This window comes from Cellulomonas sp. RIT-PI-Y (assembly GCF_025642745.1).
Classification (GTDB): Bacteria; Actinomycetota; Actinomycetes; order Actinomycetales; family Cellulomonadaceae; genus Cellulomonas.
Window position 1 is genome coordinate 1 of the sequence record NZ_JANZKP010000026.1, and the last position, 48,112, is coordinate 48,112.

At 72.1% G+C, this 48,112-nt stretch carries 45 protein-coding genes, 1 tRNA gene and 1 riboswitch; of the genes, 31 read left to right on the top strand and 15 right to left on the bottom strand.

The window, feature by feature from the left end:
- From OGL89_RS09770 to OGL89_RS09780, 3 genes are all read right to left on the bottom strand, one after another.
- The coding region (locus tag OGL89_RS09770) for a hypothetical protein (protein ID WP_263119864.1) at positions 1–309 on the bottom strand (309 nt) is incomplete at its 3' end.
- A gap of 3 nt (positions 310–312) precedes the next feature.
- Entirely contained in the window at positions 313–1,503 is a 1,191-nt protein-coding gene (locus OGL89_RS09775; RefSeq protein ID WP_263119866.1) for a putative T7SS-secreted protein, read from the bottom strand.
- Positions 1,500–1,781, bottom strand: coding sequence for a hypothetical protein (locus OGL89_RS09780; RefSeq protein ID WP_263119868.1), 282 nt, complete (start codon positions 1,779–1,781; stop codon positions 1,500–1,502). The genes OGL89_RS09775 and OGL89_RS09780 overlap by 4 nt, the downstream gene beginning before the upstream one ends.
- A gap of 161 nt (positions 1,782–1,942) precedes the next feature.
- Between OGL89_RS09780 and uvrB the strand changes: the two genes are divergently transcribed.
- From uvrB to OGL89_RS09800, 4 genes are all read left to right on the top strand, one after another.
- Positions 1,943–4,045 (top strand): excinuclease ABC subunit UvrB, encoded by a 2,103-nt coding sequence (gene uvrB / locus OGL89_RS09785; RefSeq protein WP_263119870.1) that lies wholly within the window; start codon positions 1,943–1,945, stop codon positions 4,043–4,045.
- 13 nt (positions 4,046–4,058) lie between these two features.
- Positions 4,059–4,502, top strand: coding sequence for a VOC family protein (locus OGL89_RS09790; protein WP_263119872.1), 444 nt, complete (start codon positions 4,059–4,061; stop codon positions 4,500–4,502).
- Between the two features lie 189 nt (positions 4,503–4,691).
- Positions 4,692–5,735: a TerC family protein gene (locus OGL89_RS09795; RefSeq protein WP_263119875.1), complete on the top strand. Its 1,044-nt coding sequence runs from the start codon at positions 4,692–4,694 to the stop codon at positions 5,733–5,735.
- Positions 5,736–5,744: 9 nt separating this feature from the next.
- Positions 5,745–6,755, top strand: a complete 1,011-nt coding sequence (locus OGL89_RS09800; protein ID WP_263119876.1) for a TerC/Alx family metal homeostasis membrane protein — start codon at positions 5,745–5,747, stop codon at positions 6,753–6,755.
- Here the strand turns inward: OGL89_RS09800 and OGL89_RS09805 are convergent.
- Entirely contained in the window at positions 6,752–7,039 is a 288-nt protein-coding gene (locus tag OGL89_RS09805; RefSeq protein ID WP_263119877.1) for a YciI family protein, read from the bottom strand. The genes OGL89_RS09800 and OGL89_RS09805 overlap by 4 nt on opposite strands.
- 35 nt (positions 7,040–7,074) lie before the next feature.
- Between OGL89_RS09805 and OGL89_RS09810 the strand changes: the two genes are divergently transcribed.
- The gene (locus tag OGL89_RS09810; protein ID WP_263119878.1) at positions 7,075–8,214 is read left to right on the top strand and encodes an acyl-CoA dehydrogenase family protein; all 1,140 of its coding nucleotides are present in this window, start codon (positions 7,075–7,077) and stop codon (positions 8,212–8,214) included.
- Here OGL89_RS09810 and OGL89_RS09815 read toward each other — a convergent pair.
- The 4 genes from OGL89_RS09815 to OGL89_RS09830 all read right to left on the bottom strand — a co-directional run bounded on the left by OGL89_RS09815 (position 8,211) and on the right by OGL89_RS09830 (position 12,885).
- Positions 8,211–9,026 (bottom strand): DUF4190 domain-containing protein, encoded by an 816-nt coding sequence (locus tag OGL89_RS09815; protein WP_263119879.1) that lies wholly within the window; start codon positions 9,024–9,026, stop codon positions 8,211–8,213. The genes OGL89_RS09810 and OGL89_RS09815 overlap by 4 nt on opposite strands.
- 89 nt (positions 9,027–9,115) lie before the next feature.
- Complete coding sequence (locus tag OGL89_RS09820) at positions 9,116–10,318, bottom strand: DUF4190 domain-containing protein (protein ID WP_263119880.1); 1,203 nt, start codon at positions 10,316–10,318, stop codon at positions 9,116–9,118.
- Between the two features lie 114 nt (positions 10,319–10,432).
- On the bottom strand, positions 10,433–11,074 hold the full coding sequence (locus tag OGL89_RS09825) for an MBL fold metallo-hydrolase (RefSeq protein ID WP_263119881.1): 642 nt from the start codon (positions 11,072–11,074) through the stop codon (positions 10,433–10,435).
- Complete coding sequence (locus tag OGL89_RS09830; RefSeq protein WP_263119882.1) at positions 11,071–12,885, bottom strand: glycoside hydrolase family 15 protein; 1,815 nt, start codon at positions 12,883–12,885, stop codon at positions 11,071–11,073. Before OGL89_RS09830 ends, OGL89_RS09825 begins: the two co-directional genes overlap by 4 nt.
- Positions 12,886–12,967: 82 nt before the next feature.
- On the opposite strand from OGL89_RS09830, the gene uvrA reads away from it, so the two are divergent.
- Positions 12,968–15,829 carry an excinuclease ABC subunit UvrA gene (gene uvrA / locus OGL89_RS09835; protein ID WP_263119883.1) on the top strand — a complete coding sequence of 954 codons (2,862 nt, stop codon included), beginning with the start codon at positions 12,968–12,970 and terminating at the stop codon, positions 15,827–15,829.
- 63 nt (positions 15,830–15,892) lie between these two features.
- Here the strand turns inward: uvrA and OGL89_RS09840 are convergent, their stop codons facing one another.
- Entirely contained in the window at positions 15,893–16,381 is a 489-nt protein-coding gene (locus tag OGL89_RS09840; RefSeq protein ID WP_263119884.1) for an OsmC family protein, read from the bottom strand.
- 77 nt (positions 16,382–16,458) lie between these two features.
- On the opposite strand from OGL89_RS09840, the gene uvrC reads away from it, so the two are divergent.
- From uvrC to OGL89_RS09885, 9 genes are all read left to right on the top strand, one after another.
- A complete protein-coding gene (gene uvrC / locus OGL89_RS09845; RefSeq protein WP_263119885.1) occupies positions 16,459–18,480 on the top strand; it encodes an excinuclease ABC subunit UvrC in 2,022 nt (673 codons plus the stop codon).
- Between the two features lie 23 nt (positions 18,481–18,503).
- Positions 18,504–19,448, top strand: coding sequence for an RNase adapter RapZ (gene rapZ, locus OGL89_RS09850; RefSeq protein ID WP_263119886.1), 945 nt, complete (start codon positions 18,504–18,506; stop codon positions 19,446–19,448).
- Complete coding sequence (gene yvcK / locus OGL89_RS09855) at positions 19,445–20,446, top strand: uridine diphosphate-N-acetylglucosamine-binding protein YvcK (protein ID WP_263119887.1); 1,002 nt, start codon at positions 19,445–19,447, stop codon at positions 20,444–20,446. Before rapZ ends, yvcK begins: the two co-directional genes overlap by 4 nt.
- Positions 20,447–20,451: 5 nt before the next feature.
- Positions 20,452–21,432: a DNA-binding protein WhiA gene (gene whiA / locus OGL89_RS09860; RefSeq protein ID WP_263119889.1), complete on the top strand. Its 981-nt coding sequence runs from the start codon at positions 20,452–20,454 to the stop codon at positions 21,430–21,432.
- Between the two features lie 215 nt (positions 21,433–21,647).
- On the top strand, positions 21,648–22,652 hold the full coding sequence (gene gap / locus OGL89_RS09865) for a type I glyceraldehyde-3-phosphate dehydrogenase (protein WP_263119890.1): 1,005 nt from the start codon (positions 21,648–21,650) through the stop codon (positions 22,650–22,652).
- A 127-nt stretch (positions 22,653–22,779) separates the two neighbouring features.
- Complete coding sequence (locus OGL89_RS09870; protein WP_263119891.1) at positions 22,780–23,967, top strand: phosphoglycerate kinase; 1,188 nt, start codon at positions 22,780–22,782, stop codon at positions 23,965–23,967.
- Positions 23,968–23,970: 3 nt separating this feature from the next.
- Positions 23,971–24,747: a triose-phosphate isomerase gene (gene tpiA, locus OGL89_RS09875; RefSeq protein WP_263119892.1), complete on the top strand. Its 777-nt coding sequence runs from the start codon at positions 23,971–23,973 to the stop codon at positions 24,745–24,747.
- Between the two features lie 204 nt (positions 24,748–24,951).
- The gene (gene secG / locus OGL89_RS09880; RefSeq protein WP_263119893.1) at positions 24,952–25,194 is read left to right on the top strand and encodes a preprotein translocase subunit SecG; all 243 of its coding nucleotides are present in this window, start codon (positions 24,952–24,954) and stop codon (positions 25,192–25,194) included.
- A gap of 4 nt (positions 25,195–25,198) precedes the next feature.
- The gene (locus OGL89_RS09885; protein ID WP_263119894.1) at positions 25,199–25,546 is read left to right on the top strand and encodes an RNA polymerase-binding protein RbpA; all 348 of its coding nucleotides are present in this window, start codon (positions 25,199–25,201) and stop codon (positions 25,544–25,546) included.
- Between the two features lie 76 nt (positions 25,547–25,622).
- On the opposite strand, the gene pgl is transcribed toward OGL89_RS09885, so the two are convergent.
- From pgl to tal, 4 genes are read right to left on the bottom strand one after another with little or no spacing between them, the layout of a single operon-like run.
- Entirely contained in the window at positions 25,623–26,390 is a 768-nt protein-coding gene (pgl, locus tag OGL89_RS09890) for a 6-phosphogluconolactonase (protein WP_263119895.1), read from the bottom strand.
- Positions 26,387–27,310, bottom strand: coding sequence for a glucose-6-phosphate dehydrogenase assembly protein OpcA (locus OGL89_RS09895; protein ID WP_263119896.1), 924 nt, complete (start codon positions 27,308–27,310; stop codon positions 26,387–26,389). The genes pgl and OGL89_RS09895 overlap by 4 nt, the downstream gene beginning before the upstream one ends.
- Complete coding sequence (gene zwf / locus OGL89_RS09900; protein ID WP_263119897.1) at positions 27,307–28,848, bottom strand: glucose-6-phosphate dehydrogenase; 1,542 nt, start codon at positions 28,846–28,848, stop codon at positions 27,307–27,309. The genes OGL89_RS09895 and zwf overlap by 4 nt, the downstream gene beginning before the upstream one ends.
- Positions 28,845–29,957: a transaldolase gene (gene tal / locus OGL89_RS09905; protein WP_263119898.1), complete on the bottom strand. Its 1,113-nt coding sequence runs from the start codon at positions 29,955–29,957 to the stop codon at positions 28,845–28,847. The genes zwf and tal overlap by 4 nt, the downstream gene beginning before the upstream one ends.
- Positions 29,958–30,277: 320 nt before the next feature.
- Between tal and OGL89_RS09910 the strand changes: the two genes are divergently transcribed.
- From OGL89_RS09910 to OGL89_RS09975, 14 genes are all read left to right on the top strand, one after another.
- Entirely contained in the window at positions 30,278–31,243 is a 966-nt protein-coding gene (locus tag OGL89_RS09910) for a heme o synthase (protein ID WP_263119914.1), read from the top strand.
- Between the two features lie 21 nt (positions 31,244–31,264).
- On the top strand, positions 31,265–32,227 hold the full coding sequence (gene xerD / locus OGL89_RS09915; RefSeq protein WP_263119899.1) for a site-specific tyrosine recombinase XerD: 963 nt from the start codon (positions 31,265–31,267) through the stop codon (positions 32,225–32,227).
- A gap of 6 nt (positions 32,228–32,233) precedes the next feature.
- Positions 32,234–33,115 carry an AAA family ATPase gene (locus OGL89_RS09920; RefSeq protein WP_263119915.1) on the top strand — a complete coding sequence of 294 codons (882 nt, stop codon included), beginning with the start codon at positions 32,234–32,236 and terminating at the stop codon, positions 33,113–33,115.
- Positions 33,099–33,971 carry a ScpA family protein gene (locus OGL89_RS09925; RefSeq protein WP_263119900.1) on the top strand — a complete coding sequence of 291 codons (873 nt, stop codon included), beginning with the start codon at positions 33,099–33,101 and terminating at the stop codon, positions 33,969–33,971. The genes OGL89_RS09920 and OGL89_RS09925 overlap by 17 nt, the downstream gene beginning before the upstream one ends.
- Entirely contained in the window at positions 33,968–34,594 is a 627-nt protein-coding gene (locus tag OGL89_RS09930) for an SMC-Scp complex subunit ScpB (protein ID WP_263119901.1), read from the top strand. Before OGL89_RS09925 ends, OGL89_RS09930 begins: the two co-directional genes overlap by 4 nt.
- The gene (locus tag OGL89_RS09935; RefSeq protein ID WP_263119902.1) at positions 34,591–35,763 is read left to right on the top strand and encodes a pseudouridine synthase; all 1,173 of its coding nucleotides are present in this window, start codon (positions 34,591–34,593) and stop codon (positions 35,761–35,763) included. The genes OGL89_RS09930 and OGL89_RS09935 overlap by 4 nt, the downstream gene beginning before the upstream one ends.
- On the top strand, positions 35,760–36,878 hold the full coding sequence (locus tag OGL89_RS09940; RefSeq protein WP_263119903.1) for a prephenate dehydrogenase: 1,119 nt from the start codon (positions 35,760–35,762) through the stop codon (positions 36,876–36,878). Before OGL89_RS09935 ends, OGL89_RS09940 begins: the two co-directional genes overlap by 4 nt.
- The gene (gene cmk / locus OGL89_RS09945) at positions 36,875–37,573 is read left to right on the top strand and encodes a (d)CMP kinase (RefSeq protein ID WP_263119904.1); all 699 of its coding nucleotides are present in this window, start codon (positions 36,875–36,877) and stop codon (positions 37,571–37,573) included. Before OGL89_RS09940 ends, cmk begins: the two co-directional genes overlap by 4 nt.
- On the top strand, positions 37,570–38,223 hold the full coding sequence (locus OGL89_RS09950; protein WP_263119905.1) for a lysophospholipid acyltransferase family protein: 654 nt from the start codon (positions 37,570–37,572) through the stop codon (positions 38,221–38,223). The genes cmk and OGL89_RS09950 overlap by 4 nt, the downstream gene beginning before the upstream one ends.
- A 151-nt stretch (positions 38,224–38,374) precedes the next feature.
- On the top strand, positions 38,375–39,898 hold the full coding sequence (der, locus tag OGL89_RS09955; RefSeq protein ID WP_263119906.1) for a ribosome biogenesis GTPase Der: 1,524 nt from the start codon (positions 38,375–38,377) through the stop codon (positions 39,896–39,898).
- Positions 39,899–39,925: 27 nt separating this feature from the next.
- On the top strand, positions 39,926–40,984 hold the full coding sequence (locus tag OGL89_RS09960) for a hypothetical protein (protein WP_263119907.1): 1,059 nt from the start codon (positions 39,926–39,928) through the stop codon (positions 40,982–40,984).
- A 180-nt stretch (positions 40,985–41,164) separates the two neighbouring features.
- A complete protein-coding gene (locus OGL89_RS09965) occupies positions 41,165–42,403 on the top strand; it encodes an MFS transporter (protein WP_263119908.1) in 1,239 nt (412 codons plus the stop codon).
- Between the two features lie 107 nt (positions 42,404–42,510).
- Positions 42,511–44,250: a carbohydrate-binding module family 20 domain-containing protein gene (locus OGL89_RS09970; protein ID WP_263119909.1), complete on the top strand. Its 1,740-nt coding sequence runs from the start codon at positions 42,511–42,513 to the stop codon at positions 44,248–44,250.
- A 139-nt stretch (positions 44,251–44,389) separates the two neighbouring features.
- Positions 44,390–44,463, top strand: a tRNA-Pro gene (locus OGL89_RS09975).
- Positions 44,464–44,713: 250 nt separating this feature from the next.
- Here the strand turns inward: OGL89_RS09975 and OGL89_RS09980 are convergent.
- The gene (locus OGL89_RS09980) at positions 44,714–45,151 is read right to left on the bottom strand and encodes an AAA family ATPase (RefSeq protein WP_263119910.1); all 438 of its coding nucleotides are present in this window, start codon (positions 45,149–45,151) and stop codon (positions 44,714–44,716) included.
- 394 nt (positions 45,152–45,545) lie between these two features.
- Positions 45,546–46,457, bottom strand: coding sequence for a 2-dehydropantoate 2-reductase N-terminal domain-containing protein (locus tag OGL89_RS09985; RefSeq protein WP_263119911.1), 912 nt, complete (start codon positions 46,455–46,457; stop codon positions 45,546–45,548).
- A gap of 102 nt (positions 46,458–46,559) precedes the next feature.
- A riboswitch (TPP riboswitch) is annotated at positions 46,560–46,669 on the top strand.
- A gap of 137 nt (positions 46,670–46,806) precedes the next feature.
- On the opposite strand from OGL89_RS09985, the gene OGL89_RS09990 reads away from it, so the two are divergent.
- Together OGL89_RS09990 and OGL89_RS09995 are read left to right on the top strand one after the other, a co-directional pair.
- Complete coding sequence (locus OGL89_RS09990) at positions 46,807–47,445, top strand: Ykof family thiamine-binding protein (protein WP_263119912.1); 639 nt, start codon at positions 46,807–46,809, stop codon at positions 47,443–47,445.
- Between the two features lie 3 nt (positions 47,446–47,448).
- Positions 47,449–48,033 (top strand): ECF transporter S component, encoded by a 585-nt coding sequence (locus OGL89_RS09995; RefSeq protein ID WP_263119913.1) that lies wholly within the window; start codon positions 47,449–47,451, stop codon positions 48,031–48,033.
- The last annotated feature ends 79 nt before the right edge of the window (positions 48,034–48,112 follow it).

A 48,112-nucleotide genomic window follows, 5' to 3' on the forward strand; every position in this document is an offset into this window, starting at 1 on the left:
CAGCGGGTCGCCGGTCAGCGGCATGCCCTTGCGCCAGGTGGTAGGCGGCAACTCATCGAACCGTAGGGGCACGAGTGCGCGGGTGGCGCGCATGAGGTCGTGCATCCGGTCGTGCTCGGGGGTGACGTCCAAATCGGGGGTCATCACCGCTACCGACTCCTCCATGAGCGCGCCGTCGACGCGTTCGCGTTCGGCGGCGGTGAGGCCCTTGCCGGACTTGATGATGCCGAGGATCTTGGGTTCCCGTCGCGACAGCACGTCGTACAGGGTGGCGAGGTCATCCGGGGGTAGTGCGTCGAACAGAACCATGTTTCATCCTCCAAAGACGGTGACGACTTCACCGAACTCGTTGACGGTCACCGTGAGGCCGTCGTTGCCCCTATACCGCCAGGTCTGCTGCTCTGGTTGCCAGATGGGATCGCGGGGCGGGTTGTCCACCAGCTCCTCGATCCGCTGCCGCCATGATCGACGTTGCACCATGCGTTCGACGCTGTGGTTGGTGTACCCGGTGACCGCCCGCGGGTAGTCCTCCGGTGCGGCGTCCGGGCTACGGTAGCCGCCGCTGTCGCCCTCGCGGTTGAACACCTGGACCCGGTCGTCCCCGGCGGCCTCGATCCCGGCGCGCACGGTGGCTTGTCCGGCCAGAGCCGCTCCGGCGGCGACGGCGGCCGCCGCGGCGGCCTCGGCAGGCACCCCGGCAAGAGCCCCGACGCCGGTGGCGCTGAGCGCCAGCCCGCCACCGCCGAGCGCGATGCCGCCCTGCATGAGCATCAGACCGCCGACCAGTTCGGCCAGCAGGTCGGGGTGCTGCACCAGGGCGTTGCCGAAGGACATGATCCCGTTGCCGAGGTCGGCGCCCAGGTCGGCCGCGCCGTGCCAGAGATCGGACCAGGTGCCGCCGGCCTGGTCCCAGAAGCTCGGCGCGGAGTCGATCTCCTCGCCCGCCCGGTCGACGGCGGTCGCCGCGTCGTCGCCGGCCTCCTCGACCAGGTGACGGGCCGCGGCCAGCAGGAGGGTCGCCTCCTCGCGCAACGCGGTCCCGGGGTCCAGAGCCGGCTGCAGGCTTCCCGTTCCGGTCGCGCGGGAGAGGACGTCCGGCCTGTGCGACGTGGCGGCGCCGGAGGACCTGCCCGCGTCGCGAGCGAGGTCCGCGAGCACGGCGGCGGTGAGGCGATCGGCCGCCGCCCAGGTGTCGATCGCGGTGGAGGCCCGCAGCCGCGCGATGTCCACGGCGTCGGCGTAGTCGTCGAGCGCGGAGGCTGCCCGGTGGTAGCTCGCCACCGACCCGGCGAGGGCGGTGGCGATCGACTGGACGCTGCGGGGGAACTGCTCGGCGGCGGCGCCGGACCGGAAGACGGACCGGTCCACACCGAACAGGGAGATGCCCAGGTCCTCGACCCGGTAGCCGCGGCTGCGCAGATCGTCCGCGAACCGCCGAGCCGCGTGCGGGTCACCCTCGATCAGGTCGGCCGGCTCGGCGTGCGCGCTGAGGACGCCGGTCACCGTGGTCGGCCGATCGTCGCGGCCATCCGGGCGTCGATCGCCGCATAGGCCCGCGCGGTGGCCTCGGTCCGCAGTGCCAGCTCGGCGACGTCCGCGGTCGCGTTCCGGGTGGCGGTCCCGGACCGGGTCCGGAAGCGGTCGAGCGCGCGGTCGAGCCGATCGTGCCCCATCGGCTCCGGAGCGAGCGGCGACACCGCGGCCAGGTCGGACTCGACGAGGCGGATCGTGTGCGCGAGTGCCGCGATCCCGTCGACATCGACATCGAGACGACTGGACATGATTTCCCCGTTCTGATCGCACCGTCGATCGGAGAATAGGGTGTCGACAATGTCGACGTACAATCGCCATAAATGCACAATATGCGAGATCCCGGCATATCGTCCTGGCGTGCGCTCAGCTGTGGGCCGCGCGTGTCGGACCCCGGACGTAGGCTCGCCCCATGCGTCCCGTCACCGATCTCCAGCGCACCGTGGCCCCCTTCGAGGTGGTCTCCGAGTTCCAGCCCTCCGGTGACCAGCCGACCGCGATCGCGGAGCTGTCCGACCGGATCACCGCGGGGGAGAAGGACGTCGTCCTGCTCGGCGCCACCGGCACCGGGAAGTCGGCGACCACCGCCTGGCTGATCGAGAAGCTGCAGCGCCCCACGCTGGTGATGGCGCCGAACAAGACCCTGGCGGCGCAGCTCGCCACCGAGTTCCGCGAGCTGCTGCCGAACAACGCGGTCGAGTACTTCGTCTCGTACTACGACTACTACCAGCCCGAGGCGTACATCGCGCAGACGGACACCTACATCGAGAAGGACTCGTCGATCAATGACGAGGTCGAGCGGCTCCGGCACTCGGCCACCTCCTCGCTGCTGACCCGGCGCGACGTGGTCGTGGTGGCGTCGGTGTCCTGCATCTACGGTCTGGGCACGCCGCAGGAGTACGTCGACCGGATGATCACGCTGAGCGTCGGGGACGTGCTGGACCGCGACCAGCTGCTCCGGGACTTCGTGATGCAGCAGTACAGCCGGAACGACGTGGCCTTCACCCGGGGCACGTTCCGGGTCCGGGGCGACACGGTGGAGATCATCCCGGTGTACGAGGAGCTGGCGATCCGGATCGAGTTCTTCGGCGACGAGATCGAGGCGATCCAGACCCTGCACCCGCTGACCGGGGACGTGGTCCGCGACGAGCAGCAGGTGCACGTGTTCCCGGCCACCCACTACGTCGCCGGGCCGGAGCGGATGGAACGCGCCATCGCGGGGATCGAGCTGGAGCTGGAGGCCCGGCTCGCCGAGCTCGAGCGGCAGAACAAGCTGCTGGAGGCCCAGCGGCTGCGGATGCGCACCACCTACGACATCGAGATGATGCGCCAGATCGGCAGCTGCTCCGGGATCGAGAACTACTCCCGGCACATCGACGGCCGGGCGGCCGGCACCGCGCCGAACACCCTGCTCGACTATTTCCCGGAGGACTTCCTCCTGGTGATCGACGAGTCCCACGTGACGGTGCCGCAGATCGGTGCGATGTACGAGGGCGACATGTCCCGCAAGCGCAACCTGGTCGACTACGGCTTCCGGCTGCCCTCCGCGACCGACAACCGGCCGCTGCGCTGGGAGGAGTTCGTCGATCGGATCGGCCAGACCGTCTACCTGTCCGCGACGCCGGGCAACTACGAGCTGTCGATGTCCGACGGCGTGGTGCAGCAGATCATCCGGCCGACCGGGCTGGTCGACCCGGAGGTCGTGGTCAAGCCCACCCAGGGCCAGATCGACGACCTGTTGGAGGAGATCCGCACCCGGGTCGACAAGGACGAGCGGGTGCTGGTCACCACCCTGACCAAGAAGATGGCCGAGGACCTCACCGACTACTTCCTGGAGAAGGGCGTCCGGGTCCGCTACCTGCACTCCGAGGTGGACACCCTGCGCCGGGTGGAGCTGCTGCGCGAGCTGCGGATGGGCGAGTACGACGTCCTGGTCGGCATCAACCTGCTGCGCGAGGGGCTCGACCTGCCCGAGGTCTCGCTGGTGGCGATCCTGGACGCCGACAAGGAGGGCTTCCTGCGGTCCGACACCTCGCTGATCCAGACCATCGGCCGCGCCGCCCGGAACGTCTCCGGCCAGGTGCACATGTACGCGGACAAGATCACCAAGGGGATGGCCACCGCCATCGAGGAGACCAACCGCCGCCGGGAGATCCAGGTGGCGTACAACCGGGAGAACGGGATCGACCCGCAGCCGCTGCGCAAGAAGATCGGTGACATCACCGACCTGCTGGCCCGGGAGGACGCCGACACCGCGGAGCTGCTGGGCGGCGCCGGGCGGCAGGCGTCCCGCGGCAAGGCACCGGTGCCGGGGCTGGGGTCCAAGGCCCCGACGTCCGAGCGGGCCAAGCTGGCCGGTGCGGCGGCGGGGGAGCTGGGTGACCTGATCCAGGAGCTGTCCGACCAGATGCACGCCGCCGCGGCCGAGCTGCAGTTCGAGCTGGCCGCCCGGCTCCGGGACGAGATCTCCGGACTGAAGAAGGAACTGCGCCAGATGACCGCCGCCACCGCCTGAGACGGAGACCCGGATGGACGTCCAGATCGTGATCGACTGCCACGGCCCGCGCGCGCTCGGCGCGTTCTGGATCACCGCGCTGGGCTACGCCGAGGAGCCCCCGCCGCCGCCGTTCGGCGACTGGGACGAGGCGATGGACGCCTGGGGCCTCGGCCCTGACGACGACCGCGACCCCGCCTACGCGATCGTCGACCCGGACGGCCGGGGTCCGCGGATCTTCTTCCAGAAGGTCCCCGACGACAAGACCGTGAAGAACCGGGTGCACCTGGACGTGCGGTTCTCCGCGACCCGGGGCATCGCGACGACCGACCGGCCGGCCAAGCTCGCGGCCGCCCGGGAGCACGCGCAGACCCTGGTCGCCGCGGGTGCCACCGTCCTGAACGAGGTCGACGACGAGCGCGAGGGCGCCTGGGTGGTGCTCGCCGACCCCGAGGGCAACGAGTTCTGCGTGACGTGAGACACGTCGCAGGTCATGTCGTGGATCCGGGACCGATGACCTAGGCTGTCCCCGCTGTGGAGGGGAGTATCCCGTCACGGTGTCCCCGTCATCACGGTCGCCTCTGTCGCCGACCCGGGGGCATCGGCCCGTCTGGGTAGGGAGAGACCTCCGGTACCTCGTCCACCCCTTGTACCGGAGGAAACATCCATGTCAGTTGACCTGTGGGTCTGGCTGGTCACCGGGGCCGGTGTCCTCGGCCTCGTCGTCTTCGACTTCTACGCGCACGTGCGGACCCCGCACGCGCCGACGTTCCGCGAATCCGCGATCTGGTCGGCGGTCTACATCGGCCTGGCCGTGGTCTTCGGCGTCGGGCTGGGCGCGGTGTGGGGCTGGGGCCACGGCACCGAGTACTTCACCGGGTATGTCACCGAGAAGGCGCTCTCGGTGGACAACCTGTTCATCTTCCTCATCATCATGACCAAGTTCGCGGTGCCACGGATCTACCAGCAGAAGGTGCTGCTGGTCGGTGTCGCCATCGCGCTGGTGCTGCGCACGGTGTTCATCCTGGTCGGCGCCGCGGCGATCGAGCAGTGGTCCTGGGTGTTCTACCTGTTCGGCGCGTACCTGGTGTACACCGGCATCAACCTGGCCCGGGAGAAGCACGAGCCGGGCGAGGTCGACCACGCGAGCGAGCGCAAGGACGGCCTGACCGTCCGCCTGCTCAAGCGGGTGCTGCCCACCGTGGACGAGTACCACGAGGACAAGCTGACCACCCGGATCGACGGCAAGCGGTTCATCACGCCGATGCTGCTGGTGATGGTCGCGATCGGCTCCACCGACGTGATCTTCGCGCTGGACTCGATCCCGGCGATCTACGGCATCACGCAGGAGCCGTACATCGTCTTCACCGCCAACGCCTTCGCCCTGCTCGGCCTGCGCCAGCTGTACTTCCTGCTCGGTGGCCTGCTGGAGCGCCTGGTCTACCTGTCCCAGGGGCTGGCGTTCATCCTGGGCTTCATCGGCGTCAAGCTGGTGCTGCACGCCATGCACACCAACGAGCTGAGCTTCATCAACGGCGGCGAGCACGTCGAGTGGGCGCCGGAGATCCCGACCGTGGTCTCGCTGCTGGTCATCCTCGGCACCCTGACGGTGGCCACCGTCGCCTCGCTGATCAAGACCCGCCGGGACAAGCAGGCCGAGGTGACCCCGACGGTCGCCGACGACCCGACCCCGATCGCCAAGGAGAGCTGACCCACCCGCATGGATGTCTCCCCCCTGATCTGGTGCGTGTCGATCGGCGTGGCCCTGGCCATCCTGTTCGTGGACGTGGCGGTGGTCGGCCGACGACCGCACGTTCCGAGCACCGCCGAGTGCCTGCGTTACCTGGGGGTCTACATCGGGTTGGCCCTGGTGTTCGCCGGTGTCGTCGCCCTGACCTGGGGCACGGCACCGGCGGGCGAGTTCGTCGCCGGCTGGCTGACCGAGTACTCGTTGTCGGTGGACAACCTGTTCGTGTTCCTGCTGATCATGACCCGGTTCGCGGTGCCACGGCAGTTCCAGCAGACCGCGCTGCTGGTGGGGATCATCCTGGCCCTGGTGTTCCGCGGGATCTTCATCGCGCTCGGCGCGACCGTGATCGCGCACTTCTCCTGGGTGTTCTACCTGTTCGGCGTGTTCCTGATCTGGACCGCGGTCAAGGTGGCCCGGGAGGGCGTGGGGGACGACGCCGACTCCGACGGCGAGGGCGACTACACCCCGCCGGCGCTGGTCCGGATGGTGCAACGCTTCCTGCCGACCTCCGACCGGTTCGACGGCGTGCGCCTGACCGCCCGGGTCGACGGGCGCCGGGTGGTCACCCCGATGCTGCTGGTGCTGATCGCGATCGGCGCCACCGACCTGCTGTTCGCCTTCGACTCGATCCCCGCGGTGTTCGGGGTCACCCGGGAGCCGTACCTGGTGCTGATGGCGAACGTCTTCGCCCTGATGGGCCTGCGGCAGCTGTACTTCCTGCTCGGCGGGCTGCTGTCGAGGCTGCGGTACCTGAACATCGGACTGGGCGTCCTGCTCGGGTTCATCGGGGTCAAGCTGGTGTTCCAGGCCCTGGCTGAGAACTCGTTGCCGTTCCTCAACGGTGGTGAGCCGGTCGGCTGGGCGCCCGAGCCGCCGACCTGGGTGTCGCTGGCGGTGATCGTGGTCATCCTCGGCGTGACCGCGTTGACCAGTGTCGCGGCGGCCCGCCGCGACGAGCGACGGGCCGCGGTCGACTCCTAGGCCTGCGCCCAGGGGCCGATCACGAGCTTCCACTCCCGGACGCCGACCGCGCTGATCACCCCGGCCCGCGCGAACGGGTCGTCGGCCAGCAGCCGGTCCAGCTCCGCGCGGTCCGCGGTCTCGAACACCAGCAGGGCGCCCGGCGCGCCGTCGGTGTACGGCCCGGAGCCGTGCAGCAGGCCGCGGTCGGCGAGAGCGCGCAGGTAGTCGCGGTGCGTCGGGCGGACCTCGTCCTGCAGGTCCGTGCGCTGGTCGTAGCTGTACTCCACGGCGAAGAGCGTCATGGCGTCACGATACCCGCGGTGGCAGGGTGGGCGGCATGATCCTCACCGAGCAGCTGCTGGACGGCATCGCCGCGCGGGCCGCGACGCACGACCGCGAGAACACCTTCCCGCACGACGACCTGGCCGACCTGCGCTCCGCCGGTTACCTCACCGCCTTCGTCCCGGCCGCGCTGGGCGGCGCCGACCTCACCCTGGAGGAGGTCGCGCGGGAGCAGGTCCGGCTCGCCGGGGCCGCCCCGGCGACCGCGCTCTCGGTCAACATGCATCTGGTGGTCACCGGCATCGCCGCGCTGCTGCACCGCTCCGGCGACGACTCGCTGCGCTTCGTGCTGGAGGAGGCCGCGGCGGGGGAGGTCTTCGCGTTCGGGAACTCCGAGGGCGGCAACGACCTGGTGATGTTCGACTCCCGCACCCGCGCCGAGCGTCAGCCCGACGGCGGCTACCGGTTCACCGGGACCAAGATCTTCACCTCGCTGTCCCCGGTGTGGACCCGGCTGGCGACCTTCGGCCGGGACGACTCCGACCCGGAGCACCCGGTGCTGGTGCACGGCGTCGTCGCCCGGGAGGACGGCGGGACGACCAGCAGGGACGACTGGGACACGCTCGGCATGCGGGCGACCCAGAGCTGCACCACCGTGCTGGACGGCGCCCCCGCACATCCCTCCCGCCTGGTGCGCACGCTGCCGGTCGGTCCCAGTGCCGACCCGTACATCCTGCGGCTGTTCCAGGTGTTCGAGATCCTGCTCGCGGCGGTCTACACCGGGATCGGCCGTCGCGGCCTCGACCTGGCCGTGGCCGCGGCCCGCCGTCGCACCTCGATGAAGCGGGACGGCGCGTCGCTGGCCACCGACCCGGACATCCGCTGGCGGATCGCCGACGCCGGGATCCTGCAGCAGGGCATCGAGCCCCAGGTGTGGTCCCTGGCCCGGGACGTCGATCAGGGCGTCGATCACGGACCGCTGTGGTTCGCGCAGGTGGTGGGCCTCAAGGTCCGTGCCACCGAGACCGCCCGCGCGGTGGTCGACGGCGCGGTCCGGGTGAGCGGCGGCGGCACCTACTTCGCCGGGAACGAGCTCGGGCGGCTGTACCGGGACGTGCTGGCCGGTCTGTTCCACCCGTCCGACGACGAGTCCGCCCACGCGACCGTGGCGAACGCCCTGCTCGGACCGGCCTAGACGTTCGGGTCCAGGCCGGGGACCAGCGTGCACCACTCGCCGCCGTCGGTGCGGCCGCCGCAGGTGTCCGCGAAGGTCTGGTAGCCGCTGCCGGGCCGGGACTCGTCGTACAGGGTGTCGCAGGACTCCCAGTCACCGGCGGCGCAGGCGTCGTAGAGGGCGTCCATCGCCGGGTCGTCGCCCCGGTCGTTGACGCACCAGCGCGCGTCGTTGCCACGGTTGCCGCAGCTGGCGCCGAAGTCCAGATAGGAGCTGTTGCCCGGCGACTGGGCGTAGAGGTCGTCGCAGGACGTGAGGTCGCCCGCCGTGCAGTCGTCCCACAGGGCGTCCAGCGCCGGGTCGTCCCCGTAGCCGAGCGGGATCACGTTGCTCCCGGCCAGCTCCTCGCACAGCACGTTCGAGTTCACCGACTGCCGGCCGGCGCAGCTGGCGCCGAACGCCTCGTCGTCCGAGTACGCCGGGGACGCGAAGTACAGGTCGTCGCAGGAGGCGAGCGTCCCGGTCGCGCACTCGGCGCGCAGCGCGGCCCGGTCGGTGTTGCCCGAGGCGGTGGTGCCGATCAGGATCAGGGCGATCAGCAGGTAGAGGCCGGTCTGCAGGCTGCCCAGGATGATGCCGGTCAGGCCCATCCCGGAGCCCATCCCGTGCAGCCGGCGCCGGTGGCGGGTCGCGGAGACGCCCAGGGCGACGGCGACCGGCCCCAGCCCGACCAGCCCGGTGACCAGGGCCGCGATGCCCCGCCCGTCCCGCGGCGCGCGGCGCACCGGCGGCGGGAACGCCATGCTCGGCGCCGGGACGGGGTAGCCGGACATCGGTCTCCTCGGATCGGGGGCTTCGGCGACTCTACGGTGTGCCGGAGGGGCCGGGCGACCGCGTCACCCGACCCCTCCGGTCAGCCGTGTCACATGATCTCGTCGCAGTACTCGTACGTGGTGGTGCGGTTGCCGCAGGTCTCGCCGAACTCCTCGTACTCCGAGCCGAGCGGCGCCTGCCAGTACAGGTCGTCGCACGAGTCGGGGTCGCCCGCCTCGCAGGCGTCCCAGAGCGTGTCCAGGGTCGCGTCGTCGCCGTAGGACTGGGCGTCGTCGCTGGAGCTGTCGTCCTGCGTGCTGTCGTCGGTGCCGAAGTCCTCGTCCTGCAGGTAGCAGACACCACCGGAGTCGGTGGTGATGCCGCCGCAGGTCTCGGCGAACGCCTCCTCCTCCGAGTCGATGTCGGACTCGTAGTAGAGGTTGTCGCAGTCGTCCATCACCCCGGCGGCGCAGCTCGCGTGCAGTCGGTCCAGCTCGGCGCGCTCCTGGGCGTTCTCGTGGCTGATCGCCAGCGGGATCGCGATGGCCAGGGCGACGTAGACCAGCAGCTGCAGGCCGCCGTAGATCACGCCGACCAGCGCCATCCACTTGCCCTGGGTGCCGTTCTTCTTGGTCCGCCGCAGACCGATGATGCCGAGGATCACGGGGACGAAGCCGAGTCCGAAGATGGCGGTCACCAGCGCGGCGATCGACGGACCGTCCCACCCGGCCGAGGGCTGGGGGCCGGGGTAGGGCGCGTACCCGGGGTAGGTGCCGCCGGGGGCCGCATAGCCGGGCTGCGCGTACCCGGGCTGGGAGTATCCCGGCTGCTGCGGGGCGCCGTACCCGCTCGACGGGGTGCCGTAGCCCGGCGCGCTGTAGCCGGGTGCGCTGTAGCCGGGCGCGGGGGCGTCCCCGGTGCCGGATCCGTAGGACGGCGCACTCGGGGTCTCCCCGGAGGACGGCTGTCCGTAGGCGGGCGTCCCGTAGGCGGCGGTCTGGTCCCCGCTGGGCTGCTGTCCGTAGGCGGGCGTGCCGTGGGCCGCGGTCTGGTCACCGCCCGGCTGCTGTCCGTAGGCGGGCGTGCCGTACGCGGCGGTCTGGTCGCCGCTGGGCTGCTGTCCGTAGCCGGGCGTCCCGTACGCGGCCGTCTCCGGGGTCGTGGTCGGCCGGCTCCACTGCGAGGTGGACGTCTGCTCGGTCGGCGCGGCGTCCGGCTCGGACGTCGCGTCCTGGCCCGGCGCGGTCGGCGGGCTCTCCGGATCGGGCTGCGGCGAGCCGTCGGGACGGGTGCTGCCGTCGTCAGTGGACATGGGGTTGATCTCCTCGGGCGCGCCGGAACGTGGAACCGCGGCCACTATGGCAGACCGCACGAATCGGAGACCATCCGAACGCCCGCCACGAGGAGGGCGATCACCCGATCGTGCTCACCAGCCCCGGGCCCACCAGTCGGGCAGGGCCGGGCGCTCGGCGCCGAGGGTGGTCGGCAGACCGTGCCCGGGATGCACCACGGTGTCGTCGTCGTAGCGGTCGAAGACCCGCTGCTCCAGGTCGGTCATCAGCGAGCGGAAGTCGTCCGGCCCGGCGGTCCGGCCCGGACCGCCGGGGAACAGCGAGTCGCCCGTGATCAGGTGCACCGGGCCCTCGTGCGGACCGGTCCAGGCCAGCGCGATCGATCCGGGGGTGTGACCACGTAGGGCGATCACCTCCAGGCTCAGCGTGCCGACCGGCAGCCGGTCGCCGTGCCGCAACGGCCGGGGGAGCGGCACCCCCGCGGCGTCGGCGATCGCGTCGGCGTCCGCCGCCCCGGCCCAGGACGTGGCGCCGGTGGCGGCGAGCAACTCGGCCAGCCCGCCGTGGTGGTCCGCGTGCCGGTGGGTGGTGACCACGCCCACCAACGCACCGGGGCCGTCGGTCCGGGGCGGATCGCCCTGGTCGCCCTCGCCCAGCCAGGCGAGCAGACGCTCCGGTTCCGCCGCCGCGTCGACCAGCAGCCGGGCACCGGTGTCCGGGTCGGTGATCAGGTAGGCGTTGTTGTCCATCGGGCCGACGGACAGGGACTCGATCATGGGCGGTCTCCGGTGGCGAGATCGTGCTGGTGGACGGCTCGGACGAAGGCGAGATGGGACAACGCCTGCGGCACGTTCCCGATCATCCGCCCGGTGCCGGGGTCGTACTCCTCCGCGAGCAGCCCGAGGTCGGTGGCGAGTCCGGTCAGGGTGGTCAGCACCTGCTCGGCCGCGTCGACGTCCCCCTGGCGTGCCAGGGCGTCCGCGAGCCAGCCCGAACAGGCCAGGAACGGGTGCTCGGTGCCGGGCAGGCCGTCGTCCGCGCGGTCGGTCCGGTAGCGCAGCAGCAGCCCGGGGGCGATCTCCAGCTCGGCCCGGACCGCTGCCACCGTGCCGACCATCCGGGGATCGTCGGCGGGCAGGAAGCCGACCTGGGACAGCTGGAGCAGGGCGGCGTCGGTGTGCCGGGCCCCGGCGGACTGCACGAAGCTGCCGAGGTCGGCGTCCCAGCCCCAGTCGAGCACCTCGGCCCGGATCCGGTCGCGCACCGCCGTCCAGCGCTCGACCGGCCCGGGCAGCCCGTCCTCGGTGATCGCCCGCACCGCGCGGTCCAGCGCCGCCCAGGCCATCACCGCCGAGTGCGTGAACCGGCGTGGCGCGCCGCGGACCTCCCAGATGCCCCGGTCCGGCTGCTCCCAGGTGCCGATCAGCGCCTCGACCAGGTGCGACTGCAGGGACCACGAGTCGGTGCTCTCCTCGATGCCGGCGTCCCGGGCGAGCGCCAGAGCGCACATCACCTCGCCCAGCACGTCGTTCTGCACCTGGCCGACCGCGGCGTTGCCCACCCGGACCGGGGTGGATCCGGCGTAGCCCGGCAGGTGGTCGAGCTCGCGCTCGGTGAGATCCCGGCGTCCGTCGATGCCGTAGACGATCTGCAGGTCGGCCGGATCGCCCGCCACCGCCCGCAGCAGCCACTGCCGCCAGGCCTGCGCCTCCTCCCGGTAGCCGTGCTCCAGCAGCGCCTGCAGCGTCATGGCGGCGTCCCGGAGCCAGCAGAACCGGTAGTCCCAGTTCCGCACCCCGCCCGGGTCCTCGGGCAGGGAGGTGGTCGCCGCGGCGACGATCCCGCCGGTGTCCCGGTCGGTGAGCAGCCGCAGGACCAGCAGCGAGCGGACCACCTCCTCCCGGAACGACCCGCGGTAGTGGCTCCGACGCGCCCAGCGGCCCCAGCCGTTGGCGGCCTCGGCGAGCTCGGCGGCACCGTCGGTCGGACGGGGGACCGGCTCCCAGGACGGGGTCCACACCAGCGACCAGTGCAGCTCCTGCCCGGCGGTCAGGGTCAGGTCGTCCTGGTGCGCGTGCCGGTCGCCGTCCCGGACCGGGCGGGGCAGCCGGTCGCCGCGCAGCAGCAGGCGGTCCGGTCCGGCGATCGCCTGGATCGCACCGCCGTGCCGGTCGTGGATCCGGTGCACCCAGGGCTGCACGGCGCCGTAGCCGAACCGCACCACCCACTCGTGACGGAACCGCACCGTGCCCTCGACCACCCGGATCCGGCGGACGATCTCCGATCCCCGCTCCCGGGTGGGGAGCGCGTCGGTGAGGACCGCGGTCCCGGTGGGGGTGCGGACGGTCGTCTCCAGCACGAACGAGTCGCCGTGCCAGCGCCGGGTGCGCTCGGTGGCGTCCGGGGCGCTGATCAGCCACCGGCCGTGCTCCGGGCCGCCGAGCAGGGCGGCGAAGCAGGCGGCGGCGTCGAACCGCGGCGGGCACCACCAGTCGATCGACCCGGCCCGGGACAGCAGGGCGGCGGTCCGGCCGTCGCCGAGCACCGCGTAGTCGCCGATCGGGGTGGGGTCCAGGTCCGGGCTCATCCCGCCATAGTGCCCGCACGTGATCCGTCACACCGTTCGAACGGGTGTGCGAGTGTCGGTGGCTCGCCTTACGATGCTCGGCGTGAATGATCGACTGGTGGTCCAGGGGGCCCGCGAGCACAACCTGCGTAACGTCGACCTGGACCTCCCGCGCGACAAGCTGGTGGTCTTCACCGGTCTGTCCGGGTCCGGGAAGTCGTCGCTGGCCTTCGACACCATCTTCGCGGAGGGGCAGCGCCGGTACGTCGAGTCGTTGTCCGCCTACGCCCGGCAGTTCCTGGGCCAGATGGACAAGCCGGACGTCGACTTCATCGAGGGGCTGTCCCCGGCGGTGTCGATCGACCAGAAGTCCACCAACCGGAACCCGCGGTCGACGGTGGGCACCATCACCGAGGTCTACGACTACCTCCGCCTGCTGTTCGCCCGTGCCGGGACCCAGCACTGCCCGGTCTGCGGCGAGCGGGTCACCGCGCAGACCCCGCAGCAGATCGTCGACCGGCTGCTGGAGCTGCCCGAGGGCACCCGCTACCAGGTGCTGGCGCCGGTGGTCCGTGGTCGCAAGGGCGAGTACGCCGACCTGTTCACCGAGCTCCAGGCCAAGGGCTTCGCCCGGGTCCGGGTCGACGGCGAGGTCGCGCAGCTGTCCGCGCCGCCCACCCTGGAGAAGAAGCTCAAGCACGACATCGAGGTGGTCGTCGACCGGCTGGTGTCCCGCGAGGGCGTGCAGCGCCGGCTCACCGACTCGGTGGAGACCGCGCTCGGCCTGGCCGACGGGCTCCTGGTGATCGAGCTGGTCGACGCCGAGGCGGACGACCCGGAGCGGTTCCGCCGGTTCTCGGAGAAGCGCGCATGCCCGAACGACCACCCGCTGTCCCTGGACGAGATCGAGCCGCGGACCTTCTCCTTCAACGCGCCCTACGGCGCCTGCCCGGAGTGCACCGGCATCGGGTCCCGCCTGGAGGTGGACCCCGACCTGGTGATCCCGGACGAGGACCTGTCGCTGGCGGAGGGCGCGGTCGCGCCGTGGACCCTCGGATCGGCCGACTACTTCCAGCGGGTGCTCGGCGCGCTGGCCGACGACCTGGGCTTCTCGATGGACCAGCCGTGGCGCGCGCTCCCGCAGCGGGCCAAGGACGCCGTGCTGCACGGCAAGGACCACGAGGTGCACGTCAAGTACCGCAACCGCTGGGGCCGGGAGCGCCAGTACTCCACCGGGTTCGAGGGGGTGATCACCTTCCTGCACCGCCGCCACGAGGAGACCGACTCCGAGTGGTCGAAGGAGAAGTACGAGGCGTACATGCGGGAGGTGCCCTGCCCGGTGTGCGCGGGTGCCCGGCTCAAGCCCGAGGTGCTCGCGGTCAAGGTCGGCGGCAAGTCGATCGCCGACGTGACGAACCTGCCGGTCGGCGAGGCCCGTGCCTTCCTCACCGCGCTCCAGCTCGGGGTGCGCGAGGCGCAGATCGCCGCGCAGGTGATGAAGGAGATCGACGCCCGGCTCGGCTTCCTGCTCGACGTCGGACTGGACTACCTGAGCCTGTCCCGGCCGGCGGGCACCCTCTCCGGCGGTGAGGCCCAGCGGATCCGGCTGGCCACCCAGATCGGCTCCGGTCTGGTCGGCGTGCTCTACGTGCTGGACGAGCCGTCCATCGGCCTGCACCAGCGGGACAACCGGCGGCTGATCGACACCCTGACCCGGCTGCGCGACCTGGGCAACACCCTGATCGTGGTCGAGCACGACGAGGACACCATCCGCGCCGCCGACTGGATCGTCGACGTCGGCCCGGGGGCGGGGGAGCACGGTGGCCGGGTGATCCACTCCGGTGACTACGCCGGGCTGCTCGCGGCGCCGGAGTCCGTCACCGGTGCGTACCTGTCCGGTCGGCGATCGATCCCGATGCCCGCCAAGCGGCGCAAGATCGACACCAAGCGGCAGGTCAAGGTGCTCGGCGCCAAGGAGAACAACCTCCGCAACATCGACGTCAGCTTCCCGCTGGGCGTGTTCACCGCGGTGACCGGGGTCTCCGGCTCCGGCAAGTCCACCCTGGTGAACTCGATCCTCTACACCGTGATGGCCAACGAGCTGAACCACGCCCGCCGGGTCGCGGGACGGCACAAGCGGGTCACCGGCCTGGACCAGCTGGACAAGGTCGTGCACGTCGACCAGGCGCCGATCGGCCGCACCCCGCGGTCCAACCCGGCGACCTACACCGGGGTGTGGGACCGGGTGCGCAAGCTGTTCGCCGAGACCACCGAGGCCAAGGTCCGCGGCTACACCGCCGGGCGGTTCTCCTTCAACGTCAAGGGCGGTCGCTGCGAGGCCTGCTCCGGCGACGGCACGCTGAAGATCGAGATGAACTTCCTGCCCGACGTCTACGTCCCGTGCGAGGTCTGCCACGGCGCCCGGTACAACCGGGAGACGCTGGAGGTGCACTTCAAGGGCAAGACCGTCGCGGACGTGCTCGACATGCCGATCGAGGAGGCCGCGGAGTTCTTCGCCGCGGTGCCCGCGATCAGCCGGCACCTGAAGACCCTGGTCGACGTCGGCCTGGGCTACGTCCGGCTGGGCCAGCCCGCCACCACGCTCTCCGGCGGTGAGGCCCAGCGGGTCAAGCTGGCCACCGAGCTGCAGCGCCGGTCCACCGGCCGGACGGTCTACGTGCTGGACGAGCCGACCACCGGTCTGCACTTCGAGGACATCCGCAAGCTGCTCGCGGTGCTGCAGTCCCTGGTCGACAAGGGCAACAGCGTGATCGTGATCGAGCACAACCTGGACGTGATCAAGAACGCCGACTGGCTGATCGACATGGGCCCGGAGGGCGGGTCCGGCGGCGGCGTGGTCGTGGGCCAGGGCACGCCGGAGCACCTGGCGACGGTGGAGGCCAGCCACACCGGCCGGTTCCTCGCCGAGGTGCTGGAGCAGACGCAGGAGGCGGTCAGCGCCTGACCGACGACGAACGGCCCGCCGGATCATCCGGCGGGCCGTTCGTCACGTGGGGGTGTGCGCGGGTCACTCCCGGGTCGCGGCGGCCGGCTCGACCACGACCGGGAAGTTCACCGACCGCGCGATGAAGCAGTGCTCGTGCGCCCGCTCGTGCACCTCGGCCAGCCGGGCGTCCAGGTCGGCACCCGGGACGACGTCACCGCGCAGGGTCACCCGGGGGCGGAGCACGACCTCGGTGAAGGCACCGTGCCCGGCCGCCTCGACCCGCATGGTGCCGGTCGCCCGGTCCCGGTAGTCCACGACCACGAACCCGTCCGCCCCGGCCAGGTGCAGGAACCAGAGCATGTGGCACTGGGACAGCGAGGCGACCAGCAGGTCCTCCGGCGTGTGCCGGGCGGGATCGCCCCGGAAGGCGGCGTCCGCGGACCCGGCCAGCGCCGGCTTGCCCGCCACCAGGACGTCGTGGTCCCGGGAGTAGCTGGTGTATCCGGTGGTGCCCTCCGACCCGGCACCGGTCCAGACCACGTCGACGTCATAGCTGTGCAGCAGGCCCATGCCGACACGGTAGAGGGTGGCGAACGCCACCGCGTGCGGGCGCGTCGTTGTCGGTCGCGCTGACTACCCTCGACGTCATGGCTGATCCCGCGACCTACCGTCCCGCGCCCGGGGAGATCCCGGATCAGCCCGGGGTCTACCGGTTCCGGGACGAGCACGGCCGGGTGATCTACGTCGGCAAGGCCAAGAGCCTGCGCCAGCGCCTGAACTCCTACTTCCAGGACGTCGCCGGACTGCATCCCCGCACCCAGGCGATGGTGACCACCGCGGCGTCCGTGCAGTGGACGGTGGTGGGCACCGAGGTCGAGTCGCTGGCCCTGGAGTACTCCTGGATCAAGGAGTACGACCCGCGGTTCAACGTGAAGTACCGGGACGACAAGTCCTACCCGTACCTCGCGGTCACCCTGGCGGAGAAGTTCCCCCGGGTGCAGGTGATGCGCGGCGCCAAGCGACCCGGCACCCGCTACTTCGGTCCCTACGCCCACGCCTGGGCGATCCGGGAGACGGTCGACCTGCTGCTGCGGGTGTTCCCGGTCCGCACCTGCTCGGCCGGGGTGTTCAAGCGGGCCCACCAGCAGGGCAGGCCCTGCCTGCTCGGCTACATCGACAAGTGCTCCGCCCCGTGCGTCGGCCGGATCAGCCAGGACGACCACCACCTGCTGGCCGAGGAGTTCGCCGACTTCATGGCCGGTGACACCGCGAAGTTCACCCGGCGGCTGACCGCCCGGATGAAGGAGGCCGCCGCCGACCTGGACTACGAGCGCGCCGCCCGGCTCCGGGACGACATCGCCGCGCTGCAGCGGGCGACCGAGAAGAACGCGGTGGTGCTGTCCGACGGCACGGACGCGGACATCTTCGCGCTGGTCGGCGACGAGCTGGAGGCCGCGGTCCAGGTGTTCCACGTCCGCGACGGCCGGATCCGCGGGCAGCGCGGCTGGGTGGTGGAGAAGGTCGAGGACGTCACCGACGCGGAGATGATCGAGCGGCTGCTCCAGCAGGTGTACGGGGAGGTGGAGAGCACGGGGGAGGGCTCCGCCGCCGTGCCGCGCGAGGTCCTGGTGCCCGTGCTGCCCGCCGACCTGGAGGAGGTGCAGGCCTGGCTCACCGGCCTGCGCGGCTCGCGGGTCCAGGTCCGGATCCCGCAGCGCGGCGACAAGCACGAGCTGGCCGAGACGGTGCGCAAGAACGCCGAGCACGCGCTCGCCCTGCATCGCACCCGCCGGGCCGGCGACCTCACCACCCGGTCCCAGGCGTTGCAGGAGATCCAGGAGGCACTGGGCCTGGAGACGGCGCCGCTGCGGATCGAGTGCTACGACGTCTCGCACAACCAGGGCACCTACCAGGTGGCGTCGATGGTGGTGTTCGAGGACGGTCTGGCCCGCAAGAGCGAGTACCGGCAGTTCACCATCCGTGGCTCGGAGGGCGACGGCGCGCGGGACGACACCGAGGCGATGCACGAGGTGATCACCCGCCGGTTCCGCCGGTATTTGGCCGAGCGGGAGAAGGCCGGTGACCTGGAACTGGGCCTGGGGGAGGACCAGACCGCCGAGGCGCTGGCCGACGCGGACCTGGGCGAGGTGCGCAGCGGGCCGGTCGACCCGACCACCGGCAAGCCCCAGCGGTTCGCCTACCCGCCGAACCTGGTGGTGGTCGACGGCGGCCCGCCGCAGGTCGCCGCCGCCCGCAAGGCGCTGGACGAGCTCGGGATCACCGACGTCGCGCTGTGCGGCCTGGCCAAGCGGCTGGAGGAGGTCTGGGTCGCCGACGACGACTACCCGGTGATCCTGCAGCGGTCCTCGGAGGGGCTCTACCTGCTGCAGCGACTGCGGGACGAGGCGCACCGGTTCGCGATCACCGCGCACCGGCGCAAGCGCTCCAAGGGCATGACGGCCTCGGTGCTGGACGACGTGCCCGGCCTGGGTCCGTCGCGTGCGGCCGCCCTGCTGCAGCACTTCGGCTCGGTCAAGCGCCTGCGGGCCGCCACCGCGGAGGAGATCGCGGCGGTCCCGGGGATGGGCCCGAAGACCGCGGACGCGGTGGTCACCGCGCTGGCCGGTCCGGCGACAGCGCCGGTGTCCGCCCCGCCTGCCGCGTCATGACCGACGACTGGCATGCTGGACCCATGAGCGACGAGATCTCGCCGATCACGGTCCCGCACGGCATCCCCGCGATCGAGGCGGCGACCACGGCCCCCCGTGTCACCGAGCCCCACCTGATCATCATCACCGGCATGTCCGGCGCCGGTCGCACCCGGGCCGGTGCGGTGCTGGAGGACCTGGGCTGGTACGTCGTCGACAACCTGCCCGCCCAGATGCTCACCCACCTGGTCGGCATGCTGACCCACGGCGCACCTCCCTCCGGGGATCTGCGGCTCGCGGCGATCGTGGACGTCCGCGGCCGGGAGTTCTTCCCGGACCTGCTGCAGGTGCTCGCCCAGCTCCGCGAGTCCGGCGTCGACTACAAGATCCTGTTCCTGGAGGCCTCGGACGAGGTCCTGGTCCGCCGGTACGAGCAGGTCCGGCGGCCGCACCCGCTGCAGGGCGACGGCCGGATCACGGACGGCATCTCCGCCGAGCGCGATCTGCTGCAGGACATCCGGGAGCGCGCGGACCTGCTGATCGACTCCTCCGAGACCAACGTGCACGAGCTGGGCCGCCTGGTCCGGGAGGCGGTCGCCGGCTCCGAGGAGGAGGAGCTGCGGATCAACGTCACCTCCTTCGGCTTCAAGTACGGCATCCCGCTGGACGCGGACCACGTGGTCGACGTCCGGTTCCTCGCCAACCCGTACTGGATCACCGAGCTGCGGCACATGTCCGGCCGGGACGCCCCGGTGCGCGACTACGTGCTCGGCCTGCCCGGCGCACGGACCTTCGTCGACCGCTACGTCGACGCCCTGGAGCCGGTGCTCGCCGGGTACCTGGAGGAGGAGAAGCGCTACGTGACCATCGCGGTCGGCTGCACCGGCGGCAAGCATCGCTCGGTCGCGATCAGCGAGGCGATCGCGGAGCGTCTGCGTGAGCGGGGCCAGCGCGTCACCGTCGCCGCCCGGGACCTGGGGAAGGAATGACGCCCCCGGCCTTCGTCGCGCTCGGCGGCGGCCACGGGCTGAGCGCCACGCTGTCGGCCCTGCGCCGGCTCACCGACCGGATCACCGCGGTGGTCACCGTGGCCGACGACGGCGGCTCCTCGGGGCGGCTGCGGGACGAGCTGGACGTGCTGCCGCCCGGCGACCTGCGGATGGCCCTGGCGGCGCTGTGCGAGGACTCCGACTGGGGACGCACCTGGCGCGACGTGCTCCAGCACCGGTTCACCTCCGCCGGGGACCTGGACCAGCACGCGGTCGGGAACCTGCTGATCGTGGCGCTCTGGGAGCTGCTCGGCGACACCGTGGACGGTCTGGACTGGGTCGGCCGCCTGCTGGACGCCAAGGGCCGGGTGCTGCCGATGGCGGCGGTCCCGCTCGCGATCGAGGCCGACGTGCTGCACCCCGACGGCAGCACGGGCCAGGTCCGTGGCCAGTCCAGGGTCGCGGTCACCACCGACCGGATCGCGCAGGTCCGGCTCACCCCCGAGCGCCCGCCCGCCCTGCCGGAAGCGGTCGCCGCCGTCCGGGAGGCGGACTGGGTGGTCCTCGGTCCGGGCTCCTGGTACACCTCCGTGATCCCGCACCTGCTGGTGCCCGAGCTCGCCGACGCCCTGCTCACCACGACCGCCCGCCGGATCGTGGTGCTGAACCTGTCCCCGGAGTCCGAGACCGCCGGGATGGGTCCGTGCGAGCACCTGGACGCGCTGCGGGACCACGCACCCGGCCTCCGGCTGGACGCCGTGATCGCCGATCCCGGCGCCGTGGAGGACGTGGACGAGCTGGCCGCGCGCACCGAGGGCCTCGGCGGGCGCCTGCTGCTGCGGCAGGTGCGGCGCGGGGACGGCACCCCCACGCACGACGCCCTGCGGCTGGCCGCGGCGATCAGCGACGTGGTCCAGGACTACCTGGGTGACGTCGGTGCGCGGAGCTCCCGGACCACTCAATCGGGCCCGGGCACCAGCCGGGGAATGGCAAGATGACGCCCATGGCTCTGACGGCACAGGTGAAGGACGAACTCGCTCGTCTCCAGGTGGACAAGACCTCGTGCCGCAAGTCCGAGGTCGCGGCGATGCTGCGGTTCGCGGGCGGCCTGCACATCATCTCCGGCCGGGTCGTGATCGAGGCCGAGCTGGACACCGCCGCCGCCGCACGTCGTCTGCGCCAGGCCATCGCCGAGGTCTACGGCCACCAGTCCGAGCTGATCGTGGTCTCCGGCGCCGGGATCCGGCGCGGCAACCGTTACGTGGTCCGGGTGGTCAAGGACGGCGAGTCCCTCGCGCGCCAGACCGGCCTGCTGGACAACCGCGGACGCCCGGTGCGCGGGCTGCCGCCGCAGGTGGTGGCCGCCGGGATCGCCGAGGCCGAGTCCGCCTGGCGCGGCGCCTTCCTGGCCCACGGCTCGCTGACCGAGCCCGGCCGGTCCTCCTCGCTGGAGGTCACCTGCCCCGGTCCGGAGGCGGCGCTGGCCCTGGTCGGCGCGGCCCGTCGGATGCAGATCCCGGCCAAGGCGCGCGAGGTCCGCGGCATCGACCGGGTCGTGATCCGGGACGGGGACGCGATCTCCGCCATGCTGGCCCGGCTCGGCGCGCACGAGGCGCTGCTGATCTGGGAGGAGCGCCGGGTGCGCCGCGAGGTGCGCGGCACCGCCAACCGGTTGGCGAACTTCGACGACGCGAACCTGCGCCGGTCCGCCCGGGCCGCGGTCGCAGCCGGAGCCCGGGTCGAGCGGGCGTTCGAGATCCTGGCCGCCGACCTGCCCGAGCACCTGCGTCAGGCGGGGGAGCTGCGGCTCGCCCACAAGGAGGCGTCCCTGGAGGAGCTCGGCAAGCTGGCCGACCCGCCGCTGACCAAGGACGCCGTCGCGGGGCGGATCCGCCGGCTCCTGGCGACCGCGGACAAGCGCGCGCAGGAGCTCGGCATCCCCGACACCGAGGCCGGTCTCAGCCCGGACCTGCTGGACCTCTGACCAGCGGCGGGTGAAGCCCCCGGCGCCTCGCCGTCGGCAGACCTTGGTCCCTGCAGCACTGCGCGCGCGGGTATAGGCTTTGGACCATTCGGAGGGCTTGCTCCGGTCAAGAATCGATGACCAGCAGGTTTCCGAGTGGGCGTACACCGTCGTGCGCAGTCCATCACCGCTATGAGTGTGTGCCGACACGGGTCGGCGCGTGCCGAGGAGGGCAAGTGACCATCAAGGTCGGCATCAACGGCTTCGGCCGTATTGGACGCAACTTCTACCGGGCCATCATCGAGTCCGGAGCCGACATCGAGATCGTCGGCGTCAACGACCTGACGGACAACAAGACGCTGGCGCACCTGCTCAAGTACGACACCGTGCTGGGCCGTTTCCCCAAGAGCGTCTCGTACGACGAGAACAACATCATCGTCGACGGCAAGCCGATCCGTGCGCTCGAGGAGCGCGACCCGGCACAGCTGCCCTGGGGCGAGCTGGGCGCGGACATCGTGATCGAGTCCACCGGCTTCTTCACCGACGCCACCAAGGCCAAGGCGCACATCGACGCCGGCGCCAAGAAGGTCATCATCTCCGCTCCGGCGAAGAACGAGGACGCCACCTTCGTCATGGGTGTGAACCACACCGACTACGACGCGGCCGTCCACCACATCATCTCGAACGCGTCCTGCACCACGAACTGCCTGGCCCCGATGGCCAAGGCGCTCAACGACGCGATCGGCATCGAGCGTGGTCTGATGACCACCATCCACGCCTACACCGGCGACCAGAACCTGCAGGACGGCCCGCACCGCGACCTCCGTCGTGCCCGTGCCGCCGCGCAGAACATCGTGCCGACCTCGACCGGTGCCGCCAAGGCCGTGGCCCTGGTCCTGCCGGAGCTCAAGGGCAAGCTGGACGGCTTCGCGATGCGCGTCCCGACCATCACCGGCTCCGCCACCGACCTGACCTTCACCGCGTCGCGTGAGGTCACCGTCGACGAGGTCAACGCCGCGGTCAAGGCCGCCGCCGAGGGCCCGCTCAAGGGCGTGCTGTCCTACGTCGAGGACGAGATCGTGTCCTCCGACATCGTGACCGACCCGCACCAGAGCATCTTCGACGCCAAGCTCACCAAGGTGTCGGGCGACCTGGTCAAGGTCGTCTCCTGGTACGACAACGAGTGGGGCTACTCCAACTCCCTCGTGAACCTGACCTCGTACGTGGGCGAGCGTCTCTGACGCACCCCCTCAGGTCGAACTGCATGCGTCCGCGGATGCCGGGTCATCACGCCCCGGTGTCCGCGGACGCGGCATGTCCGGCCTTCTCCTGAACCACGTTCGGCACCTCCACGCTAGGAGAAGCAGCATGAAGACCATCGACGACCTGGGTGACCTGCGCGGCAAGCGCGTGCTGGTCCGCTCCGACTTCAACGTCCCGCTGGACGGCACCACCATCACCGACGACGGCCGGATCCGCGCCGCGCTGCCGACCCTCAAGCGCCTGCTCGACGCCGGTGCGAAAGTCATCGTCACCGCGCACCTGGGCCGCCCGAAGGGTGAGCCCGACGCCACGTACTCCCTGGCCCCCGTCGCCGCCCGCCTGGGCGAGTTGCTGGGCCAGGACGTCGCCCTCGCCGGTGACGTGGTCGGCGACTCCGCCAAGGCCACCGTCGCCGCGCTGGAGGACGGTCAGATCGCGCTGCTGGAGAACATCCGCTTCGACGCGCGCGAGACCTCCAAGGACGAGGCCGAGCGCGGCGCGCTGGCCGACGAGCTGGCCGCCCTCGCGGACGCCTTCGTCTCCGACGGCTTCGGCGTGGTGCACCGCAAGCAGGCGTCGGTCTACGACGTCGCGCTGCGCCTCCCGCACGCGGCCGGCACCCTGGTGCTGACCGAGGTCGAGGCGCTGCGCAAGGCCGTCGAGGACCCGGAGCGTCCCTACGTCGTCGTGCTCGGCGGCGCCAAGGTCTCCGACAAGCTCGGCGTGATCGGCAACCTGATCACCAAGGCCGACAAGCTGCTGATCGGCGGCGGCATGATGTTCACCTTCCTCAAGGCCCAGGGCTACGAGGTCGGCTCCTCGCTGCTGGAGCAGGACCAGGTCGACACCGTCAAGGGCTACCTCGCCCAGGCGCAGGAGGCCGGTGTGGAGATCGTGCTCCCCGTCGACACCCTGGTCGCGCCGGAGTTCGGCTCGGACGACTTCGAGACCGTCGCCGTCGACGCCATCCCGGCCGACAAGATGGGCCTGGACATCGGCCCGAAGTCCGGGCAGCTGTTCCGTGAGGCCATCCTGGGTGCGAAGACCATCGCCTGGAACGGCCCGATGGGCGTGTTCGAGCGCGCCGCCTACGCCGAGGGCACCAAGGCCGTCGCACAGGCGCTGGTCGACACCGAGGGCTTCTCGATCGTCGGCGGTGGCGACTCCGCCGCCGCGGTCCGGCTGCTCGGCTTCGACGAGGCCGGCTTCGGCCACATCTCGACCGGTGGCGGCGCGTCGCTGGAGCTCCTGGAGGGCAAGACCCTCCCCGGCATCGCTGTCCTGGAGGACTGACACATGGCACGTACCCCGCTGATCGCAGGCAACTGGAAGCTGAACCTGGATCACCAGGAGGCCGTCCACCTGGTGCAGAAGCTGGCCTGGACCCTCAAGGACGCGAAGCACGACTTCGCGCAGGCCGAGGTCGTCGTCCTGCCGTCCTTCACCAACATCCGCTCCGTGCAGACCCTGGTCGACGCGGACAAGCTGGAGATCGGCTACGGCGCGCAGGACGTGTCGCAGCACGCGTCCGGTGCGTACACCGGTGAGGTGTCGGCGAACCAGCTCGCCAAGCTGGGCGTGACCTACGTCGCGACCGGCCACTCCGAGCGCCGCCAGTACCACGCCGAGTCCGACGCGGTGGTGGCGGCCAAGTCCGTCGCCGCCCTGGGCGCCGGGATCACCCCGATCGTCTGCGTCGGCGAGGGCCTGGAGATCCGCAAGGCGGGCACCCACGTCGAGTACACCCTCGCGCAGCTCGAGGGCTCCCTGGCCGGGGTCACCCCCGAGCAGGCCGCCACCGTCGTGATCGCCTACGAGCCGGTGTGGGCCATCGGCACCGGTGAGGTCGCCACCCCCGAGGACGCCCAGGAGGTGTGCGGCGCGATCCGGGTGAAGCTCGCCGAGCTGTACTCCGCCGAGGTCGCCGACGCCGTGCGCGTGCTCTACGGCGGTTCGGTGAAGTCCGGCAACGCGGCGGAGATCATCGGCAAGCCCGACGTGGACGGCGCCCTGGTGGGCGGCGCCTCGCTGGACGCCGAGGAGTTCGCCAAGATCGCCCGGTTCAACGCCTGATCCGAGCAGAACCTGGTCACGGTCGGCGCGGGGACGATCTCCGCGCCGACCGTGATCCGCCCGGGTGGCCCGTCGGTCAGGACCGAAACCCCGCCACACCGCCCGGAGCTGGCCCCTGACGGCGCACGTCGCCTACCCTGGGCCGAGTTCGACCCCCTGGCCCGACCGCACCGGTCGGCCCCGATCGAGAGACACGACACCGCCGTGACTGCCCTGCGCATCGTCCTCCAGGTCCTCCTGGTGGCCACGAGTCTGCTGCTCGTCCTGTTCGTCCTGCTGCACAAGGGGAAGGGCGGCGGTCTGTCCGACATGTTCGGCGGTGGCATCTCCAGCAGCGCCGGATCCTCCGGTGTCGCCGAGCGGAACCTCAACCGGATCACGGTCGGGGTGAGCCTGCTCTGGACGGTCACCATCGTGCTGCTCGCGCTGATCGCCCGGGTGAGCTGACACCATGGCCAGCGGAAGCGCGATCCGGGGGTCCCGCGTCGGTGCGGGCCCGATGGGTGAGGCCGAGCGGGGCGACGCCGCCCCGCGGGTGCTGATCTCGTACTGGTGCGCGAACGGCCACGAGAGCCGTCCGAGCTTCGCCGCGGAGATCGCCGACGACGCCCCGGAGACCTGGGACTGCCCGCGCTGCGGGTACCCCGGCGGCCAGGACAAGGCCAACCCGCCGTCGCCGGTGCGGAACGAGCCCTACAAGACGCACCTCGCCTACGTGAAGGAGCGCCGCACCGAGGAGGACGGCGCCGCCCTCCTGGACGAGGCACTCGCTGCGCTGCGCGCCCGGCGCGGGGGCTGAGGACCGCTCGCCCTCCGCACGACACGGCACGAGGCCCCGTGGAGTCCGACTCCACGGGGCCTCGTGCCGTATGCGGTCAGGCCTGCGGGCCGGCCTCGGCGATGGCCGCGGCGTCCACCAGCCACAGGGTGGCATCGGTGCCGGTCGCGTGCGCGGCCGGGGTGGTGGCGGCCGGGGTGCCCGGGGTCAGCGCACTGGCGACGGCGCCCGCCTTCTCGGCACCGGCCGCGACGACCCAGACCTCACGGGCGGTGTGGATCGCGTCGAAGGTGAGCGACACCCGCAGCGGCGGGGGCTTGGGGGAGTCGTGCACCCCCGTGGTGGTGACGCCGGAGACGTCCACACCGGGGTGCCCGGGGAACAGCGAGGCCACGTGGCCGTCCGGTCCCATGCCGAACATCAGCACGTCCAGCACCGGCAGCTCGGCACCGTCGACCGCGAGGGACCTCAGCTCGGCGGCGTAGGCGGCGGCCGAGTCCTCCGGGGTGGCGATGCCGGCGCTGGCGTCCAGGGCGGGCATCGGGTGCACGTTGGACGCGGGCAGGGCATCGCCGAGGGCGCCGATCAACGCCTCGCGGGCCTGGGTCTCGTTCCGGTCCGGGTCGCCGTCGGGCAGGAAGCGCTCGTCGCCCCACCACAGGTGCACACCGGTCCAGTCGACGGCGTGCCGGGCCTCGGAGCGGGCGACCGCGGCGAGGGTGGCGATGCCGACGGTGCCGCCGGTCAGGCCCACGTGCACCGGGGACTGCCCGGACTGCAGGTCGATCAGCTTGGTCAGCAGGCGCGCGGCGGTGGCCTCCGCCAGCACCTTCGCGTCGGGGTGCACCAGCACGGTACGGGTCACGCGTTCACCTCAACTTTCGGCAGGCCCTTGCGCAGGACCTCGCCATAGACCTCATCGGCGTCCAGTCGACGCAGCTCCTCCGCCAGGCATTCGCGCAGCTGCCGGATCGGCAGCGCGATCCGATGCTCGGGCTGATCGGGCTGGCGCAGGGCGGCGGTCTTGCCGTCCGGGCGGTCCAGCACGATGTCGCCGGAGCGGCGCTCGAGCTTCACCTGGGTGATCGCCGGGGCGTCGGCGATCCGCTCGATCTCCACCGGGCAGTTCAGCGCCCAGCGCAGCCAGGCCGCCATCAGGTCCACCGACGGGTGGGTGGACTCGCCGGAGACCACCGCGCGCTGCACCGGCTCGTAGGGCGGCTGGTCCAGGGTCGCCGCGATCAGGCCCCGCCACAGCGTGGTGCGGGTCCAGGCCAGGTCGGTGTCGCCCTCCCGGTACTCGGCCGCCAGGTCGTGCAGGGTCGCTGTGGGGCTGCTGCACTCGGTGGAGTCGGTGATCCGGCGCCGGGCCAGCGTGCCCAGCGGGTGCTCCGCGGGATCCTTCGGGACCTGGTAGGGCCACCAGGTGACGATCGGAGCGTCCGGCAGCAGCAGCGGGAGCACCAGGGTGTCCAGGTGCCGGGACTGCGCGGCCGAGGGCTTGAGCAGCACGACCTCGGACGCGCCGGCGTCGCCGCCGAGCCGGATCTGGGCGTCCAGCTCGGAATCCTCGCCGGGACCCTCGCTGGTGATCACGAGCACCCGGCACGGGTGCTCGCGCGAGGCGTCGTTCGCCGCGGCGATCGCCTCCTCCGGGTCGTGGTCGCCGACGTCGATCAGCAGGGTGAGCACCCGGCCGAGGGCGATGGCGCCGCCCTCCTCGCGCTCCTGGACCAGACGCTTGTTGATGTCGCCGGTGGTCGTCTTGGGCAGGTCGATGATCACGGTCGCCTCCAGGCTCGTCCGTCGCGCTCCATCATCCGGTCCGCGGACTCCGGACCCCAGGTGCCCGAGCGGTACTGCTCCGGCTGGCCCTGCTTGGCCCAGTAGGCCTCGACCGGGTCGAGGATCTTCCAGGACAGCTCGACCTCCTCGTGCCGCGGGAACAGCGGCGGGTCGCCGAGCAGCACGTCCAGGATCAGGCGCTCGTAGGCCTCGGGGGAGGACTCGGTGAACGCGTGGCCGTAGCCGAAGTCCATCGTCACGTCCCGGACCTCCATCGCGGTGCCCGGCACCTTGGCGCCGAACCGCAGGGTCACGCCCTCGTCCGGCTGCACCCGGATCACCAGGGCGTTCTTGCCCAGCTCCTCGGTGGCGGTGGTCTCGAACGGCAGGTGCGGCGCGCGCTTGAACACCACGGCGATCTCGGTCACCCGCCGGCCGAGGCGCTTGCCGGTGCGCAGGTAGAACGGCACGCCGGCCCAGCGCCGGGTGTCGATGTCCACCCGCACCGCGGCGAAGGTCTCGGTGGTGGAGTTCGGGTCGAAGCCGCCCTCGTCCAGGTAGCCGACCACCCGCTCGCCGCCCTGCCAGCCCGAGGCGTACTGCCCGCGGGCGGTGTGCTTGCCCAGGTCCTTCGGCAGCCGGACCGCGGACAGCACCTTGATCTTCTCCGCGATCAGGTCCTGCGCGCTGAACGACACCGGCTCCTCCATCGCGGTGAGCGCCAGGAGCTGCAGCAGGTGGTTCTGGATCACGTCGCGGGCCGCGCCGATGCCGTCGTAGTACCCGGCACGCCCGCCCACGCCGATGTCCTCGGCCATGGTGATCTGCACGTGGTCGACGTAGTTGGCGTTCCAGATCGGCTCGAACATCTGGTTGGCGAAGCGCAGCGCCAGCAGGTTCTGCACCGTCTCCTTGCCCAGGTAGTGGTCGATCCGGAACACGTCGTCCGGGTGGAAGACCTCGGAGACGACGTCGTTCAGCTCCCGGGCGGACTTCAGGTCGTGGCCGAACGGCTTCTCGATGACCACCCGGCGCCAGGCGCCCTCGGCCGACTGCGACAGGCCGGACCGTGCCAGCTGCTTGCAGACCACCGGGAAGGCGCTCGGCGGGACCGACAGGTAGAACGCGTGGTTCCCGCCGGTGCCGCGCTCGACGTCCAGCTCCTCCACGGTCTGGCGCAGCCGGTCGAAGGCGTCGTCGTCGTCGAAGGTGCCCTGGACGAACCGGATGCCCTCGGACAACTGCCGCCAGGTCGACTCCCGGAACGGGGTCCGGGCGTGCTCCTTGACCGAGTCGTGCACGATCTGTGCGAAGTCCTGGGTCTCCCAGTCCCGCCGGGCGAACCCGGTGAGCGCGAAGCCCGGGGGCAGCAGACCGCGGTTGGTCAGGTCGTAGACCGCGGGCATCAGCTTCTTGCGGGCCAGGTCGCCGGTGACACCGAAGATGACCAGGCCGGAGGGGCCGGCGATCCGGGGGAGTCGTCGGTCACGGGGGTCGCGCAGCGGGTTGTGCTCGGCGCTGACCTTGGCCGGCTTCACTCGACCACCTGGTCCAGGCCCGTGCGGACGGTGTCGAGCAGCTCGGTCCAGGACTTCTCGAACTTCTCCAGGCCCTCGGCCTCGAGCTGCTCGGTGACCTCGTCGATCGAGATCCCGATCGCGGCCAGGCGGTCGATCACCCGCTGGGACTCGTCCTGGGTGCCGGTGACGGTGTCCCCGGTGATGTCCCCGTGGTCCTCGACCGCGTCCAGGGTGGCCTGCGGCATGGTGTTGACGGTGCCGGCGACGACCAGCTCGTCGACGTACATCGTGTCCGGGTAGGCCTTGTCCTTGACGCCGGTGGAGGCCCACAGCGGACGCTGCGGGTGCGCTCCGGCGGCGGCGAGGGCTGCCCAGCGGTCCGATCCGACGACCTCCTGGTAGACGCCGTAGGCCAGGCGGGCGTTGGCGACGGCGGCCTTGCCGCGCAGGGCGGCGGCCTCCTCGGTGCCGAGCTCGTCCAGCCTCGGGTCGATCGCGGCGTCCACCCGGGAGACGAAGAACGAGGCGACCGACGCGATCGGTGCCAGGTCGTGCCCGGCGGCCTTCGCGCGCTCCAGGCCGTCCAGGAACGCGTCCAGCACCGCGCGGTAGCGGTCCAGGGAGAAGATCAGCGTGACGTTGACGCTGATCCCGTCGGCCAGCGCCTGCGCGATGGCGGGCAGACCCTCCTGGGTGGCGGGGATCTTGATGAAGACGTTCGGGCGGTCCACGGTCGACCACAGCGCGCGCGCTGAGTCGATGGTCGCCTGGGTGTCCCGGGCCTGACGCGGGTCGACCTCGATCGAGACCCGGCCGTCCTGGCCGTCGGTGGCGTCGTAGGTCGGGCGCAGCACGTCGGCGGCCTGGCGGACGTCGTCGGTGGTGATCGCGAAGACCGCGCCGTCGACGTCCGTGCCGTGCAGGTCGGCGAGCTGGGCGTCGTAGGCGTCGCCCTTGGCCAGCGCGGAGGCGAAGATGGTCGGATTCGTCGTGACGCCGACCACGCGGTGGTGGGCCACCAGATCGGCGAGGTTGCCGGTGCGGAGCCGCTCGCGGGACAGGTCGTCCAGCCAGACCGCGACACCTGCCTCGCTCAGCCGGTCGAGCGGCGTGGTGCTGCCTGCCATGAAGAAGTCACCTCATTCCGGTCCCGGTGGTGGCCGGGACGTCGACTGACCGGGGCGTGAACGCGCCCTGGACGTGCAGGTCGAGCCTAATCCTGGCGACACGGGGTCCGCCGGTCGGGGCCGCGGTTCGGACGGGCAGGCGACGACCCGGGCCGGTACTGTGCGGCTGACCGGCCCGGATCGGGACGGAGATCACACTCTGGGACTCCCGTCCCTCGGGGCGATGAGGCCCGTCTGGTAGCGCCGTCGTGCGTAGGATGACCGGACGACCGCCCCCTCGTCCGGGGGTCGAGCGAGGAGGACCGGACCGCGTGCGCACCATCAGCCCTGCCATCGGCGCCACTGAGGCCGGAGCGTCCGCCAGCGCGGCCCGCTCGACGGAGCAGGGCGCGCGGTCGAAGGGACTGCGACGCACGATCGGTGCCTATGTCGCGCTGACCAAGCCGCGGGTCATCGAGCTGCTCCTGGTCACCACGCTGCCGACGATGATCCTGGCCGAGGGCGGGCTCCCGTCGCTGTGGCTCGTGGTCGCGACCCTGATCGGCGGAGCGGCGGCGGCCGGGGCTGCCAACGTCCTCAACTGCTACCTGGACCGCGACATCGACCAGGTGATGAACCGGACCAAGCGTCGTCCGCTGGTCACCGGCGAGCTGACGCCGCGGGCCGCGCTGATCTTCGGCCTGGTGCTGACCGTCGCGTCGCTCACCTGGCTCGCGCTGCTGGTGAACGTGCCGTCCGCGCTGCTGACCGGCGGGGCGATCGCGATCTACGTCATCGGCTACACGATGATCCTCAAGCGTCGGACCCCGCAGAACATCGTCTGGGGCGGCGCGGCCGGCTGCATGCCGGTGCTGATCGGCTGGTCCTCGGTGACCGGCGGGGTGTCCTGGGCGGCGGCGCTGCTGTTCGGCGTGATCTTCTTCTGGACGCCGCCGCACTACTGGCCGCTGTCGATGAAGTTCCGCAAGGACTACGCCGCCGCGGGCGTGCCGATGCTGCCGGTGGTGGCCAAGGAGTCCAAGGTCGCCAAGGAGATGATCGCCTACACGGTGGCGATGATCGCCTGCTCGCTGCTGCTGGTGCCGGTCGCCGGGATGACCTGGGTCTACGCGCTGGTCGCCGCGGCGCTCGGCGGGTGGTTCCTCGCCTCGTGCATCGGCCTGTACCGTCGCGCCCAGGACCCGTCCCGCGGCAAGCTCCGCGCCATGACGGTGTTCCACGGGTCGATCACGTACCTGTCGCTGCTGTCGGTCGCGGTGGCGGTGGACGTCTTCCTCCCGTTCTGACCGGACCGGAGGAGGGCGTGCGTGGCTGAGCTGCACACGGCCCTGGACGCCTACCTGGCGCACCTGACGGTCGAGCGCGGGCTGAGCCGGAACACGCTGGCCGCGTACCGCCGTGACCTCGGGCGCTACCTGGAGTTCCTGGCGTCCGCCGGTCGCTCGGCCCCGGACCAGGTGACCGAGCGCGACGTCGAGGACTACCTCACCGCGATCCGCACCGGCTCCGACGGGCGTGCGGAGCTGTCCGCCGCCTCGGCCGCGCGGGCCGTGGTCGCCGCCCGGGGGTGGCACAAGTTCTGCGTGCTGGAGGGACTCGCGCCCGACGACCCGGCGCGGGCGGTGCGGCCGCCCCGGCAGACCCAGCGGCTGCCCAAGGCGATCCGCACCGACGAGGTCGAACGCCTGCTGGAGGCGGCCTCCCTGGGTGACGGGCCGGTGCCGCTGCGGGACCGGGCGCTGCTCGAGCTGCTGTACTCCACCGGCGCGCGGATCTCCGAGGCGGTGGGACTGGACGTCGACGACCTGGACCTGACACCGGGACGGGCCGCGGTGCGGCTGTTCGGCAAGGGCCGCAAGGAGCGCGTGGTGCCGGTCGGCGCGTACGCGGTGGAGGCAGTCGAGGCCTACCTGGTGCGGTCCCGGCCGGCGCTGGCCGTCGCGGGGCGGGGCGGTGCACGGGTGTTCCTCAACACCCGGGGTGCGCCGCTGAGCCGGCAGAGCGCCTGGGCGGTGCTGCACACCGCGGCCGAGCGGGCCGGACTGCCCGCCGAGGTGTCCCCGCACACCCTGCGGCACTCCTTCGCGACCCATCTCCTCGCCGGCGGAGCCGACGTCCGGGTGGTGCAGGAACTGCTCGGGCACGCCTCGGTGACCACCACGCAGCTCTACACCAAGGTCACCCCGGACACGCTGCGCGAGGTGTACGCCACGAGTCATCCGCGGGCGCGCCGGGCGCGGACTGCCGGTCCGGGCGCGACACGCCGGTAGGGTGTCCTGGTGGCACGCGAGGAGACGACCGACAACGCACTCGACCCGGTGGGGCGCCCCCTGCCGGACTTCCCGGTCCCCTCGGCGCTGTCCGCCCACGGCCCGGCCCGCGTGATCGCGATGTGCAACCAGAAGGGCGGGGTGGGCAAGACCACCACCACCATCAACCTGGCGGCCGCGCTGGCCGAGTACGGGCGCAAGGTGCTGATCGTCGACTTCGACCCGCAGGGCGCCGCCTCGGTGGGCCTCGGGATCAACCCGCACGAGCTGGACCGCACCGTCTACGACCTGCTGGTGGACCGCAGCGTCGAGGTGCACGAGCTGATCCGGCCGACCGGACAGGACAGCCTCACGGGATCGCTCGACCTGCTCCCGGCGAACATCGACCTGTCCGCCGCCGAGGTGCAGCTGGTCAACGAGGTCGCCCGCGAGTCGATCCTGTCCCGCGCGCTGCGGCCGGTGATGGACGAGTACGACGTCATCCTGATCGACTGCCAGCCCTCGCTGGGCCTGCTGACCGTCAACGCGCTCACCGCCGCGCACGGCGTCCTCATCCCGCTGGAGTGCGAGTTCTTCGCGCTGCGCGGCGTCGCCCTGCTGGTCGAGACGATCGACAAGGTGCGGGACCGGCTCAACCCGCGGCTGGAGCTGGACGGGATCCTGGCGACGATGTACGACCCGCGCACCCTGCACGCCCGTGAGGTCGTGGCCCGGGTGCACGAGGCCTTCGGCGACAACCTGCTGCACACCATGATCGGCCGCACCGTGAAGTTCCCGGACGCCTCGGTCGCCGCCGAGCCGATCACCACCTACGCCCCGACCCACCCGGGTGCGCAGGCCTACCGGCAGCTGGCCCGTGAGCTCGTCGCCCGTGGCGACGCCGCCTGACACCACCCCGCTCGCGGGGACGAGTGCGTTCCAGGTCCACCTGGACGTCTTCTCCGGACCCTTCGACCTGCTGCTCGGGCTGATCGCCAAGCACAAGCTGGACATCACCGAGGTGGCGCTGGCCGCGGTCACCGACGAGTTCATCGCGCACATCAAGGCGGTGGAGGACTGGGACCTGTCGCAGGCCAGCGAGTTCCTGGTGGTCGCGGCGACCCTGCTCGACCTCAAGGCCGCCCGGCTGCTGCCCGCGGGGGACGTGGAGAGTGACGAGGACCTGGAGCTGCTGGAGGCCCGGGACCTGCTGTTCGCCCGGCTGCTGCAGTACCGGGCGTACAAGGTGGTGGCCGCGGACATCGGCGACCACCTGCTGGACGAGGGACGGCGCCACCCGCGCACGGTCGAGCTGGAACCGCAGTTCGCCGCACTGCTGCCCGACCTGATCTGGCAGATCGGGCCCGAGGAGCTGGCCGCGCTGGCCGGCCGGGCGCTCGCTCCGGCCCCGCCGCCCCCCGGCGTGGATCTCAGTCACCTGCACGCGCCGCCGGTGAGCGTGCGGGAGCAGGCGGTGACCATCGCCGAGCGGCTCGCGCACCACGGCGGCGTCGCCAGCTTCCGCACCCTGACCGCGGACGCCGAGTCGACACTGGTCGTCGTGGCCCGGTTCCTGGCGCTGCTGGAACTGTTCCGGGACGGCTCGGTCGGCTTCGACCAGGTGGTCCCGTTGGGCGAGCTGACCGTGCGCTGGACCGGATCGGGCGAGGGCGCCGTGCTCGGGGCGGTCAGCGACTTCGACGAGCAGGACGACGGGGTCGGCGGCTTCTCCGCGCTGGCCGATCTTCCGGAGGACGAGGCATGAGCGAGGATCTGGACACCACCGAGGCCGTCGACGTGCACGACCTGCCCGGCGGGGCGCTGGCCGCGGCGGAGGCCGTGCTGCTGGTCGCCGACGAGCCGGTGCCGGTGCTCCGGCTGGCCACCGAGCTGGCGCTGCCGGTGGCCGAGGTCGAGTCGCTGCTGGCCGAACTGGCCGCCGAGTACCGCGGTGAGCGGGGTGGACGTCCCCGGGGTTTCGAGCTGCGCGAGGTCGGCGGCGGGTGGCGGTTCTACTCCGCCGCGGCCTTCCACCCGGTGGTGAGCCGGTTCGTGGTGAACGGTCAGACCCAGCGTCTGACCCAGGCCGCCTTGGAGACCCTGGCCGTGATCGCGTACCGTCAGCCGGTCAGCCGCGGGCAGGTGTCCGGCATCCGCGGGGTGAGCGTCGACGGCGTGGTACGCACGTTGACCACCCGGGGGTTGATCGGCGAGGTGGGACAGGACTCGTCGACGGGTGCGGTGCTGTACGGCACCACGGGATACTTCTTGGAGCGGATGGGCCTGGTCTCACTGGATCAGCTGCCCCCGCTCGCGCCCTATCTGCCGGAGATGAGTGCGCTGGACGGGCTCGACGGCAGGGGCGACGTGACGACTGGAGACGTGTGATGAGTGCAGGACGGGGCGGCAACGGCCGCACTGGTGGTGGGTCGGGCGCCGGACGTGGTGCCGGGGCCGGACGGTCCGGCGGTGCCGGGGGTGGACGTTCCGGCGGTGCCGGTCGTTCCGGTGGCGCGGGGCGTGCGGGCGGTGCCGGTCGTTCCGGTGACGCCGGTCGTCCGGGTGGATCGGGCGGCTCCGGCGGCGCGGGTCGCTCGGGCGGTGCGGGGGCCGGTGGGCGTTCCGGCGGTGCCGGTCGTCCCGGGGCCTCGGGTGGCGGTCGTCCGGGTGCGTCCCGTGGTGCCGGTGCGTCCCGCGGTGGCGTGAGCGGCGGCACCCGCGCCGGGGGTCGCGGCGGTCCGGCGGTGGGTCGTCCGGGCTCGCGCTGGCCGGATGCGCCGACCGGGTCGCGCGCGCCCCGTCGTCCGGTGCAGCCCACCTCGGACGTGCACGACCCCGAGGGCGTGCGGCTGCAGAAGGTGCTGGCGCAGGCCGGTCTCGGCTCGCGGCGCGCCTGCGAGGAGCTGATCACCGCCGGGCGGGTCACCGTGGACGGCGAGCCGGTGCTGGAGCTGGGCGTCCGGGTCGGTCCGCGATCGGTGATCCACGTGGACGGGCTGCGGGTGCAGCTGGACTCCTCCCGGGTCACCCTGGCGATCAACAAGCCGCTCGGCGTGGTCTCCACCATGGACGACCCCGAGGGCCGGCCGACGCTGCGCGACCTGGTGCCGGACCGCGAGGAGCGGCTGTTCCACGTCGGGCGGCTGGACGCCGACTCCGAGGGCCTGATCCTGCTGACCAACGACGGCGAGCTGGCCAACCGGCTGTCGCACCCGTCGCACGGGGTGCTGAAGACCTACCTGGTGGACGTCGAGGGCCGGGTGCCCGCGTCGCTGCCCGCCAAGCTGAAGAAGGGCGTCGAGCTGGAGGACGGCCCGGTCGAGGTGATGGACGCCCGGATCGTGCAGGCCACCCCGTACGCCTCCCTGATCGAGATCGTGATCCACGAGGGCCGGAACCGGATCGTCCGCCGCCTGATGAAGGAGGTCGGTCACCCGGTCACCCGTCTGGTGCGCACCCGGATCGGCTCGATCCGGCTCGGGGACCTCAAGCCCGGTCGCAGCCGGGTGCTGTCCAAGGCCGAGGTCGGCGCGCTGATGGTCCAGGTCGGACTGTGACGCCCACGCCCGCGGCCACCCACGGACCGGTGCGGGTGGTCGGCACCGGCCTGCTCGGCACCTCGGTCGGGCTGGGGTTGCGGGCGCACGGCGTGGACGTGCTGCTGCACGACCCGTCGCGGACCGCGCTGGCGCTGGCCCGGGACGTCGGCGCCGGGCGGCCGGCCACCGACGCGGACCCGGAGCCCGCGCTGATCGTGGTCGCCGCCCCGCCGGACGTCACCGCGGACGTGGTGCGCGCCGAGCTGGCCGCGCACCCGCACGCCGTGGTGACCGACGTCGCGTCGGTGAAGGGCTACGTCCTGCGCGAACTGCGTGAGTCCGGCGCGGACCTGACCCGGTACGTCGGGTCGCACCCGATGGCCGGGCGGGAGCGTTCCGGGCCGGCCGCCGCGGTGCCGGACCTGTTCCTGGGCCGGCCGTGGGTGATCGTCGACTCCGGGGCGTCCGACCCGGCGGCGGTGCTCGCGGTGCGCTCCCTGGCCAACGACCTGGGCGGGGTGCCGGTCACGCTGGACGCCGACGCGCACGACGCCGCGGTCGCCGTGGTCTCGCACGTGCCGCAGGTGGCGTCCAGCCTGGTCGCGGCGCGGCTGCGGGGCGCGGCACCGGAGGCCCTCGGGCTGGCCGGTCAGGGGCTGCGGGACGTGACCCGGGTCGCCGGTTCCGACCCCGCGCTGTGGACCTCGATCCTGGCGGCCAACGCCGCCGCGGTCCGGGACGTGCTGACCGCCCTGCGCGACGACCTGGACGGGGTGGTGCAGGCGCTGGACGCCGCGGCCGTCGCCGCCGGGCCGGAGGACGTGGCCCTGGGCGCGCTGGCCCGGATCGCCGAGGCGATCGCCGACGGCAACGCGGGGGTGGCCCTGGTGCCCGGCAAACACGGTGGCGCGCCGCGGCAGTGGGCCGTGGTCACCGCCCTGGTGCCCGACCAGCCCGGTGAGCTCGCCCGGCTGTTGACCGACGTCGGCGCCGCCGGGGTCAACCTGGAGGAACTGCAGCTCGAGCACGCGGCCGGGCGACCGGTCGGCATGGCGTCGGTCTCCGTCGACCCGGCCCGTTCGGCGCACCTGGAGGCGGAGCTGACGGCCCGCGGATGGAGGTTGGTGCGATGACGCAGCACCTGGTGGTGGCGATCGACGGGCCCTCCGGCTCGGGCAAGTCCACCGTGTCCCGCCGGGCCGCGCAGGCGCTCGGCCTGGCCTACCTGGACACCGGCGCAATGTACCGGGCCGCGACCTGGTGGGCGCTGCGCTCCGGGGTGTCGCTGACCGACGTCGACGCCGTGGCCGACCTGGTCCGGGAGATGCCGCTGGTGATGGGCGTGGATCCCGCCGCGCCGACCGTCACCGTCGACGGCACCGACATCGGCGAGGCGATCCGGGAGACCTCGATCTCCGCCGCGGTCAGCGCCGTGGCCACCAACCTGGAGGTCCGGGCCGAGCTCGGACGCCGTCAGCGGGCCGAGATCGCCGCGCAGGCCGCGTCCTCGTCCTTCTCCGCCGGACGCGGCATCGTCGCCGAGGGCCGGGACATCACCACCGTGATCGCCCCGGACGCGGATGTGCGGCTGCTGCTGACCGCCTCCGAGCAGGCCCGGCTGGCCCGGCGCGCCCGCGAGGTGCACGGCTCGGACGACGCCGACGCCGTCGAGGCCACCAAGGACCAGGTGCTGCGCCGGGACGCCGACGACTCCACCGTGGCGTCCTTCACCGTCGCCGCCGACGGGGTGGTCACCATCGACTCCTCCGACCTGGACCTGGAGCAGACCGTGCAGGCCGTCCTGGACGTGATCGAGCGGCGTCGATGACCGGTGTGAAGCTGATGCCGGCCTGGGCGCGCGGCCTCGGCCTGGTGCTGGCGCACGGCGTCTGGGACACCCGGGTGCTGGACGCGGACCTGGTGCCGTCGACCGGCCCGGTGATCCTCGCGGCGAACCACGTGTCGGTGATCGACGGCCCGCTGCTGGCCGGTGCGTCGCCGCGTCGGCTGAACATCCTGGTCAAGACGGAGATGTTCCGCGGTCCGATCGGCGTGATCCTGCGGGGCGCCGGTCAGATCCCGGTCGACCGGACCGGCGGCGGTCGAGCCGCCCTGGTCTCCGGGCTGGACGTGCTGCAGCGCGGGGGAGCGATCGGCATCTTCCCGGAGGGCAACCGTGGCCGTGGCGACGCGGCCTCGGCCCGGGCCGGGGCCTCCTGGCTGTCCGTGCATGGCGACGCGCCCGTCGTCCCGGTCGCGGTGCTCGGCACCCGGCGCACCGGGGAGGGTGTGAACCACATCCCGGGCTTCCGTCGACGCCTGCACGTGCGGTTCGGCGCCCCGGTGCCGCCGGTCCGCGAGCCCGGAAAGAGCAAGCGCGAGGCGGTCGCCGCGACGAACGACGCGGTGCGGCTGGCGCTCAGCGCCCTGGTCGCCGACACCGCCGCCGACCTCGACCTGAGCCTCCCGCAGGACTGACCCGCGCCACGCCCCACCTCGCCCCGGCCGACGCCGAGAAGCCACCTCGTGTCGTTCCGCGGGCGATTCGGGCGACGGGATGTGGCTTCTCGGCGGCGCGGGCATGTGCGGTGTTCGCGGAGCACACCAGTGATCGGGGACAATGGTGCCCATGTCTGACATCCGAGCCGCCGCGGCGGACGACTTCGACCCCACCGAGCAGGCCGAGGAGGCCCCGTCGGTGCCGTTGGTCGACGACGCCGACGACGTCGCTCGGGAGCACGCCCTGCGGGTCGGCCTGGACGAGTACGAGCTGGACGACGAGGACGCCGCGCTGCTCGGCGACGACTGGGACCCGGACGGTGACGACTCCGAGCACGAGGTCCTGCCGGTGCTCGCCGTCGTGGGCCGCCCGAACGTCGGCAAGTCCACCCTGGTGAACCGGATCCTGGGCCGCCGCGAGGCGGTCGTCGAGGACAAGCCCGGCGTCACCCGTGACCGGGTGAGCTACCCGGCGGAGTGGGCCGGTCGCCGGTTCACGCTGGTGGACACCGGGGGCTGGGAGGTCGACGTCGCGGGGATCGAGGCCCGGGTCGCCGAGCAGGCCGAGGTCGCGATCTCGCTGGCCGATGCGGTGCTGTTCGTGGTGGACGCCACCGTGGGCCCGACCGCCACCGACGAGCGGGTGGTGAAGCTGCTGCGGCGCTCGGGCAAGCCGGTGGTGCTGTGCGCCAACAAGGTCGACGGCCCGCGTGCCGAGGCGGACGCGGCCCAGCTGTGGAGCCTGGGGCTGGGGGAGCCGCACGCGATCTCGGCCCTGCACGGCCGCGGCACCGGCGACCTGCTGGACGCGGCGATGTCCGCGCTGCCGCGGGTGTCCGCACACGGTGAGGCGCGTCCGGGCGGTCCGCGCCGGGTGGCCCTGGTCGGTCGCCCGAACGTCGGCAAGTCCTCGCTGCTGAACAAGGTCCTGGGCGAGAACCGCGTCGTCGTCGACGACATCGCCGGCACCACCCGCGACCCGGTCGACGAGCTGGTCGAGCTGCGCGGCGTGCCGTGGTGGTTCGTGGACACCGCGGGCATCCGGCGCCGGGTGCACCAGACCAGCGGCGCGGACTTCTACGCCTCGCTGCGCACCCAGGCCGCGATCGAGAAGGCCGAGGTCGCGGTGGTGCTGCTGGACGCGTCGGCGCCGCTGACCGAGCAGGACATCCGCGTGGTGCAGCAGGTGGTCGACGCGGGCCGTGCGCTGGTGATCGCGTACAACAAGTGGGACCTGATGGACGAGGACCGCCGGCCCTACCTGGAGCGGGAGATCGAGCGCGAGCTGGTCCAGATCCAGTGGGCGCCCCGGGTGAACGTCTCGGCCAAGACCGGTTGGCACACCGACCGGCTGGTGCCCGCGCTGACCCGCTCGCTGGAGTCCTGGGACATGCGCATCCCGACCGGCAAGCTGAACTCGTTCCTCGGCGAGCTGGTCGCCGCGCACCCGCACCCGCTGCGCGGCGGCAAGCAGCCGCGCATCCTGTTCGCGACCCAGGCGTCCACCAAGCCGCCGCGGTTCGTGATCTTCGCGACCGGGTTCATCGAGGCGCAGTACCGCCGGTTCATCGAGCGCCGGCTGCGGGAGACCTTCGGCTTCGAGGGGTCGCCGATCAGCATCTCGGTCCGGGTGCGGGAGAAGCGCAAGCGCTGATCAGCGAGGGGTGGCATCATCCGACGGGTGCCCGAGCAGAACACCCTCCGCCGCCGTAACCCGCTCCTGGTGATCGGCCTGCCTCGGGATCCGTCCGGGACCCGGCACGTCGCCGGGTTCCTCGCGCTCACGGTGCTCACGGTGCTGGTCACCCGGGGCGGGCTGGCGCTGGCCGGTTTCCCGCAGGTCGGCGGCGGGGGACTGCACATCGCGCACGTGCTCTGGGGCGGGCTGCTGATGGCGCTTGCGCTGGTCGCGGCGCTGTCCTGGGCCGGGCCTGTGGTGCGTCCGCTGGTGGCGGTGGTCGGCGGGATCGGCTTCGGGCTGTTCATCGACGAGGTCGGCAAGTTCGTCACCTCGGACAACGACTACTTCTTCGAGCCGACCGCCGCGCTGATCTATGTGGTGATCGTGCTGCTGGTGCTCACCGCCGAGCTGATCCACCGGCGCAAGCGTGACCCGCACGAGGTGCTGGCCGCGGCGACCGACCTCGCGGTGGCCGGGATGGCGGGCGGGTTCTCCAAGCGGGCCCGGCGGCAGGCGCGCGCCCTGGTCGACGAGGCCGGGGACGTGGCGGGTGCGGAGCAGGTCCGCGCGCTGCTGGACTCGGTGCAGGACGACGCCAAGGAGTTGCCGGACCCGATCGGCGCGGTCGCGTCCTGGGTGGTCGGGGTCAGTCGCCGGGTGGTCCGGGTGCGCTGGGCGCCGCGGGTGACCGTGATCGTGCTGGGCGTGGCCACGCTGTACACGCTGGTGCGCGGGATCGTGCTCTGGGCGACCGGCTCGCCGCTGCCGAACTGGGCGCTGGCCGGGATCGTGGTATCCGGCGCGCTGTCCCTCGGGCTGTCGGTGCTGGGGCTGCGGAAGGTCGGCACGGATCGCGCGACCGGGTACGAGTGGTTCCGGCGTGCGGTGCTGGTGAACCTGCTCCTGGTGCAGATCTTCCTGTTCCGGGTGGACCAGTGGAGCGCGGTGTCCGGCCTGGTGGTCGACCTGGTCCTGCTCGGCCTGGTGGCGGCGGAGCTGGACGTGCTCCGCGGCAAGCTCGGCGAACCCGACGCGACCGAGGACGCCGAGCAGCTCTGAGCCCGCACCACAGCGCGCCGAGAGTGCACTAATGCCGCCCTCCAGCGCCCCGAGACCTGCATTCGTGCACTCTCGGTCCGGGGCGCACGGGTCCGGTGCATCTCGGATCCCCGGGATGAGTCATCCCATCATTTGGACCGCCGGGCTGCGACGGAGCGGGTCGGCGTATGTGTAGGAGTCATGGATCCCGACCCACGTCCCGGTACCGACTGGCGGCGGGTCGCCGCGCTGGTGTTCGCGATCGCCTGGGGCGGGAACGAGTTCACGCCGCTGCTGGTGATGTACCGCGAGGTCGGCGACTACAGCGCGCTGACCGTGAACGTGCTGCTCGGTGCCTACGTGCTCGGGATCATCCCGGCGCTGCTGATCGGCGGGCCGCTGTCCGACCGGTTCGGACGGCGACGACTGCTGGTGCCGGCCGCGCCGATCGGGATCGTAGGCTCGCTGATCCTGGCCGCCGGGCCGTCGTCCGTGGCCATGCTGTCCGCCGGGCGGGTGCTGTCCGGGGTCGCGCTCGGGTTGGCGATGGCGGTCGGCACCACCTGGATCACCGAGCTGTCCGGAGCCGGTACGGGTGCGCGACGCGCGTCGCTGGCGCTGACCCTGGGTTTCCTGATCGGGGCCGGGATCGCCGGGGCGTTGGCGCAGTGGGGTCCGTGGCGCACCGCGCTGCCGTACCTCCTGCACGCCGTGGTGACGGCGGTGACCTGGGTGCTGGTACGCCGGGTGCCGGAGACGCATCCGCGGGCCACCGTGCCGGGCCGGCTGCGGGACGATCTGCGGATCCCGACACTCGGGCACCGACGGTTCTGGTGGGTCGTGGTGCCGCTGGCGCCGTGGGTGTTCGGCGCGGTCGGGTCGGCGTACGCGGTGCTGCCGGGGCTGATGCGGGAGCACTCGGGCGGGATGCCGGTGGCGTTCTCCGCTCTGCTGACCGTGATCACGCTGGGCTGCGGGTTCGGCATCCAGTCGGTGGGCCGGGCGATCGACACCCGGCACTCCGCACGGGCGTCGGTGCTGGCGCTGGTGCTGATCGTGGTCGGGCTGTCGCTGGCCGCGTGGGCCGCGTCGACGCTCTCGCTGCCGATCGTGGTGGTGGCGGCGGCGGTGCTGGGCTGCGGGTACGGGATCGCGCTGGTCGCCGGGCTGTCCGAGGTCCAGCGGATCGCCGGGCCCGACGACCTGGCCGGACTGACCGCGGTCTACTACTCGCTGGCGTACACCGGCTTCTTCGTGCCCGCGCTGCTGTCCTGGCTGTCCGGGCGGTGGGCGTACCCGGTGATGTTCGGCGGGGGCGTGGTGCTGGCCGTGGTGGCGCTGGTCGTGGTGGCCTGCGGATGGCGGGCCCACCTGCCGACCGGGGCGTCATCGCCGGCGTTGCAAGAAGTTGCGCAACCGGGTGACAAGGCCGCGGTCTAGCCGCTAGCTTGTTGCGCAACGTTCTGCAAGGTCTTGCAGGGCGGTGCGCCCCGGCGACGATGCCCGGGCGTGGGTCGTGCCCACGGGCACCGACGAAAGCAGGGGCAATGAAGCTCGCTCGACGATTCAGACCTGCCGCACTGCTGGCGACCGCCGGCCTCGTCCTCACCGCGCTGACCGGGGTCGCGGCCCCGGCCACCGCCACGGCGCCGGAGCACGGCGACGGCGACGTCATCCTCAACCTGTTCCAGTGGACCTGGGACTCGGTCGCCGCCGAGTGCACCAGCACCATCGGTCCGGCCGGGTTCGGCTACGTCCAGGTGTCACCGCCGCAGGAGTCCATCCAGGGCACCGCCTGGTGGACGTCCTACCAGCCGGTCAGCTACAAGATCGAGTCCAAGCTCGGCACCCGGGCCGAGTTCGCCGCCATGGTCCAGACCTGCGAGGCGGCGGGTGTCGGCGTCATCGCGGACGCGGTGATCAACCACACCACCGGCGCCGACGGCGGCTCCGGGATCGGGGTGGCCGGGTCGTCCTACGGCGTGGACTCCTTCCCCGGCATCTACAGCGCGGCCGACTTCAACGACTGCCGCACCAACATCAGCAACTACAACGACCGGTACCAGGTGCAGAACTGCCGACTGGTCTCGCTGCAGGACCTGCGCACCGGGTCCGAGTACGTGCGCGGAGTGATCGCGGCCTACCTGAACGACCTGATCTCGCTCGGGGTGTCCGGCTTCCGGATCGACGCGGCCAAGCACATCCCCGCCGCCGACCTGGCCGCGATCAAGGCCAAGCTCTCCGACCCGGACGTCTACTGGGTCCAGGAGGTCATCGGCGCGGCGGGGGAGCCGATCACCGAATCCGAGTACGTCGGCACCGGTGACGTGCACGAGTTCGATTACGCGCGCACGCTCAAGTCGCGGTTCGACGGCCAGATCTCCCAGCTGAGCACGATCGCCAACGGCCTGCTGCCGTCGGCCCAGGCCGGGGTGTTCGTCGACAACCACGACACCGAACGCAACGGCGAGACCATGAACCAGAGCTGGGGGGCGAAGTACATCCTGGCCAACACGTTCATGCTCTCCTACCCCTACGGATCGCCGTCGGTCTACTCCGGTTACCGGTACACGAACACCGACGCCGGTGCGCCCGGTGCGACCGCCACCTCGGTGCCCGACGCGAACTGCGCGTCCTCGTCCTGGACCTGCACCCAGCGCTGGACCGAGATCGCCGGGATGGTCGGCTTCCACAACCAGGTGGACGGCACCGCCCTCACCAACTGGTGGGACGACGGCGCCAACCACATCGCCTACGGGCGGGGGAACCAGGGGTACGTCACGATCAACAACGGCGCCTCCGCGGTGACCCGGATGTACCAGACCTCGCTGCCCGCCGGCACGTACTGCGACGTGGTGGCCTCCGACGACTGCTCGGTGTCCTACGCCGTCAGCTCCTCGGGGACCTTCACCGCCACCGTGCCCGCCTACGGCGCCCTGGCGCTGCACGTCGGCGCCACCACTACCGGCGGTGCCAACCCCGGCACGCCGTCGCAGTCCCAGGTGGCGTTCGCGGTGAACGCCAGCACGGTCTGGGGGCAGAACGTGTACGCGGTCGGGAACATCCCCGCCCTCGGCAACTGGACCCCCAGCGCCGGGTTCGCGCTGTCCTCCGCCAGCTACCCGGTGTGGACCGGCACGCTCAGCCTGCCCGCCGGGACTAGCTTCGAGTACAAGTACGTGAAGCTCGACGGCTCCGGCACCGTGGTCTGGGAGTCCGGGGCGAACCGGACCGCCACGGTCGGCAGTTCCGGGACCGTCACGCTGAACGACACCTGGCGGTCGTGACGGGGTGAGGCCCTGTGGCCGGCCCCGCACGGTGCGGGGCCGGTCGCAGTGGTGCTGGTCACGGTCGACGCGTCGCGGCTCGGATGCGGGGGTTCGGGTCGTCGTGGGGTAGTCTGGGCGCGGCCCTTTCGGGGGCCATCGGGCTGTAGCGCAGCTTGGTAGCGCACTTGACTGGGGGTCAAGGGGTCGCAGGTTCAAATCCTGTCAGCCCGACCGAGAAGTCCCGGAAACTCAAGGGTTTCCGGGACTTTTCCGTAGCTGGATGTGATCGGTCGTCGACGCCCCATCACGTCGTCCCCCTGGGCGGCGTCGGACGCTCGTCTGTGGATGGTCGGACCGCCTCGGCCCCGCTTCCCTGCGCTCGGGGACCACGATGGGGACCAGAACGCCTGCGAGGCCGCTCGCGCACGCACGGGCGCGGATGACAGGTACGTGGCTCAGCGACCGCGCCCGGTTACCGCCCTCAGAGCAGCGCTTCGATCGCGTCGGTCAGCTCGCCGACCGGCAGGCGCCCGTCGAGCTCGACAGTCGCCCCTCGCCGCAGCAGAGGTTCGACGTCCACCACATACTGCCGGATCTCGGCCTGCTGGTCCGCCGAGCGCCCGTACGGGTTGTTCGTCCGGGTCGCGACACGCTCGATCAGCACCTCGACAGGAGCGCTCAGCAGCACCACATGGTCGAACCGGTCATAGAAGCGGCCCTGGTTCGCGACCGTTCCCGAGACCACCACGTCATCGTGACGACCCAGAAGCTCGCTCATCCGATCCTCGTCCCACACCGAGCCGGGCAACGTCCACCCGTCGTCGTCGGTGTCAACGGTCAGACGCCCACGCCGAGCGAGCTCCTCCAGCAGAGTCGACTTCCCGGCGCCCGACATGCCAGTGAGAAGGACGCGAGCCATCATCCAAGCCTACGCAGCCGCGAGTCGGACCACATGAGCATGAGCCCTGCACCAGCAACACCACCCCAGGGCGGCGTCATGGAGCAGGCGCGTCCGGCCCTGCGACGCCCACCTGACGCCGGAGGAGTGGGCGGAGTCCTCCGACACGAGGAGGCCCGCGTCGTTCGCTGTGGGCTTCACTCTCCTCTCCCGACGTTCCGCGGGAGTCCGGCACAGGGTGACCGCGCGGTGCTTCGAGCGCCGGGGGACCGCCCGGGCGCGGCCGTCCCGAGTGCCGGAGCGTGGTCGGGCCGCTCTGCCGAAGGTCCCGGCCGGGCGGACGCGGCGGCTCACCGGGGCGGCCGGAGCCGGCCTGTGCCGACATCTCAGGGGAGGGGGAGGCGGTACGAGCTGGTCAGGACAGATGCGGCTCGAGCAGGGCGGAGAGCTCGGGCGTCGGCGAGTTGTCGAGTGAGTCGACCGCGCGTGCGCAGACGAGCGGGAACTCGTCGTCGCGGCTCGCGCGGGTGTGCGGTGCGAGGGCGATCGTGCCGACCGGCCCGCGCAGAGCGCGGCGCCAATAGGCGGCGGCGAACCAGCGCGGCATGCGCAGGAACAGCACCCGCAAAGCGGGGGGCCTGACCTCGATGCCCTGGGAATCGAGCGCGGTGAACCCCTCATGCACGGCCGAGACGACATGGCGTAACGCGGTCACGTCGCGTGCGAGCGCAGCGGCATCGCCGTCACAGGCGAGGATCCCGGCACCGAAGCACGCGACGAAGACCTCGTGGGTGGCGAGCCAGGCGGGCATGTCGTCGTCCAACGTCGTGCGCATCCCGGTCGAGGCGATGGCCTCCCGCACGGTCTCCGCGCGCGGGGCGGCGGCATCGATCGTCGTCGGCTGAGCACCGATCTCGACGTAGTCGACCGTTCCGTCGTCGTGGATCAGCCCGCCGATGCCGGGGAACGCCAGCACAGTGCGCTCCGCCCCCACCCGCGACACGACCTCGGCCGCTCGCGAGCCCAGGTGCTGCAGGAACACCACCGTCGAGGCCGGGCACGTCACGAGCAGATCGAGGACGGGATCGAGCTGGGTGGCCCTGACGGCGACCACGACGAGGTCCGTCTCGGGCAGGGCGCCGTCCTCGGCCGCGAGCCTGACATCCGCCACCACCACGCGATCCTCGGTCCGTACGCGCAGTCCGTCCTGCACGAGCGACGCCCGGCGACGCCCACGGGCCACGAGGTGGACCTCGTGCGCGGCCGCCGCCAGACGCGCCGCGTAGACCGATCCGATCACTCCGGCACCCACCACCACGATGCGCATGACGCCAACCGTAGGCGCTCTCGACCTCGGCGAGCAGGTGCGGGCGATCGCGTCCTCTCGACCCTCGCGGCGACCGTGTTGTGGCCCTGCGGCTAGAGTGGGCGCCGAACACACGGGAGCTCGGTGGACCGGGCTGAGAGGAAGCGTCGCACGCTTCGACCGTCGAACTTGATCTGGGTAATGCCAGCGCAGGGAGAGTGTGAGCCGATGCTCGATCGTCGCCGCCGTCCGGCGGAGCGACCCCGGACCACCGGGACGTCTTCCGTGCTGCCCGACCGGACCTGATCGGCCTCTCCGCACCCGTCGAGGACGGGTCCGCCCTCCGCACGTCGTGGAAGGCAGTGCAGTCATGACCGCTTCGACCTCTCCGTCCGCTCCGAGTGCCGGACTCGATCACCGGGACCTCGGGATCGGCGCCCGGTTCACGGTCGCCGTGATGGCCGACGACTACGCCGGGATCATCCTGGGCGCCCTCGCGGAGGCGGACGGCGCCGGGTTGGAGGTGGTGACCGACCCGGTCAGCACGCTGGTGCGGGGGCCGGAACAGCGTGTGCTGGAGTACCTGCGGGACGTGATCGCGGGGGCGGCGCGGGGCGGGCGGCACGTGTCGGCATCGGTGCTGCTGTCCCGTGGCTGCCCGGGTGAGGTTACCTGCGCGACCACGCCGGAGCTGCTGGACCGCGCGGCCGAGGTCCCGGTGCTGGCGCCGACCGGCGTCCACGCGGCGGCGCACTGGTCGCTGTACCCGCTGGACGACACCGGGCGACCCGGGCGGGCACCGGATCACCTCCGGGACATCTACGCCGCGATCGATCACGCGAAGGAGCTCGGGACCTACGTGCGGGGCGAGCACTACGCGACGCTGCTGGCGGGTGACCTGGCGGAGGTGCTGGCGACGGTGGCGGCCGGCTGGGTGCTGGTCGGCCGGGGTGTGCAGCACGTGACCAGCCACGCGATCGTGTCGATCGCCAGTCCGACGGAGGCCTGAGCGGTGGCACGGGGCACGGCGTGGGCGATGAAGGACCTGATGCTGGTCGTGGTGCTCGGGGTGGTGTTCGGCTTCCTGTACTGGGTGCTGGTGCAGGGGTGGATCGCGCTGTCGGTGGCGACCGGACCGTTCGGCGATCTGACCCAGCACGTGCTGCTCGGCGGGTGGCTGCTGGTGGCACCGGTGGCGATCGCGATCGTGCGGCGGCCGTTCGCCGGGGTGGTGGCGGAGGTGCTCGCCTCGGTGATCGAGGTCGTGTTCCTCGGCTCCGCCGTGGGGCCGCTGCTGATCGTCGCCGCCGCGCTGCAGGGGCTGGGCAGCGAGCTGCCGTTCGCGCTGACCCGCTACCGGCGTTTCGGGTGGGCGGTGTACGCGGCGTCGGGCGCACTCGGTGCGGGGCTGGTGTTCTTCTTCTCCGCGTTCCGGTCCGGGTGGTACGGCAGCGATCTGCTGGCGATCCGGCTGGTGATCCAGGTGGTGTCCGGCGTCGTGCTCGGTGGCCTGTTGGCCAAGGTGCTGGTCGGTGGACTGGAGCGCACCGGAGTGCTGGCCGATTTCGCGATCGGGCGGGCCGGGCGTGATGCGTGAGCGGACCGGGGTGCCGTCGACCGTGCGGGACGCGGCGGCGGTCACCGGTGTCACCGTCCGGGCGCCGGGCGCCGGGGGC

Bases quoted from the DNA above. Each gene is read 5' to 3' on its own strand.
- OGL89_RS09810 (WP_263119878.1), top strand. From the start codon at position 7,075: ATGATCCTCACCGAGCAGCTGCTGGACGGCATCGCCGCGCGGGCCGCG.
- OGL89_RS09870 (WP_263119891.1), top strand. From the start codon at position 22,780: ATGAAGACCATCGACGACCTGGGTGACCTGCGCGGCAAGCGCGTGCTG.
- OGL89_RS09820 (WP_263119880.1), bottom strand. From the start codon at position 10,318: ATGTCCACTGACGACGGCAGCACCCGTCCCGACGGCTCGCCGCAGCCC.
- uvrB (WP_263119870.1), top strand. From the start codon at position 1,943: ATGCGTCCCGTCACCGATCTCCAGCGCACCGTGGCCCCCTTCGAGGTG.
- OGL89_RS09790 (WP_263119872.1), top strand. From the start codon at position 4,059: ATGGACGTCCAGATCGTGATCGACTGCCACGGCCCGCGCGCGCTCGGC.
- OGL89_RS09830 (WP_263119882.1), bottom strand. From the start codon at position 12,885: ATGAGCCCGGACCTGGACCCCACCCCGATCGGCGACTACGCGGTGCTC.
- rapZ (WP_263119886.1), top strand. From the start codon at position 18,504: ATGAGCGACGAGATCTCGCCGATCACGGTCCCGCACGGCATCCCCGCG.
- OGL89_RS09825 (WP_263119881.1), bottom strand. From the start codon at position 11,074: ATGATCGAGTCCCTGTCCGTCGGCCCGATGGACAACAACGCCTACCTG.
- OGL89_RS09795 (WP_263119875.1), top strand. From the start codon at position 4,692: ATGTCAGTTGACCTGTGGGTCTGGCTGGTCACCGGGGCCGGTGTCCTC.
- OGL89_RS09885 (WP_263119894.1), top strand. From the start codon at position 25,199: ATGGCCAGCGGAAGCGCGATCCGGGGGTCCCGCGTCGGTGCGGGCCCG.
- whiA (WP_263119889.1), top strand. From the start codon at position 20,452: ATGGCTCTGACGGCACAGGTGAAGGACGAACTCGCTCGTCTCCAGGTG.
- OGL89_RS09980 (WP_263119910.1), bottom strand. From the start codon at position 45,151: ATGGCTCGCGTCCTTCTCACTGGCATGTCGGGCGCCGGGAAGTCGACT.
- OGL89_RS09985 (WP_263119911.1), bottom strand. From the start codon at position 46,457: ATGCGCATCGTGGTGGTGGGTGCCGGAGTGATCGGATCGGTCTACGCG.
- yvcK (WP_263119887.1), top strand. From the start codon at position 19,445: ATGACGCCCCCGGCCTTCGTCGCGCTCGGCGGCGGCCACGGGCTGAGC.
- OGL89_RS09970 (WP_263119909.1), top strand. From the start codon at position 42,511: ATGAAGCTCGCTCGACGATTCAGACCTGCCGCACTGCTGGCGACCGCC.
- cmk (WP_263119904.1), top strand. From the start codon at position 36,875: ATGACGCAGCACCTGGTGGTGGCGATCGACGGGCCCTCCGGCTCGGGC.
- OGL89_RS09990 (WP_263119912.1), top strand. From the start codon at position 46,807: ATGACCGCTTCGACCTCTCCGTCCGCTCCGAGTGCCGGACTCGATCAC.
- OGL89_RS09805 (WP_263119877.1), bottom strand. From the start codon at position 7,039: ATGACGCTCTTCGCCGTGGAGTACAGCTACGACCAGCGCACGGACCTG.
- tpiA (WP_263119892.1), top strand. From the start codon at position 23,971: ATGGCACGTACCCCGCTGATCGCAGGCAACTGGAAGCTGAACCTGGAT.
- OGL89_RS09800 (WP_263119876.1), top strand. From the start codon at position 5,745: ATGGATGTCTCCCCCCTGATCTGGTGCGTGTCGATCGGCGTGGCCCTG.
- OGL89_RS09965 (WP_263119908.1), top strand. From the start codon at position 41,165: ATGGATCCCGACCCACGTCCCGGTACCGACTGGCGGCGGGTCGCCGCG.
- tal (WP_263119898.1), bottom strand. From the start codon at position 29,957: ATGGCAGGCAGCACCACGCCGCTCGACCGGCTGAGCGAGGCAGGTGTC.
- OGL89_RS09840 (WP_263119884.1), bottom strand. From the start codon at position 16,381: ATGGGCCTGCTGCACAGCTATGACGTCGACGTGGTCTGGACCGGTGCC.
- OGL89_RS09950 (WP_263119905.1), top strand. From the start codon at position 37,570: ATGACCGGTGTGAAGCTGATGCCGGCCTGGGCGCGCGGCCTCGGCCTG.
- uvrC (WP_263119885.1), top strand. From the start codon at position 16,459: ATGGCTGATCCCGCGACCTACCGTCCCGCGCCCGGGGAGATCCCGGAT.
- OGL89_RS09815 (WP_263119879.1), bottom strand. From the start codon at position 9,026: ATGTCCGGCTACCCCGTCCCGGCGCCGAGCATGGCGTTCCCGCCGCCG.
- OGL89_RS09930 (WP_263119901.1), top strand. From the start codon at position 33,968: ATGAGCGAGGATCTGGACACCACCGAGGCCGTCGACGTGCACGACCTG.
- der (WP_263119906.1), top strand. From the start codon at position 38,375: ATGTCTGACATCCGAGCCGCCGCGGCGGACGACTTCGACCCCACCGAG.
- OGL89_RS09780 (WP_263119868.1), bottom strand. From the start codon at position 1,781: ATGTCCAGTCGTCTCGATGTCGATGTCGACGGGATCGCGGCACTCGCG.